At 55.0% G+C, this 56,735-nt stretch carries 30 protein-coding genes, 2 pseudogenes and 1 other annotated feature; of the genes and pseudogenes, 11 read left to right on the plus strand and 21 right to left on the minus strand.

What is annotated here, in order from left to right; genetic code table 11:
• Window positions 1-49: 49 nt before the first annotated feature.
• A complete protein-coding gene (locus EQY_RS0102065; protein WP_001001645.1) occupies window positions 50-412 on the minus strand; it encodes a hypothetical protein in 363 nt (120 codons plus the stop codon).
• 1,424 nt (window positions 413-1,836) lie between these two features.
• Here EQY_RS0102065 and EQY_RS27395 point away from each other — a divergent pair.
• The 3 genes and pseudogenes from EQY_RS27395 to EQY_RS0102080 form a co-directional block, all read left to right on the plus strand.
• Window positions 1,837-2,220 (plus strand): annotated as a pseudogene (locus EQY_RS27395) (YadA C-terminal domain-containing protein); the annotation flags it as partial.
• Between the two features lie 117 nt (window positions 2,221-2,337).
• Window positions 2,338-2,760 (plus strand): hypothetical protein, encoded by a 423-nt coding sequence (locus tag EQY_RS0102075; protein ID WP_024212368.1) that lies wholly within the window; start codon window positions 2,338-2,340, stop codon window positions 2,758-2,760.
• Entirely contained in the window at window positions 2,757-2,960 is a 204-nt protein-coding gene (locus tag EQY_RS0102080; protein ID WP_000650964.1) for a hypothetical protein, read from the plus strand. Before EQY_RS0102075 ends, EQY_RS0102080 begins: the two co-directional genes overlap by 4 nt.
• 4 nt (window positions 2,961-2,964) lie before the next feature.
• Here EQY_RS0102080 and cueR read toward each other — a convergent pair whose 3' ends face one another.
• From cueR to glsA, 7 genes are all read right to left on the minus strand, one after another.
• A complete protein-coding gene (gene cueR / locus EQY_RS0102085) occupies window positions 2,965-3,372 on the minus strand; it encodes a Cu(I)-responsive transcriptional regulator (RefSeq protein WP_001026747.1) in 408 nt (135 codons plus the stop codon).
• Window positions 3,369-4,544 carry an HlyD family type I secretion periplasmic adaptor subunit gene (locus EQY_RS0102090; protein WP_001014327.1) on the minus strand — a complete coding sequence of 392 codons (1,176 nt, stop codon included), beginning with the start codon at window positions 4,542-4,544 and terminating at the stop codon, window positions 3,369-3,371. The genes cueR and EQY_RS0102090 overlap by 4 nt, the downstream gene beginning before the upstream one ends.
• Complete coding sequence (locus tag EQY_RS0102095) at window positions 4,541-6,703, minus strand: type I secretion system permease/ATPase (protein WP_000739043.1); 2,163 nt, start codon at window positions 6,701-6,703, stop codon at window positions 4,541-4,543. Before EQY_RS0102095 ends, EQY_RS0102090 begins: the two co-directional genes overlap by 4 nt.
• Before the next feature lie 3 nt (window positions 6,704-6,706).
• On the minus strand, window positions 6,707-27,478 hold the full coding sequence (gene siiEA / locus EQY_RS0102100) for a BapA-related adhesin SiiEA (protein ID WP_000052488.1): 20,772 nt from the start codon (window positions 27,476-27,478) through the stop codon (window positions 6,707-6,709).
• A 108-nt stretch (window positions 27,479-27,586) separates the two neighbouring features.
• On the minus strand, window positions 27,587-28,942 hold the full coding sequence (locus tag EQY_RS0102105; protein ID WP_000113318.1) for a TolC family outer membrane protein: 1,356 nt from the start codon (window positions 28,940-28,942) through the stop codon (window positions 27,587-27,589).
• A gap of 342 nt (window positions 28,943-29,284) precedes the next feature.
• On the minus strand, window positions 29,285-30,577 hold the full coding sequence (locus tag EQY_RS0102110; protein ID WP_000982146.1) for an APC family permease: 1,293 nt from the start codon (window positions 30,575-30,577) through the stop codon (window positions 29,285-29,287).
• Between the two features lie 2 nt (window positions 30,578-30,579).
• A complete protein-coding gene (gene glsA / locus EQY_RS0102115; protein WP_001278190.1) occupies window positions 30,580-31,512 on the minus strand; it encodes a glutaminase A in 933 nt (310 codons plus the stop codon).
• A 261-nt stretch (window positions 31,513-31,773) separates the two neighbouring features.
• Here glsA and copA point away from each other — a divergent pair, with 261 nt between their 5' ends.
• On the plus strand, window positions 31,774-34,278 hold the full coding sequence (copA, locus tag EQY_RS0102120; protein ID WP_000083924.1) for a copper-exporting P-type ATPase CopA: 2,505 nt from the start codon (window positions 31,774-31,776) through the stop codon (window positions 34,276-34,278).
• Between the two features lie 57 nt (window positions 34,279-34,335).
• Here copA and EQY_RS0102125 read toward each other — a convergent pair whose 3' ends face one another.
• Together EQY_RS0102125 and EQY_RS0102130 are read right to left on the minus strand one after the other, a co-directional pair.
• Complete coding sequence (locus EQY_RS0102125) at window positions 34,336-34,677, minus strand: HigA family addiction module antitoxin (RefSeq protein ID WP_000806439.1); 342 nt, start codon at window positions 34,675-34,677, stop codon at window positions 34,336-34,338.
• 35 nt (window positions 34,678-34,712) lie between these two features.
• The gene (locus EQY_RS0102130) at window positions 34,713-35,015 is read right to left on the minus strand and encodes a type II toxin-antitoxin system RelE/ParE family toxin (RefSeq protein ID WP_000057518.1); all 303 of its coding nucleotides are present in this window, start codon (window positions 35,013-35,015) and stop codon (window positions 34,713-34,715) included.
• A 132-nt stretch (window positions 35,016-35,147) separates the two neighbouring features.
• On the opposite strand from EQY_RS0102130, the gene EQY_RS0102135 reads away from it, so the two are divergent.
• Window positions 35,148-35,942: a TraB/GumN family protein gene (locus tag EQY_RS0102135; RefSeq protein ID WP_000365146.1), complete on the plus strand. Its 795-nt coding sequence runs from the start codon at window positions 35,148-35,150 to the stop codon at window positions 35,940-35,942.
• A gap of 204 nt (window positions 35,943-36,146) precedes the next feature.
• Window positions 36,147-36,626 (plus strand): Cys-tRNA(Pro)/Cys-tRNA(Cys) deacylase YbaK, encoded by a 480-nt coding sequence (ybaK, locus tag EQY_RS0102140; protein ID WP_000186623.1) that lies wholly within the window; start codon window positions 36,147-36,149, stop codon window positions 36,624-36,626.
• Window positions 36,627-36,662: 36 nt separating this feature from the next.
• On the opposite strand, the gene ushA is transcribed toward ybaK, so the two are convergent.
• Window positions 36,663-38,315 carry a bifunctional UDP-sugar hydrolase/5'-nucleotidase gene (gene ushA / locus EQY_RS0102145; RefSeq protein WP_000670592.1) on the minus strand — a complete coding sequence of 551 codons (1,653 nt, stop codon included), beginning with the start codon at window positions 38,313-38,315 and terminating at the stop codon, window positions 36,663-36,665.
• 220 nt (window positions 38,316-38,535) lie between these two features.
• Between ushA and fsr the strand changes: the two genes are divergently transcribed.
• Window positions 38,536-39,756, plus strand: coding sequence for a fosmidomycin MFS transporter (gene fsr / locus EQY_RS0102150; RefSeq protein WP_001251622.1), 1,221 nt, complete (start codon window positions 38,536-38,538; stop codon window positions 39,754-39,756).
• Window positions 39,757-39,993: 237 nt separating this feature from the next.
• Window positions 39,994-41,670, plus strand: coding sequence for a YbaL family putative K(+) efflux transporter (ybaL, locus tag EQY_RS0102155; protein ID WP_000546195.1), 1,677 nt, complete (start codon window positions 39,994-39,996; stop codon window positions 41,668-41,670).
• A gap of 117 nt (window positions 41,671-41,787) precedes the next feature.
• On the opposite strand, the gene gsk is transcribed toward ybaL, so the two are convergent.
• The gene (gene gsk, locus EQY_RS0102160; RefSeq protein WP_000671589.1) at window positions 41,788-43,092 is read right to left on the minus strand and encodes an inosine/guanosine kinase; all 1,305 of its coding nucleotides are present in this window, start codon (window positions 43,090-43,092) and stop codon (window positions 41,788-41,790) included.
• A gap of 151 nt (window positions 43,093-43,243) precedes the next feature.
• Between gsk and aes the strand changes: the two genes are divergently transcribed.
• The gene (aes, locus tag EQY_RS0102165; protein ID WP_000801856.1) at window positions 43,244-44,203 is read left to right on the plus strand and encodes an acetyl esterase; all 960 of its coding nucleotides are present in this window, start codon (window positions 43,244-43,246) and stop codon (window positions 44,201-44,203) included.
• Here the strand turns inward: aes and hemH are convergent.
• The 8 genes from hemH to EQY_RS0102205 form a co-directional block, all read right to left on the minus strand.
• Entirely contained in the window at window positions 44,200-45,162 is a 963-nt protein-coding gene (gene hemH / locus EQY_RS0102170) for a ferrochelatase (RefSeq protein WP_001250124.1), read from the minus strand. The genes aes and hemH overlap by 4 nt on opposite strands.
• Before the next feature lie 227 nt (window positions 45,163-45,389).
• Window positions 45,390-46,034 (minus strand): adenylate kinase, encoded by a 645-nt coding sequence (gene adk / locus EQY_RS0102175; protein WP_001313630.1) that lies wholly within the window; start codon window positions 46,032-46,034, stop codon window positions 45,390-45,392.
• Window positions 46,035-46,292: 258 nt separating this feature from the next.
• Window positions 46,293-48,167 carry a molecular chaperone HtpG gene (gene htpG, locus EQY_RS0102180; RefSeq protein ID WP_000678201.1) on the minus strand — a complete coding sequence of 625 codons (1,875 nt, stop codon included), beginning with the start codon at window positions 48,165-48,167 and terminating at the stop codon, window positions 46,293-46,295.
• Between the two features lie 109 nt (window positions 48,168-48,276).
• Window positions 48,277-48,882: a recombination mediator RecR gene (recR, locus tag EQY_RS0102185; protein WP_001195025.1), complete on the minus strand. Its 606-nt coding sequence runs from the start codon at window positions 48,880-48,882 to the stop codon at window positions 48,277-48,279.
• Window positions 48,882-49,211, minus strand: coding sequence for a YbaB/EbfC family nucleoid-associated protein (locus EQY_RS0102190; RefSeq protein ID WP_001515903.1), 330 nt, complete (start codon window positions 49,209-49,211; stop codon window positions 48,882-48,884). Before EQY_RS0102190 ends, recR begins: the two co-directional genes overlap by 1 nt.
• Before the next feature lie 52 nt (window positions 49,212-49,263).
• Window positions 49,264-51,195 (minus strand): DNA polymerase III subunit gamma/tau, encoded by a 1,932-nt coding sequence (dnaX, locus tag EQY_RS0102195; RefSeq protein ID WP_000122041.1) that lies wholly within the window; start codon window positions 51,193-51,195, stop codon window positions 49,264-49,266.
• Window positions 49,867-49,931 (minus strand) — a sequence feature (DnaX frameshifting element). Its footprint overlaps the gene before it by 65 nt.
• A 118-nt stretch (window positions 51,196-51,313) precedes the next feature.
• Window positions 51,314-51,865, minus strand: coding sequence for an adenine phosphoribosyltransferase (apt, locus tag EQY_RS0102200; RefSeq protein ID WP_001515901.1), 552 nt, complete (start codon window positions 51,863-51,865; stop codon window positions 51,314-51,316).
• A 152-nt stretch (window positions 51,866-52,017) separates the two neighbouring features.
• On the minus strand, window positions 52,018-52,395 hold the full coding sequence (locus EQY_RS0102205; RefSeq protein WP_001188910.1) for a DUF454 family protein: 378 nt from the start codon (window positions 52,393-52,395) through the stop codon (window positions 52,018-52,020).
• 69 nt (window positions 52,396-52,464) lie between these two features.
• Here EQY_RS0102205 and priC point away from each other — a divergent pair, with 69 nt between their 5' ends.
• Both priC and rsmS read left to right on the plus strand, forming a co-directional pair.
• Window positions 52,465-52,992 carry a primosomal replication protein N'' gene (priC, locus tag EQY_RS0102210; RefSeq protein WP_000858962.1) on the plus strand — a complete coding sequence of 176 codons (528 nt, stop codon included), beginning with the start codon at window positions 52,465-52,467 and terminating at the stop codon, window positions 52,990-52,992.
• 13 nt (window positions 52,993-53,005) lie between these two features.
• On the plus strand, window positions 53,006-53,173 hold the full coding sequence (rsmS, locus tag EQY_RS0102215; protein ID WP_000051156.1) for a pleiotropic regulatory protein RsmS: 168 nt from the start codon (window positions 53,006-53,008) through the stop codon (window positions 53,171-53,173).
• 239 nt (window positions 53,174-53,412) lie between these two features.
• Here rsmS and mscK read toward each other — a convergent pair.
• A pseudogene (gene mscK, locus EQY_RS0102220) lies at window positions 53,413-56,706 on the minus strand (mechanosensitive channel MscK); the annotation flags it as partial.
• Window positions 56,707-56,735 lie beyond the last annotated feature (29 nt).

Raw genomic sequence — 56,735 nt, forward strand, 5'->3', positions numbered from 1 at the left:
CGGATAAGGCGTTTACGCCGCATCCGGCATGTGGGCGGGGAATGGCAATTTACTCTTCTGTGGTTTTACCCATACTTTTCTGGTCTTCATCCGGATAATGTTTTTTTAAATATTCCAGGACGTTTTTATTGACCTTATGTTGGGTATACACCCACCCTTTCCAGTAATCGGGCTGATCCAGGTAAACTTCTGGCGGAATGGTGAAATCAGAAAGCGTTAACCATTCGGCTAACAAATCGGGGTTTCTCTTCTGGATCAACTGCAACAGCATGATCAGCGACATGGCAGAGGCAGGAGCCGTACTATCGCCGCTTAAATACTTCCACACCGTGGAGCGATTCGAACGAAAAAGGATAGGGAGTAACGCCCTGTCCAGATTCATTTCATTAAAAATCTTCTCAAATTCATTCATTTAATTTTCCTGCCTGGTGTAAACCTCTTAAAAATTGAGATTTATCAAAGAAACGCATTCTAACATACATCAGCAACAGCATCACGTTTAGTGCAGAAACAGCATTTATTTCGCTTATCAAAACAAGTCTTTACGGTTTGTTACTGAGAAATAGCACAAAATGATTTTCCATTTTATTTCTAATGGAAACCTTTTTAGTTTCTATTAGTCGGTGTTTACGCTTACATCGTATAAAAACGCGCTTTACATCACACAAATGCCAGCGTAGATTTCGATCAATGCGAAACGCATAATATTTCTTATAACAACAATTAATGTTGCTATAAGAAACATAAATGCGACTTACTTTGATTGAGAAAAAATGAATGAAAACTGTAAAGATATCTTTACTGGCTGTCGTTATTGCTACTGCTGTAAGTCCATCTGCCTTTGCGGGTGATACGATTGAGGCGGCAGCGACAGAACTGGAGGCAATCCAACCAGGGATGTCACATGAAGAAGTTGACCAGAAAATTGGACGCTTCATGATTCGTACTGGAAATACAGAAGCCGCGCAAGACTACCTGTTTTCGCATGGGTATATGTCTCCAGAGACGGGCGACAATATCTACCCGGAACAGACCCAGGCAGACCGCGATGCGGCACAGGATACCGCCATCCAGAATGCGCAAACCACCGCTAACACAGCAGTGTCGACCGCCAATGAAGCGAACCAGGCCATTACGTCAGCGCAAACCGAGATTGACGCCAGCAAAGCGGCTATTCATAAAAATACTGACGACATTATCGAACAGAAGAACATTCTTAGAGCTCAACAAGACCAAATTAACGATACGCAAAAAACGGTTGCTGCTACCGGTGATGTCCAGAACGCAGCGCGTTATCAGAGTATGGTCAACGCCCGTCAGGAGGCTGCGGATAACGCACAGCAGCAACAAGCCGAAGCCCAACAAACGCAGATTACCGAACAACAAAAGCAAATCGAAGCTACGCAAAAAACAGTCGCCGCTACCGGTGATGTTCAGACCGCCGTCCGTTATCAAAGCATGGTTAATGCCCGTCAGGCTGCCGCCGACAATGCGCAGCAATCACAAGCCGAAACCCAGCAAACGCAGATTACGGAACAACAGGTACAGCTCGAAGCCACACAAAAAACGGTCGCTGCCATCGGTGATGTTCAGACCGCCGCCCGTTATCAGAGTATGGTCAACGCTAAACTGGCTGCGGAAAATGAAGCCAGCACGCGCGCTTCTGCGGAGCAAGGGAAAAAAATTGACGCTCTTTCTTCTACCATGACGACGGTATCTCAAAGTGTTGCCACCGAGAACCAATCAAAAGAACTGGAAGAAATTCATGGCGATATAACAAAAACCAACACTGCGGTAAGTAAGCTGGCGGCACAACAACAGATTGATAGCGTTCATTACGGTGAACAAATTCAAAATCTGGTGCAGGATTCCACCGATACACATCAGCAGTTATCAACCACGCAAAAACGAGTAGCGGATAACAGCCAGCAAATTAATACGCTCAATAACCATTTCAGCTCACTGAAAAACGAAGTTGAAGACAACCGTAAAGATGCCAATGCGGGGATTGCGTCAGCTATTGCCATTGCCTCACAGCCGCAGGTAAAAACCGGTGATTTAATGATGGTGTCTGCGGGCGCGGGAACGTTTAATGGTGAATCGGCGGTGTCTGTCGGCACGTCTTTTAATGCCGGAACGCATACAGTGCTTAAAGCGGGTGTTTCTGCGGATACGCAATCTGATTTCGGTGCGGGTGTCGGTGTGGGATATTCGTTCTAAAATTTTACCAGACACCTTATAAATACCAATAAAAAACAGAACTATTGAATAAATTAGAGCAAGGACGTTTGCCTAATATCACCTCTTCATTAATTCTCATATTATTTAAGGTTAACAATGATGAATAGCACCGTTAAATCGATTTCCCTGCTGGCGTTAATCATGCTGGCTGGTTGTAGCTCTCCCGCGTCTCGCATTGCAGACTGCCAGGCGCAAGGCGTATCTCATGACACCTGTTATCTTGCCGAACAACAGCGTCAGGCGGCTATTTTAAGTGCATCCGAAGCGCAGGCATTTAAAAATGCAGAAGCCGCACAACATGCCCAGGCGACAAAGAAAGCCATTTATAAAGGATTTGGCATGACCTTTAGAATGAGCAGTAAGAACTTTGCTTATCTCAATGATTCATTATGTGCGATTGATGAAGATAATGCCGATGCCACAGTTTATCAGTCGGGCCTGTATAACGTGATTGTTTATCATCACACAGGAAAAGTCGCATTAATGAAGGAAGGCCAGTTTGTGGGCTATTTAAAATGAAGGATGAAAAGAAAATATCCCTGACACATATTCTGATTATCGGTGCGTTTATTTTTGCCTTCTTGCAAGTAGTATTATTAGCCTCCCTGGTTCACGCGGTTAATGCCAGCAACGCAATACAGGAAGGCTTATTTCAGACGGGACGCATTATGGTAGAAAGTTTGCAGCATATTCTTTCGGTGCAAACGGGGATTAACTGATTTTTCACCCCGCCCGATGATGACAGCAGCCGGAGAGATTTTCGATAATCGGGCAGTCGGCGCTGTCATCGCCGGGGCAGGCATTCGCCAGCGCCAGTAACTGGTCGCGCATGGATTGCAGTTCTTCGATATGTCGCTCGATCTCCGCCACCTTCTCCAGCGTGCGCCGTTTTACATCAGCACTGTGGCGCTGCGGGTCGTTAAACAGATTCACCAGCTCGCCGCTCTCTTCCAGGTTAAAGCCCACCTGGCGCGCCTGGCGCAGTAAGGTCAGTTCGTTGAGATGCTGCTGCGTGTAGGTGCGATAACCATTTTCGCTGCGCATCGGTGGTGTCACCAGCCCCTTCTCTTCATAGAAGCGAATGGCTTTGCTGGTCAGGCCGGTAATTTTTGCTACATCGCTAATGTTCATCGTTCGCGCAACGCCTCCTGTGCTTTGTTAAAGGGTTTCAACAGATAATCCAGCACGCTCTTTTTGCCGGTGCGGATATCGACCGTCGCCACCATACCGGGAAATATCGGAAACTGCTGTTTGCTTTTGTTTTCCAGATGGTTGCTGAAAGTGCGAATGTACACCCGATAGTAATAAACATCGCGCCGCACTTCATCCTGCACGGTATCCGGTGAAATCACCGCCACTTCTCCCGGCAGACCGCCATAAATGGAGTAATCGTAAGCGGTTATTTTCACCAGCGATTTTTGCCCAGGATGGATAAACGCCACATCGCGCGGGGAGATTTTTGCCTCAATCAGCAATTGCTCATCCAGCGGCACAATGGTCATCAGTTTACCACCGGGGGCAATGACGCCGCCAACCGTGGTGACATCAATATCCTGAACAATGCCACGAACTGGCGCAGTAAAGTTGAGCCTGGTGAGGGAGTCTTCACGCCCACGGATCACCGAACGCTGGGTTTCCACTTCCGCATTGGCTTTCGCTAACTCTTCCCGCGCCTGTACGTAGTATTGCGTGCGCACGTCGCTAAGTTTGTTTTCCAGTTCATTGGCCTGGCGTTGCAGGCGCAGCACTTCGACGCTGCTCGCAGCCCCTTGTTTCACCAGCGGCTGGGTCATCGCCAGTTCACGGTTGACCAGGCTAATCCCCTGCGTCAGCCCGGTGGTGGCTTTGTTCAACCCGTCGCGGCGAGTGTTGTACAACGCCGTTTCCGACTCGATAAGTTCGGGGAATTTATTCAGTTCGTCAGGGAAGACCAGCGGTTTATTACTCACTTCCGCCCGCAGCCGCGCCGAGGTTGCCAGCGCCGCGTACAGCCGCGACATCGCTTCCTGGACGTCGGATTCCGTTTTGGTGCGGTTAAGCTGCGCCAGCGGCTGGCCCTGTTCAACAATATCGCCAACCTTGACGTCGAGATGATACAGAATTCCGCCTTCCAGCGACTGCACCACCTGTTCGCGCCCGGAGGGTTCTACCGTGCCGCTGCCGGTGGTGACTTCATCAAGCTGGAAGTACCACGCCCAGCCGAGAAAACAGAGCAGCATTACGGCAGTCACGCGTACCGCCAGCGCCGAACGCGGCAGGCGAGGTTCAGTCAGGCCACGGTTGTATTGCAGTTGTCCGTTCATGCGGCAGACCCCTTATTCTTCTCCTGCAACACCACGCGTCGCGCCGTGGGTTCGCCCTGTTCACGCAAAATAGTCTCTTTCGCGCCGTCCATCACAATCCGCCCCTGATCCATCACGATTATCCTGTCCACCAGTTGCAGCATCGCCGTGCGGTGAGTGGCGATGACCAGCGTGCGATGCCCAATCCACTGTTTCAGTTGTTCGATTAAATACGCTTCCGCCATTTCGTCCAGCGAGGCGCTGGGTTCATCGAGCAGCACGATATTGGGTTGAGAGATGAGCAGCCGCGCCAGCAGCAGCGTTTGCCGCTGACCACCAGAGAGGCCAAATCCCCCTTCCTGAATCATGTAGTTGAGGCCGTTTTTCTGCTTCTGCACAAAGGGCAGCGCCCCGCTGAGGGTTAATGCGCGTTCGATATCTTCATCACTGGCCTCCGGCATTCCCATGGTGAGGTTTTCCCGCAGCGAACCAAAAAACAGTCGTCCGGTCTGGCTGAGCAGCCCCATGTCGCGGCGCAGATCTGCCGGATCAAGTTGCCCGATGCTGATGTTATCCAGCAGCACCTGCCCCTGCTGGGCGATACGCATTCCGGCGAGCATTTGCAGTAGCGTTGATTTACCCGCGCCGTTGCGCCCAAGAATGGCGATTTTCTCACCCGCCTGAATGTTGAGTTTGCCAATCGCCACATCGGCAATCTTCTCTTCTTCGTCGTAATAAAACACCGCGTTGCTGAACTGATAATTACCGTGCAGTACCGCTTTATGCACCAGTTTGCCGTGCTCGGGCTGATCCACCGGGCGCTTCATCAGTTCATCAAGGCCATTACGCGCCACTTTCGCCTGCTGCCAGCGCGAGAGTACGCCGGAAATCTGCGACAGCGGCGCAATGGTGCGCGAAGCCAGGATCGTCGTCCCGACCAGTGCGCCGGTGGTCATGTCACCGTTCATCACCATAAAACAGCCCACCAGCAGCACCACCACATAGACGATGGATTGCACTTCCTGGGTCCAGGTGAGCAGCAGCCCGGTGAGAAAGCGTTGCTTCATGCTGATGGAGGACGCCACGTCGTTGGTGTGATTCCACTGATTCTGGAAACGCTGTTCGGCGCGCAGCAGTTTAATGTCTTCAATCGACTGCACGGCTTCCACCAGCGTCGCGTTGCGTACCGCCGACTCGCGCATCCCTTCGTTCGCCAGCCGCGCCAGCGGGCGTTGCACCAGCAGGCCGGGGATCACCAGCAACGGCAGCGCCAGCAAAACAACCAGCACCAGCCAGCCGCCGATCATCCACAAAATAAAGACAAACAGCAGGAAGAACGGCAGATCCGCCACCGCGCCGATGGTGGTGGAAGTAATAAGCTCCCGCACCGATTCCAGTTCGCGGATCTGCGAGATAAACGACCCGGTGGATTTCGAGCGCACGTTATTTTTCAGCCGTAACGCATGACCAAAAACGCGATCCGAAATGCGTAAATCCGCCCGTTTACCAATCACATCGGAAAGATGTGTGCGCACCATGCGCATACAGAACTCAAACAGGATCGCCATCATCACCCCGGCGAACAGTACCCACAGCGTCGGGTAGGACTGCGCCGGAACGACGCGGTCGTAAACCTGCATCGAAAAAATCATCGCCGCCAGCGCCAGCACGTTCGCCACCAGCGAGGCCAGCATAATATCGCCATAGCGCCGCCAGTCTTTCAGCGAGAGATTCCAGAACCAGTTCGCCTGATACGGGCGAATATAGTCATCCACCCGCGCATCGGGAATGGCGCTGAGCGGGCGCAGTAGCGCCAGTTCGACGATGTTATCTTCAACATCCGCGACGTTAAGCGTAGTTTCCAGCCCTTCGTCACCGCTGAACTGAATGCTGATATTGTCGTGATTGTCGCGGCGGGTGATAACGCCAATCTGCTGATTATCAAACACTGCGATCAGCGGCAGTCGCCAGGGGTTAAGCGAATCGGCGGAGAACTCGACCAGCCGCAGCCCCATTCCCAACTGCCGCGCCATGTCGGTGAGTAACTCCTCCCGCTTACTGTCGCGCTCCCAGTTGACGGTTGCGCGCACATTCTCCTGAGAAAAATCGAGCCGATAATAGCGCGCCACGGCGATCATCGCCTCCAGCCAGGCTTCCACGGACTGGGCATTTTTTTTCATTATCTACACCACCATCAACTGATGATTCGCCAGTAAGGTGGCGAGGTCGGTATGCACGCCCGTCAGCGTGACCACGTTAGCTGTCGCAAAGCCGCTGCCCGTGCCGTCGCGGTCGATCTGCACGATGGTGTCGCTGCCGCTCTGGGTGACTTTGACAAAATCACCGATGTTCCCGGCCTGCGCATCCAGCGTTGCCACGCCGTTGACGTAGCTGGCTTTGCCGTTGCCGGTGTAGCCGCTGCCCTGTAACAACTCGCGGATATCAATGCGATCGGTGTCGGCGGTGCCTTCCCATGTCCCTACCGTAAAGCCATTCACCACGTCTGAGCCGTTGCCGCCGGTAGCGTCACTGGCGTTGAGCAGTTTATAGAGCAAGGTATCGTGACCGCCGTTTCCGATGTTAAGGGTGTCGTTGCCGCCGCGCCCTTCCAGTTGGTTATCGCCGCTGCTGCCGGTCAGAGTGTCGTTAAAATTCGAGCCGGAAATGCCTTCGATATTGGTAAATGTCGAGGTGTTAAAGCCAGTAGCCTGGGCGGCGGTGCTGCTTAAGTTAGCGGTCACGCCCACCGTCGAAAGCCGGAAATCAACCACGTCCATACCGCCGTTCGCAAGCCACGTTCCGGTGCCGGAGCTGTACACCCAGCCGCCGGAACCGTCGTAGGTATCGGTGCCTGCGGTGGCAAAGAAGGTGTCGTTATAACCGGTGCCGACGAACTTGCCGTTGTTGCTCGCGGTACCCGCTTCGGCGCTGAGATCGTAAGCGTGGGTGGCATCGGTGGCCTGTAAGCCGCCCCAGCTGGTGTTGACCGTCTGGTCGATATTGCTGGCTGTGGTGCCGGTGGATTTGATCAGCACCGCGTTGTAGGTTTCCCCGGCATTCAGCCCGTAGAAGTTGACCAGCGCCGAGGTGTCGTTAACCCCCATCCCCGACTGCGGGTTGATGATTTGCGTGGCGACCAGCACTCCCGCCGAGTTGTACAGTTTTACGGTATTGCCGTAATAGACGTTAATGCCGTTGGGATCGGTAATGCGCAGGTGCAGCGAAGTGCCGTAGCTCACCGTGTTGGTGTTGCGGATCAGGAACACGCTGCCCGACTGTTTGGTCACCAGTACATCCACCGCGCCGTCCCAGTCGTAGTCCATTGCCGCCACGCCGCTGGTGGTGCCGCTCTGGCTGCCGCCGAGTACCGACTGCGTCCAGTTGCTGGCTCCGCCAACGTTGGTGTAAAGGTAGGATTGTCCGGTCTGGGCAATACGGGCGATATCCATCAGACCGTCGTGGTTCCAGTCCACCGCCAGGCTAAACTGGCTGGCGTAGGTGGTTGCCGTTGCCCCCACCGCCACCGGATTTCCCAGCACGCCGTTGGTGTTGAATAACAGGGAGCCGTAGTTAGCTCTTCCCTGGCTGGCGGGCAGGAAGAGATCCATATCGCCGTCGCCATCGAAATCCGCCCAGGTCATGGAGACAGACGTCGAGTTGCCGCCGCTGCCCGCCGTGCTGAGGAAGGTATTGATGGTGTTCTGCCCCCAGACAAACGTGCCGTTGCCCTGGCTGATGAGCGAAGAGAGCGTGTAATAGTTGTTCAGGTTAAAGGTGTGCTGAACCAGGTCTACCCTGCCGTCATTGTTCAGATCGACGCCGGAACCTTCGTTAAGTGAAAGATAGCCGTTTACTACCCCGCCGACCGTGGCGCTCCCGCCGTTGTTGGCAACGGTGGAGTTGCCTACCAGGGTGCCCGCGTTATTCCACAGGAAGGTATTGGAGTCTGGCCCCCCGGCGTCGCCAATCCAGAAATCAAGATAGCCGTCGCCCTCTTTATCAAACGCCACTACCGAGCCATACCACGTCAGAGTGCCAACGGCGACCAGAATGGCACTGGAAAACGTGCCGTCGCCGTTATTGGTAAAGCCGTTGATATAGCCCGTGCCGTAATCATCACGGGTAATAAACAGATCGCCCGTACCGTTACGGTCGTAATCGGCAATGGAACTGGTGGCGTAGTTGTTGCCGCTCTGATACAGCGTCAGGGCGGTCTTCGACCAGGTAAGCGGGTCGGTAGATTGCATCACCTGCTGGTTAGCCAGCACCGTCCACATTCCGTGCGTGTCGAGGCCGTAGGTCAGCCCCCAGGCCGTTGTTTTATTGGCGGTCGTCCAGGCTGGCGTGTAATCAATTGCCGCGTTGACTGTCACCGTGCCATTGCTGACGTTGGCGGTGTTGCCGTTGCCCGCCGAGCTTTTCACCTGCGCGGTGACGTTATAAGCAGTTGCGGACGCTGCCAGCGCGTCGGTATCCGGCAGTTGCACATACCAGGTATTGTGCGCCGGATCGACCACTACCGCACCGCCCGGCTGTGAGGTGTAGGTTTTGCCGTTGATCACCACTTCGACGTACTGCCCACTGGCAAGCGCAGCGGTGATTACGCCGCTGATAATTGGCGTGGTGTCACGCGTGGTCTGGCTGGTGATTTGCGCCAGCGTCGTCGGAATAGAGGTATCGACTGTCAGGATAAAATCACTGGAGGAGGTGATATTCCCCGCCAGATCCACTACCCGCGCGCTGTAGGTATAGGCACCGCTGACCAGACCACTGTCGCTGTAGGTCCAGTTCAGTGCGCCGACCATCGTCACCGCGCCTAACAGCAGGCCATTACGGTAGAGGTAAACCACTTCGCCGCTGGCCAGCGGGCCGGAGAGCACACCGTTCAGCAGCGGCGTGGTGTCGTCGGTAGCCTGCGCACTGCTTAACGTCCCCTGCCGCTGCCCGACATCATCGGTATACGACACAATGGTTGGTGTGGCGGTGGGGTTAATCGTATCGACCACCACCGTTTTCGACACCACCGGGCCGGTATTTCCCGCCAGATCCAGCACCCGCACCTGATAAACGTAGCTGCCGTCGGTCAATGTGCGGCTGTCGGTGTAAGTCCACTGCGTGCCGTTGGTGGTGAGCGTAGTCCAGGTCGCGCCGCCATCAAGGCTAATCTGCGCTACTTCGCCGCTGGCAAGCCCCGCTCCCAGCGAACCGGTTAGCGTGAGCGAGGTATCGCTGGTGATAAAGTCAGTTGCCGAGCTCCCCGTGTCGGTGCTGATGCTGGCGATGGTCAACACCTGCGCCGGGTTAACGGTATCAATCTGCGCCGACTGGCTGCCGGTGGCACCAACGTTGCCCGCCAGATCGACCACCCGCACCAGCCAGGTTGTCGTGCCGTTAGTCAACGTGCGCCCATCAGCGTATGTCCAGTTAAGGCCGTCTGCCGCCAGCGTCACGTTCACCCAGGTTGCGCCGTTGTCGGTACTGATTTGCGCGAATTCGTTAGCGCCGAGCGCCGCGCCCAGCACGCCGCGCACGGTAAGCGTAGTATCGCTGGTAATAAAGTCGCTGCTGCTGGCTCCGGTGTCATCGCTGATACCGGTAATGGTGATGCTTTTCGCCGCTTCCGGGCTGGTGGTATCGACCACCACGTTTTGCGTCGCGGTCTGCCCGACGTTCCCCGCCAGATCCACCACCCGCACCGTGTAGTTCCAGGTGCCGTCGGTCAGTGTGCGACCATCGGCATAGCTCCAGCTGGTGCCGATAACGGTTAACGTAGTCCAGGTAACACCGCCGTCGAGGCTGATTTGTGCCCGTTCATCTGCCGCCAGCGCCGCGCCGAGTGTACCGCGCACGGTCAGCGTCGTGTCGCGAGTAACAAAATCGCTGCTGCTTAAGCCGGTGTCATCGCTAATGCCCGCAATGACGATGGTTTTGCTCGCCAGCGGCGCGCTGGTGTCAACGGTGACAATCTGGCTGGCGGTCGCGCCGATATTTCCGGCGGTGTCGATAACCCGCACCTGATAGTTGTAGTTGCCGTCAGTCAGCGTGCGCCCATCAAGGTACGTCCAGGTCAAACCGCTTACCGAAAGATTCTGCCAGGTGGTGCCGCCATCGATACTGATTTGCGCGAACTCGCCGGCAGAAAGCGCCGCGCCCAGCGTGCCGCTCACCGCCAGCGTCGTGTCGCTGGTGATAAAATCGTTAGTGATCAATCCAGTATCGGTGGTGATCGCGCTGATGGCGATGGTTTTCACCGCTGGATCTGGCGCGATGGTGTCGATCACCACGTTCTGGCTGTCAGTCGCGCCGACGTTGCCCGCCGCATCAATCACCCGCACCTGATAGAGATAGTTGCCATCAGTCAGCGTGCGGCTGTCGTTATAGCGCCAGGTCGTGCCGGTCACGGTGAGCGTGCTCCAGGTTGCGCCGCCGTCGATACTGATTTGCGCCGTCTCGTTACTGGCAAGCGCGGCGGTGAGTGAGCCATTGACCACCACCGGGCTGACGCTGGTGATAAAGTCGCTGGCGCTAAGGCCGGTGTCGGCTTGCAGGGAATCGATATTAATCCCCATCGCCGGGGCGCTGAGATCGACGGTGATAGTGTGATTGCTGCTGCCGGTGTTGCCAATGGCGTTAGTGACCGAGGCGTTAATCACATAGGCGTTGCCATCCGCCAGCGCGGTGACATCGGCGCTGGCGAGAGTGTAGCTCCAGCTACCGCCGGTCTGCACCGTGGTGGTGTAGGTTTTGCCGTTTAAGGTAAGAGTCAGCGTCTGGCCGACCGGCGCGGTGGTGGTGCCGCTGATAACCAGAGACGAACCGTGTTCCGCCGCGTTCACCACATCATCGCCCGCAAAGGTGTTGATGGTGACGGTGGGGACGTCGCCGTTCAACGTGACGCCACGGCTGGCGCTGCCGGGGTTTCCGGCCTGATCGCTGACCGACGCGCTGATGGTGTAGCTGCCGTCGCTTAATCCGGCAAACTGCTGCGCCGGAATAAATACCGACCAGTTTCCGCCGCTGCCAACCGTTGCGCTCCAGCTCTGACCGTTAAAGGTGACGGTTACCGTCTGTCCCACTTCGGCGGTGGTGGTGCCGCTGATGGTCTGCCCGGCAAGCTGCTCGACGTTGTTGATAATATCGTCGCCCGCCACGGTGGCGATGGTGACCGTCGGCGCAGCAGTGTCAACGGTCAGGGCGTGCGTGGTTTGACCGGGGTTGCCCGCTCGATCGTTCACGCTGGCGGTGATGGTCTGCGCGCCCTGCCCGAGCGTTGCCAGATCCGCCGCAGGTACGTTCAGCGCCCAGGTGCCATTGGCGGCTACCGTGGCGGTATAGGTTTTGCCGCCAAAGGTCACGGTGACCGTCTGCCCCACTTCCGCGCTGGTCGATCCATTAAGGGTTAACGGCTGCTGTTGTTCGGCGGCGTTGAGTCGGTCGTCAGTTGAAACGGTGTTGATGCTGATAACCGGTGCGGTGAGATCCACCGCCACGCTGCGCGAGGCCGTGGCGCTGTTTCCGGCGCTGTCCTGAGCGGAGGCGCTAACCGTATAGCTGGTGCCATCCGCAAGCGCCGCAACGTCTGCCGCTGGCACATTCACGCTCCAGCTCCCGTTGCTTTGAATGGTGGCGCTGTAGCCTTTGCCGTTAAGCAACACGGTCACCACTGTGCCTGTCGCAAAATTGGTGCCGGTGCCGCTAAGGGTCAGCGCACTGCCTGCTTCGGCGGCGTTAATGAGGTTATCGCCGCTGATGGTGCTGACCGAGAGCGATACCGCCGCCGTATTGACCTGCACGTTATGCGTTTGGGTGCTGCTGTTGCCTGCGCTATCGGTGATGGTGGCGCTGATAGTCACCGTGCCATCCGTAAGGCCGGAAATCACGCTGGCAGGCACGCCGACGCTCCAGTTGCCGCTGGCATCGGTGCTGGTGACATACTGCTGCCCGGCGATGGTCACCACCAGGCGGTCGCCAGCTACCGCGCCCGTGGCGGTGCCGCTGATAATCTGCGCCTGGGTGTGTTCGACGTTGTTAATCACATCATCGCCCGCCACGGTGTTAAAACTGATCACTGGCGCGGTGGTATCGACGGTCACGCCTTTGCTGGCGCTGCCAGGGTTACCCGCCAGATCGCTGACCGTAGCGGTCAGGGTGTAGCCATTATTGGCAAGCGCGGTTAAGTCGCCGGCAGGCAGCGTTAAGCTCCAGCTCCCGTCTGCCTGCACCGTGGTCTGGTAGTTACTGCCGTTAAACGTGACGGTCAGCGTTTGCCCCGCTTCCGCCGTGCTGGTGCCGGATACCGTTACGCCCGCTGCCGCTTCGCTGGCGTTGATGATGTTATCGCTGGCAATGGTGTTGATGGTCACCGTTGGCGCGGCGCTATCGACGCTGTATTCATGCGTTGCCGTGGCGCTGTTGCCGTTAACGTTTGTCACCCGCACCTGGGCGCTGGCATCGCCATCACGCAGAGCCGCCATATCCGCTGCCGGAACGGTGGTGCTCCAGCTACCGTTTGCCGCCACCGTGGTGGTGTAGGTTTTACCGCCAAAGGTGACGGTTTGCCCCGCTTCGACGCCGGATGTGCTGCCGGAGAGCGTTAACGCTGCACCTTTTTCAACGGCATTAATCACATCATCGCTGGTGATGCTGTTCATGCTGATGGCGACGGCGGTGAGATCAACGGTCAGCGGATGGGTAATACTGGTTTGCGTTCCGGCACTGTTCGCCCCGCTAACGGTAATATTCAGCGTTCCCGCAGGCCAGTTGCTGACATCCGCCGCCGGAACGCCGACGCTCCAGGTGCCGTTCGCCAGCACCGTGGCGGCGTAAGTTTGGTTATTTATCACCACCGTCAACGCCGTGCCTGCCGCAAAGCCGGAACTGCTGCCGGTAATCACCTGCGCCTGAGCGTGTTCGATGATATTGACCACATCATCGCCCGCAACGGTATCCACCCGCAGACCTGGCAGACTGGCATCGATGGTGATATCGCGCGTGCCGCTACCGATGTTGCCAACGGCGCTGGTCACCGAGGCGTTAACCGTTAACTCACCGTTACCCAACGCCTGCCAGTCGGCGGCAGGTACGCTCACATTCCAGCTTAAATCTGGCTGGACGATGGCGGTGTAAGTTTTACCGCCCAGTTCAACGGTGACGGTGCTGCCCGCCGCCGCCCCGGTGACCTGGCCGCTGATGGTTTGTGCGCTGCCGGCTTCAGCGGCGTTGATAATATCGTCCGTCGCCACCGGATTGATCGTGACGCCCGGCAGCGCGGTATTGACCTGTACGTTATGGCTGGCGGTGCTGCTGTTGCCCTGAGCGTTGGTGACGCTCGCCGTCACGCTGTAGGTCGCCTCACCCAGCGCACTGACCGCCGAGGCAGGAACGGTAACGCTCCAGTTGCCGGAGGCGTCGGTGGTGGCGCTGTAGTTTTGTCCGTTCAGCGTCACGGTGATCGCCGTACCCGCAGGCTGATCGCTGGTGCCGGAAAGCGCCAGATCAGATCCTTTTTCCGTCGCGTTGATCACGTCATCGCCCGCGATGGTGTTGATACCAATCACTGGCGCAGTGAGGCTGACGGTAACGGTGCGGCTGGCGTCATCGCTGTTGCCTGCCCGATCGCTGACGCTGGCAGTGATCGTCTGCGCACCGCTACCCAGCGCCGTCACATCCGCCGCCGGTACTCCGACGCTCCAGTTACCGGAGGCGTCCAACGTGGTGGTGTAGGTTTTGCCGTTGAGCACAACGCTCACCACATCGCCCGCTTCCCCGCCGCTGCTGGTGCCGGAGATCACCAGCGCCTGGGCGTGTTCGGCGTCGTTGATGATGTCATCGCCCGCCACGGTGTTAATGGTGAGAACCGGCGCGGTGGTGTCTACTGCCAGATTATGGCTGGCGCTGCCGGGGTTGCCCGCTTTGTCGTTGACCGTGGCGCTGACGGTGTAATTGCTTGCGGTCAGCGCGCCTAAGGCTGAAGTAGGAACACTGACACTCCAGCTACCGTCCGCCTGTACATTACCGGTGTAGGTTGCGCCGTTAAGGGTGACGGTCACCGTCTGCCCGGTTTCGGCGGTGCTGGTGCCGCTGAGGGTGAGTGGGCTTCCGGCCTCCATGGCGTTCAGGATATCGTCGCTGGCTATGGTGTTTATGGTGAGCGTTGGCGCGCTGGCATCGACGCTGTACGCATGGGTTGCCGAAGCGTTATTGCCACTCGCGCTGCTGACGCTGGCCTGCACGTTTGCCGCGCCGTCTGGCAAGGTTGCCAGATCCGCCGCCGGAACGTTCACACTCCAGTTCCCGTTGGCGGCGACGCTTGCAGTGTAGGTTTTGCCGCCAAAAGTGACGGTGACGGTTTGCCCGCTTTCAATTCCGCTGGTGCTGCCGGAAAGGGTCAGATCGGCACCTTTTTCAGCGGCATTAATTACGTCGTCGCTGGCAACGGTGTTGATGCTGATTGCCACCGCCGTTAAATCGACGGTGAACGGATGGCTGACGCTGACCGGGTTTCCGGCGCTGCTCTGGCCTGTCACGTCAATGGTTAACGCCCCCGCAGGCCAGGCGCTGACGTTTGCCGCTGGAATGCCGACGCTCCAGCTTCCGTCCGCCTGTACCGTGGCGGAATAAACTGTGCCGTTGATCGTGATCGTCAACGGCACACCTGCATTCAGGCCACTACTGCCACCAGTGATCACCAGCGCCTGCCCGTGTTCAATGCTGTTGACAATATCATCGCCCGCCACCGTATCCACGCGCAGCCCTGGCAGGTTAGCGTCAATGGTGATATCCCGCGTACCGCTGCCCGTATTGCCATTCGCGTTGGTCACCGAAGCGTTAATGGTCAAATCGCCATTGCCCAACGCCTGGAGATCGGCTGCCGGAACGCTGATACTCCAGCTTAAGTTGCCCTGTACCGTGGTGGTGTAAGTGTTGCCGCCCAGCGTGACGGTGACCGTATCGCCAGCGGCGGCGCGGGTCACCACCCCGCTGATGGTTTGATCGGCGCCCGCTTCAGCGGCGTTGATAATATCGTCGCCTGCCACGGTGTTGATGGTGACGCCCGGCAGGCCGCTGTCGACCAGTAAATTCGCCTGGCTGCTGGCGGTGTTACCCTCCGCGCTGGTAGCACTGGCGCTGACGGTATAGTTGGCCTGGCCTAAGGCCGCCAGATCGCTCACCGGTACGGTTAACGTCCAGTTGCCCGCCGCGTCGGTGGTGGCGCTGTAGTTATGACCGTTGAGCGTGACGGTAACCTGTGCGCCGGTCGCCAGCCCCGTACTACTGCCGCTGATGGTCAACGGCTGACCTTTTTCATCGGCATTCAGCACGTTATCGCCGCTGATGGCGTTAAAGGTAATGGTTGGCAGGCCGGTATTGACCGTCACCTGATGCGTGGCGCTGCCGCTGTTGCCCCCGGCATCGGTGACGCTGGCGTTGATGGTCACCGTGCCGTTCGCCAGTGCCGAGACAACGCTTGCCGGTACGCCGACGCTCCAGTTACCGCTGGCATCCAGCACCGTGGTGAAGGTATTGGTGCCGATAGTCACCGTGACGGTGCTACCGGTTGCCGCACCCGTGGCGGAGCCGCTGATAATCTGCGCCTGGGCGTGTTCAGTCGCGTTGATCACATCATCACCCGCCACCGTGTTGATGGTGACAACCGGAACGGAAGTATCCACCGTCAGGTTATGGTTAGCGGAGGCCGGGTTTCCGGCTTTGTCGCTCACCGCCGCGCTGACGGTGTAGTTACTGGCGGTCAAGGCGCTTAACGCTGCTGGCGGCACGCTGACGCTCCAGCTACCGTCCGTTTGTACGGTGCCGGTATAGTTTGCGCCATTGAGGGTGACGGTCACCGTTTGCCCCGCTTCCGCCGTGCTGCTGCCGGTGATGGTCAGCGCCGTACCGGCTTCGGTGGCGTTAAGAATGTCGTCGCCCGCAATAGTGTTGATGGTCACCGTTGGCGCGCTGGCATCGACGCTGTACGCGTGGGTAGTGATGGCGCTGTTGCCGTTAACATTGCTGACGCTGGCCTGTGCGCTGGCATCGCCATCACGCAGGGCTGCCATATCCGCCGCCGGAACCGTGGTGCTCCACGAACCATTCGCCGCGACGCTTGCAGTGTAGTTTTTGCCGCCAAAGGTGACGGTGACCGTTTGCCCGGCCTCCACGCCGGACGTGCTGCCGGAGAGCGTTAACGCCGCGCCTTTTTCGGCGGCGTTAATCACATCATCAGCGGTAATGGCGTTGATGCTGACGGCAATCGCCGTGAGATCGACGGTGACCGGGTGCGTGACGCTGACCGGATTTCCGGCGGTGGTGCTACCACTCGCCGTAATCGTGACCGTCCCCGCAGGCCAGGCGCTGACATCCACCGCCGGAACGCCGACGCTCCATGAACCATCGGCTAAAACCGTTGCGCTATAGTTCTGGCTATTAATCGAAACCGTGAGTACGGCACCCGCTGCCAGACCAGAACTGCTGCCGGTTACCACCAGTGCCTGACCGTGCTCGATGATATTCACCACATCATCGCCAGCGACGGTATCGACCCGCAGACCTGGGAGATTAGCGTCAATGGTAATGTCACGCGTACCGCTGCCAGTATTGCCCACGCTGTTCGTCACCGAAGCCGAAATGCTCAACTCGCCGTTGCCCAACGCCTGTAAAGCGGCTGCCGGAACATTAATACTCCAGCTTAAATTGGCCTGCACTGTCGCCGTGTAAGTCTCGCCACCCAGCGTGACGGTTACCGTGTCGCCCGCCGCCGCGCCTGTAACCTGACCGCTGATAGTTTGATCTGCCCCTGCTTCGGCAGCGTTAATAATATCGTCCGTTGCCACAATGTTAATGGTGACGCCCGGCAGCGCGGTATTAACCTGCACGTTATGGCTGGCGGAACCGCTGTTGCCAGCGGAGTCAGTAGCGGCGGCGGTCACCGTGTAAGTGGCTTCACCGAGCACGCTCACAGCGGACGCCGGAACGGTCACGCTCCAGTTACCGGAAGCATCGGCTGTGGTGGTGTAATTTTGCCCGTTGAGCGTCACGGTTACCTGCGTGCCCGCAGGCTGGTTGCTGCTGCCGGAAATCGCCAGATCCGCGCCTTTCTCCGTGGCATTGATGATGTCGTCGACGGCGATAGTGTTAATGCCGAGTACCGGAGCACCGAGCGCCACGCTGACGATGTGCGAGGCTGTGCCGCTGTTGCCTGCGGAGTCGGTGACCGTGGCGGTAATGGTCACATCGCCCTGCGCCAGTGCGGATATCACGCTGGCAGGCACACCGATGCTCCAGTTGCCGTTGGCATCCAGCACCGTGGTATAGGTGGTCGTGCCAATCGTCACGGAAACCGTGTTACCTGTGGTCGCGCCCGTTGCCGAGCCGCTGATAATCTGCGCCTGGCTGTGTTCCGTGGCGTTAATGATGTCGTCGCCCGCCACCGTGTTGATGGTGACGACTGGGGCAATCAGATCCACCGCCAGATTATGCGTTGCCGAGGCCGGATTTCCGGCTTTGTCGCTGACCGCCGCGTTGACGGTATACGAGCTGGCGGTGAGATTCGCTAAATCGCCAGTTGGTACGCTGATGCTCCAGCTTCCGTCTGCTTGTACGTTGCCGCTGTAATTGACGCCGTTTAGCGTCACGGTCACCATCTGCCCGGCTTCTGCCGTGCTGGTGCCGCTGATGGTCAGCGCCGTTCCGGCTTCGGCGGCATTAAGAATATCGTCCGTGGCGATGGTGTTGATGGTGACAGAGGGCGCGGTGGCATCAACGCTGTAAGCATGTGTTGTCTGGGCGATGTTGCCTGCTACGTTGCTGACGCTGGCTTGTACGTTTGCTGCGCCGTCTGGTAAAGCCGTGAGATCGACGGCTGGGATTGTCATCCCCCAGGTATTATCCGCAGCAACCGTCGTGGTGTAGCTTTTGCCGCCAAAAATAACGGTAATGGTTTGCCCCGCTTCCACGCCGAAGGTGGTGCCGGAAAGCTGCAAATCACTGCCCTTTTCGGCGGCGTTAATCACATCGTCGCCGGAAAGTGTATTGATGGTAATCGCCACGTCGGCGAGATCGACCGTGACCGGATGGCTAATACTGGTAGTTGTTCCGGCGGTGTTAGTGCCTGTAACCGTAATATCGACTGTCCCCGCAGGCCAGTTAGCGACATCCGTCGCCGGAACGCCCACGCTCCAGGTGCCATCGGCTAATACCGTTGCGCCATAGGTGACGCTGTTGATTTCCACGGTTAGTGGCGTCCCCACCGCCAGTCCGGTACTGCTACCAGTGACAACCAGCGCCTGACCGTGCTCGATAATATTGACCACATCATCGCCTGCCACGGTATCGACGCGCAGACCAGGCAGGTTGGCGTCTATCACGATGTCGTGCGTGGCGGTGCCGGTATTGCCTGTGGTGTTGGTCACCGAGGCGCTGATGGTCAGCTCACCGTTACCCAACGCCTGCAAATCTGCCGCCGGCACGCTGACACTCCAGCTTAAATCTGGCTGCACGGTAGCGGTATACTGGTTGCCACCAAGCGTGACCGTCACCGTATTCCCCGCCTGCGCCGTTCCCGTTACCTGACCACTGATGGTCTGGTTAACGGCGATTTCAGCTGCGTTGATAATGTCATCACCTGCCACGGTGTTAATGATCACCCCAGGCAGGAGCGATTCGACATTCACTGTATGGGTAGTACTGCCGCTGTTGCCCGCGCTGTCGGTGGCGCTGGCGCTAATCGAATAAACCGCCTCGCCCAAGGCGCCGACCGCCGAAGCAGGCACGGTAATGCTCCAGTTGCCAGAACCATCGGTGGTGGCGCTGTACGCCAGGCCGTTCAACATCACGGTGACCGTGGTGCCGGTCGCCAGACCGCTGGAGCCGCCGCTGATGGTCAGATCCTGGGTTTTCTCGGTATTGTTAATGATGTCATCGCCGGAGACGGTGTTGATGGTCAGCGTCGGGCCGCTGAGATCAACGGTCACATCGTGAGTCGTGCTGTCGCTGTTGCCCGCGCGATCGCTCAGGCTGGCGGTGATGGTCTGGCTGCCGGTTGCCAGCGCCGTGACATCCACCGCCGGAATACCCACGCTCCAGTTACCGGAGGCATCCAGCGTGGTAGTGTAGTTTTTACCGTTGAGCGTGACGGTCACCACATCGCCCGCCGCCGCGCCCGTGCTGGTGCCGCTCACCACCAGCGCCTGACCGTGTTCGATGGCGTTGATAATGTCATCGCCCGCGACGGTATTAATGGTGAGATCCGGCGCGGTGACATCCACCGCCAGTGCGTGGTCGGCGCTTGCCTGGTTGCCCGCTTTGTCGCTCACCGTCGCAGTCACGGTATAGCTACTGGCGGTTAATCCGCTCAAATCCGTTGCCGGAACGTTCACGCTCCAGGTGCCATCGGCCTGGACGGTGGTCTGGTAAGTGTTGTTATTGAGCGTGACGGTCAGCGTCTGCCCGGCCTGCGCCGTGGTGGTGCCGCTGATGGTTACTCCCGCGCCCGCTTCGCTCACGTTGAGAATATCGTCACTGGCGATGGTGTTAATGGTCACAAGCGGCGCGGTGGCATCGACGCTGTACGCGCGATCCGCCTGGGCATTATTGCCGTTAATGTTGCTGACGCTCGCCTGCACGTTGCCCGCGCCGTCCGGCAGCGCAGCGAGATCGGCAGGCGGCACATTCACCGTCCAGCTACCGTTGGCTTCAACGGTAGTGGTGTAATTTTTGCCACCGAAGGTCACGGTCACCGTCTGCCCGGCTTCCACACCGCTGGTGCTGCCGCTTACGACCAGCGTTTCGCCTTTTTCGACGGCGTTGATCACATCATCGCCGGAAAGGGTGTTAATGGTGATAGCGACCGCCGCCAGATCGACGGTAACCGGATGGGTGATGGTGGAGGTTGTTCCGGCGCTGTTGGTGCCGCTTACCGTGATATCCACCGTTCCCGCAGGCCAGTTACTGACGTCTGCCGCCGGAACGCCGAGGTTCCATGTGCCGTCGGCTAACACCGTCGCGCCGTAAGTGACGTTATTGATAACGACCGTTAACGCGGTTCCCACCGTTAATCCGGTGCTGCTCCCGGTGATCACCAGCGCCTGATTGTGCTCAATGCTGTTAATAACATCATCACCCGCTACGGTATCGACACGCAGGCCAGGCAGATTGGCATCGATAGTGATGTCTCGCGAGCCGCTGCCGGTGTTGCCGACGACGTTGGTCACCGAGGCGTTAACCGTCAAGGAGCCGTTACCCAGCGCCTGCATATCTGCCGCCGGAACGCTGACGCTCCAGCTTAAATTAGCCTGCACCGTGGCGGTGTAGGTATTGCCGCCCAGCGTAATGGTGACCGTATCTCCCTGCGCCGCACCCGTGACCTGGCCACTGATGGTTTGCGCGTTGCCGGATTCAGCAGCGTTAATAATATCGTCGGTTGCCACCGCGTTAATGGTGACAGCAGGCAAGGCGCTGTTAACCAGCACGCTATGGCTGGCGGAGTTGCTGTTACCCGCGCTGTCGGTGACGTTCACCGTTACCGTGTAGTTGGCTTCACCCAGCGCGCTAACCGCTGATGCTGGCACCGTGGCACTCCAGTTGCCGTTGCTATCTGTGGTGGCGGTGTAATTTTGCCCATTCAGCGTCACTGTAATTGTGGTGCCAGCAGGCTGATTACTGGTGCCGGTGATTTGCAGATCCGCACCTTTTTCCGTGGCGTTAATCACGTCATCTGTAGCAATGGTGTTGATGCCAATTGTCGGCGAGGTGAGATTCACAGTAACCGTGCGGCTGGCGTCGTCGCTGTTGCCTGCCGCGTCGGTAATGGTCACGGTGATGGTTTGTGCGCCGCTGCCCAGCGCAGTGACATCTGCCGCCGGAACGCCGACGCTCCAGTTGCCGGAAGCGTCCAGCGTGGTGGTGTAGGTTTTACTGTTTAACGTGACGGTGATGACATCGCCCGCTTCGCCACCAGTGCTGGAACCGGAGATCACCAGCGCCTGCCCGTGCTCGGTAGCGTTAATTATGTCATCGCCGGAGACAGTGTTGATGGTCAGCACTGGAACAGTGAGATCCACCGCCAGGCCGTGAGTGGCGGTCGCCGGGTTACCCGCTTTATCGCTTATCGAGGCGCTGACCGTGTACTGGCTGGCGGTCAGATTGCTGAGATCCGCCGTCGGTACGCTGACGCTCCAGCTGCCGTCCGCCTGGACGGTGCCAGTATAAGTCACGCCATTAAGGGTAACGGTGACCATCTGCCCCGCTTCGGCGGTAGTGGTGCCGCTGATGGTTAACGGATTGCCCGCCTCGGCGGCGTTAAGAATATCGTCAGTGGCGATGGTGTTAATGGCAAGTGTCGGTGCCGTGGCATCGACGCTATAGGCGTGCGTCGCCGAAGCCGTGTTGCCGTTAACGTTGCTGACGCTGGCCTGTACCGTGGCGTCGCCGTCGCGTAACGCGTTGAGATCGGCGGCAGGCACGGTGGTTGTCCAGCTACCATCGCCCGCTACGGTCGCGGTATAGGTTTTTCCGCCAAAGGTGACGGTGACCGTTTGCCCCGCTTCCACGCCAGAGGTGCTGCCGGACAGGGTTAAATCTGCCCCTTTTTCGGCGGCGTTAATCACATCATCACCGGAAACGGTGTTAATGGAGATCGCCACCGCCGCCAGATCGACGGTGACCGGGTGGGTAATAGTGACCGGGTTTCCGGCGCTACTGGCGCCTGAAACCGTGATATTCACCGTCCCCGCAGGCCAGTTGCCCACATCTGCCGCCGGAACGCCAACGCTCCATGTGCCATCGGCTAATACTGTTGCAGCGTAAGTGACCGTGTTAATCACCACCGTCAGTGCCGCGCCCGTCGCCAGCCCACTGCTGCTACCAGTTATCACCAGTGCCTGAGCGTGCTCGATGCTGTTGACCACATCATCGCCCGCCACGGTATCAACGCGCAGACCCGGCAAATTGGCGTCGATAGTAATATCTCGCGAACCGCTGCCGGTGTTGCCAACGCCGTTGGTCACCGAAGCGTTAACCGTCAGATCGCCATTACCGATGGCCTGAATATCCGCCGCCGGAACGTCCACGCTCCAGCTTAAATTGCCTTGCACGGTAGCGGTGTAGGTTTTCCCGCCAAGCGTTACGGTAACCGTATCGCCCGCCGCCGCGCCCGTCACCTGGCCGCTGATGGTCTGCGCCACGCCCGATTCGGCGGCGTTAATAATATCGTCGCTCGCCACCGGATTAATGGTGACACCAGGCAGCGCGGTATTGACCTGCACGTTATGGCTGGCGGAATTGCTGTTACCTGCGCTGTCGGTGACGTTCGCCGTCACCGTGTAGCTGGCTTCACCCAGCGCACCGACGGCGGAGGCAGGCACCGTAGTGCTCCAGTTACCTGCTGCATCCGTCGTGGCGGTGTAATTTTGCCCGTTAAGCGTCACCGTAATTGCGGTGCCTGCGGGCTGGTTGCTGGTGCCGCTGATTTGCAGATCCGCGCCTTTTTCCGTGGCGTTAATCACGTCATCGGTGGCGATGGTGTTAATGCCAATGGTCGGCGCGGTAAGGTTAACGGTGACCGTGTGCGTCTCACTATCGTTGTTGCCTGCCGCATCAGTCACCATGGCGGTAACAGTTTGCTGGCCGCTACCAAGCGCGGTGACATCCGCCGCCGGAACGCCGACGCTCCAGTTGCCGGAGGCGTCCAGCGTTGTTGTATAGGTTTTACTGTTTAGCGTGACGGTGACGACATCCCCCGCTTCTCCGCCGGTGCTGGAACCGGAAATCACCAGCGCCTGCCCGTGTTCGGCGGCGTTAATAATATCGTCGCCCGCAATGGTGTTGATGGTGAGTACCGGAACGGTGAGATCCACCGCCAGATTGTGCGTGGTGCTCGCCGGGTTGCCCGCTTTGTCATTGACCGTCGCGGTCAGGGTGTGGCTGCCATCCGTCAATGCCTCAAGATCTGCCGCCGGAATAGTAATACTCCAGCTGCCATCGGCCTGTACCGTTGCCTGATAGGTCTGCACGGTCGGGCTATTGAGCGTTACCGTAACAATCTGCCCCGCTTCAGCGGTGGTGCTGCCACTCACCGTCACGCCCGCGTCGGCTTCACTGGCGTTAACGATATTGTCGCTGGCAACAGTATTGATAATGATGGTCGGCGCGCTGCTATCGACGCTGTAGTTATGCACCGCCGAGGCGCTATTGCCGTTGACGTTGCTGACGCTGGCCTGCGCGGTGGCGCTACCATCGGTTAATGACGCTAAATCGGCAGCGGGTACAGTGGTTGTCCAGCTACCATCGCTCGCCACGCTGGCAGTGTAATTTTTACCGCCAAAGGTAATGGCGACGGTTTGGCCTGGCTCTACGTTAGTGGTGGTGCCGGAAAGCGTTAAATCAGTGCCTTTTTCTGCGGCGTTAATCACGTCGTCCGTGGCGATGGTATTGATGGCGATCGCCGCCGGTGTGAGATCGACCGTAACGGAATGGGCGATGCTCACCGGATTTCCGGCGCTACTTTCCCCGGACACGGCAACCGTCACCGTCCCCGCAGGCCAGGCGCTAACCTGCGTCGCTGTAACACCCACGCTCCAGCTACCATCGGCCTGCACCGCAGTAGTGTATTCGACGTTATTAATTGTGACGGTTAGCGGCGTGCCTTCAGCCAGCCCCGAGCTGCTGCCGGTAACCACCAGCGCCTGCCCATGTTCGATGATATTGACCACATCATCGCCCGCCACCGTATCGACCCGCAGACCGGGCAGATTGGCGTCGATGGTGATATCCCGCGTGCCGCTGCCGGTGTTACCGTTTTGATTGGTGACCGAGGCATTAACCGTTAAATCACCATTACCCAACGCCTGAATATCTGCTGCCGGAACGCTCACGCTCCAGCTTAAACCAGCCAGGACGGTAGTCGTGTAGGTATTACCGCCCAACGTAATAGTTACCGTGTCGCCAACGGCTGCACCCGTCACCTGCCCGCTGATGGTTTGCGCAGCGCCCGCTTCGGCGGCGTTAATAATATCGTCGCTCGCCACAGGATTAATGGTCACGCCGGGCAGCGCGCTATCGACCAGCACGTTATGGCTGGCGGTGGCGCTGTTGCCAATACTACTGGTCACCGCTGCCGTCACCGTGTAGTTGGCCTGGCCTAATGCGGTTACCGCCGACGCCGGAACGGTGACGCTCCAGTTGCCGGAGGCGTCGGTCGTGGTGGTGTAATTTTGCCCGTTCAGCGTCACGGTGATGGCGGTATTAACAGGTTGATCGCTGGTGCCGGTAATTTGAACATCGGCTCCTTTTTCGCTGGCGTTAATCACATCATCGCCAGCAATGGTATTAATTCCAACCACTGGCGCGGCGGTATTAACCGTGACGGTGAGTGCCTGGCTGCCGCTGTTTCCGGCGCGGTCAGTCACTGAAACGTTGATCGGATAACTGCCGTCCACCAGCCCGCTGACAACGGAAGCCGGAACGCCCAGGCTCCAGTTGCCGGAAGCATCCACCACCGTGGTGTAATCCACATTATTCAGCGTAACGGTGACAATATCGCCAGCCTGCGCTCCGGTAACTGTGCCGCTGATGATTTGCGCCTGGGTATGTTCCGGCGTGTTAATGACGTTATCGCTTGCCACCGGATTAATGGTCACCACAGGCGGCGTGGCATCGACCAGCGCCACGCGTGAAACGCTGCTCGGGTTACCAGCAACATCGTTCACGCTGGCGGTGACCGTGGCGTTGCCGTCAGCCAGTGCGTCAACGTTGGCGGCAGGAACCGTCACACTCCATGTGCCATCTGGTTGCACGATGCCCTGATACGTCTGCCCGTTAAGCGTCACCGTTACCGTCTGCCCCGGCTGGGCGTCAGTGGTGCCAGTAATGGGCAGATCCTGCCCGCTTTCGGCGGCGTTGATGATGTTGTCGGCGGTCAGTGGATCAATGCTTAAGGCCGGCGCCTGGCTATCGACGGTAATGGTGCGGGAGGTGTTGCCGGTATTACCACTGAGATCCGTCACAGAAGCGGTAATCGCTACGGCACCGTCAGGCAGATCACCCATATTGGCAGCGGGTACTGTCAGACTCCAGGAGCCATCGGCCTGCACGGTAGTGGTAAAACTCTGTCCAGCCAGGGTTACTGTGACGGTTTGTCCTGTCTCGGCCTGTTGAGTGCTACCGGTAAGGGTCAGTGGCGCACCTTTTTCTGCGCCACTGATAATGTCATCGCCGGAGACGGTGTTAATGGTGATCAACGGAGAAACACCTACCAGCGTGATTGCACGAGACGCCGCGCCGGTATTTCCGGCGGCATCTGTCACGGTGACGAAAATCGTATTGGCTCCGCGATCCAGCGTGCGGGTTACCGCCGGATCCAGCGCCACATTCCAGCTACCGTCTGCCAGCACGACGCCCGTCAGGACATGAGCGCCCAATTTCACAGTCACCGTATCGCCAGGAGAAGCACCGCTGACATTTCCGGAGATGATCTGTGCGACGGCCTGTTCGGCATTATTAAGAATATCGTCGCCCGCCACGGTGTTGACGTTAATCGTCGGCGCGCTGGTATCTACCACGAAATTCGCGCTGTTGCTGGTGGTGTTTCCTGCCCGGTCGCTGACGCTGGCATTTACGGCGTAGTTACCATCTGCCAGCGCCTGCACTTCTGCGGCAGGCAGCGCCACCTGCCATGTGCCATCGCTACCGACGGTTGCTGTATGGCTTTTACCATTTACTGTCAGTGTAACGATTTGCCCGGCTTCAGCATTCGAAGTCCCGCTCAATACCAGCGCGGCGTTATGTTCTGCGGCGCTGACAATGTTGTCCTGGGCGATAGTGTTGATAGCAAGCGTCGGCGGCTGAGTATCGACGGTTAACAGCTGCGCGCCGGTGACCGTATTGCCCGTGGCATCTTTCCCGCTGACCAGCACTGCCTGATTCCCTTCGCCTAACGCCTGGGCGTCAGCGGTCGGCACCTGCACGCTCCACGCGCCGTTAGCACCTACGCTGGTGGTGTAGGTTTTACCGTTTAGCGTGACGCTGAGTTCTGTTCCCTGCGGCAAGTTGCTCGTCGTACCTGAAAGCGTAAATCCGGCGGCCTGTTCGCTGGCGTTAATAATGTTATCGCCTGCGGTGGTGGCGACCTGCACGCTGGCCTGGCTGTCGTCGATGGTTAACGTTATCGAACCAGCGTCAGTGATGGTGCTACCGACAATTTGCACCACTGACCAGGTATGTTCACCTGCGCTTTGCGTGGGTAAAGAGACGCTCCAGTGCCCGTTGCTGTCTACCTGAGCACTGGCAATAGTATTGCCGTTGCTGTCTTTGATTTGGATGGTCGCACCCGCCTGCCCGCTACCGCTAAAGGTTGGCGTGGTGTCATCGGTGATGTCATTGGTGGCAAGAATACCGCGCTGATCGCCCTGATTATCGGTGACTAAAAATGATGGGGTCGCATTGCCTGGCTCGGCGGGTGGCGGAGGGTTGTTAACCACTTCAGTTTTTGAATCGTCATCGCCACCGCTTGCCAGTAAAGCGCCAAGCGCACCGCCACCTACCGCCGCACCGGCTAACCATCCCCACGGGAAGGTGCTGGTCTGAGCAACGGTATCAAGAAATGGCGCAATGCTTTCAATAGCGGTGGTCTGGGCGCTCAGTTCTACGGGGGCTAATCCCCCCGCTGCGGCATCGGCAAACGTTACGTGAGTTAGCTGTTGTCCATCGGCAAAGACCAGTTCCGATTGTTCAGTGGTATTTGCCGCTTGCAGGAAATAGCCGTTGCAACGGATAACCGTGCCATCCTGCATATAGATCAACAGATCATTTCCTTCGCGAACGTAACGCGCAACGGCAGATGCCTGAGCATGAACCTGCACCACAGAGGGCTCATAAATAACAACCGTAACGTCGCCAGGATTAATCAGCGTTTGTTTGACGGATGTTTTACGCGAAATAACATCAATAATCAGGCTCATAATGGCATTCCTGATAAATGGCGCACATCCTTAGCGAGTCCATTTATCTAAATAAGACAAAGGTAATAACTCAACAACGATGCCTACCTGATATTAATAATGGCAGGATTATTTTAAATCGGGTAAGTCGTTGTATAAGCCCTGTTTAATTCCCGCTAATGGAATAAGGTTATTAACCGCAGCGGCATAATTTACTGCGGCAACCCAGCCATCATAACTGGCATTTATTTCAGCCGATTGCGCCTGAAAGACATCTTGCTCGACGGTTAATAGATCATTCAGACTGCGTTTACCTAATTTATATTCATTTTGATACACATCTCGCGTTTTGTGCGCACTTTCGGATTGCGCTAAACCGGCTTCTTCGCGCCCCCGTGCGCCAGTCCAGTTGGCATACGCCACTGATGCCCGTTGTAATACATCCAGTTTTGCCTGTTCGACCTGCGAGGCGGAGATTTTTTGTTGCCCTTCGGCCTGTTGTACCTGGGCAGAAACCGCACCGCCCTGATACAACGGCGCGTTAACGTTCAGCTGTAACTGGTCGTCCCAGTACGAGCGATCGCTGGTCTGGTAGCGCGTTTTGCCTCCCTGAATACTAAGCGTCGGCCAGTATTGCGCTTTGGTTTTTTCCACGCCGTACTGTGCCGACTGGCGTAAATTTTCTGCCGCCAACACCAGCGGAATGGACTGGTAATCAATATTTTTTAGCGATACCGGCTGCTCGGCTAATTCCGCAGGTGGCGCGGCTATCGCCTCCGGCTGTACGCCAGTCAGCACCGCCAGTTGCGCTTTGGCGCTCGCCATTTGCGCCTGATATTGCTCCAGCGTCGAGCGCATTCCGGCAATGCGTGTCTGAGCCTGCAATTCATCAGAAGATGAGTTCAGGCCGGCGTTGGCGCGTAGTGCCGCCATGTTGTAGACATTTTCCAGCGAGTGGATATTACGTTGAGCCGCATCGCACAAAGCCTGATAACGGCTAACTTCCATATAGGTGGTCGCCGTTTTCTCTGCGACATCGGTTAGGGTTGCCATCAATTTAAAGCGGTAGCTGTCACGAGCGGCAGTTTGCAGTTTGATATCGTTGTTCGTTTTACCAAAGTCATACACCAACTGCGTCAGGGTTATGCCATACGAAACGTTGTTATCAAGCCTGCCGCTGGAGTCCGTTTGTCGGGACGGCCCCGCGTTACCGGTTAAGCCAACGTGCGGATACCAGGCACTTTTGGCTTCATCGATTTGCGCTTCGCCAATACCTATCTGCGCCGCCTGTTGGGTGACGTCGGGGTTTCGCGCAAATGCGCGTAATATACTTTCCTGTAAGGATAAACTGGCAACCGACGTAACCGCAGGGGCGTTAGCCCATTGTGGTAATGGCGCTGCAAGCGCGTTTTCTCCCATCACAATAAAACTTATTAAAAATATCAGGCATTTATTTTTACGGTTTTTTAATTGTAATCGCGCCATAGATAAGTCACTTCCTTCCAGGTCATTATTTTAACTGGTTTTTATAACCAGCCTCATTTTATTTAAGAAGGGTAATAACTTGTGCATCTCTTTCGTTTTTATTCCCCCTATTAAAAGAAATGCAGCTAAAAAGCTTATACGTTATTTATTAAGAATACACTACGAGTTTTAGATTACCATCATCCGCATTGAGAATAATCCATAGTAAGAAGTGATAAGAATCACAGTTTTATCGTGTATATACCATTTTTTTGTGACTTATTTATTAAAAGTATAAGACGGAGGATTTGATTAAGAAAAAAATAAAGGCGCAGCACAGAAAGCACTGCGCGCAGGTAGATTTTATATGGTTTTATTCCGTTTCATTACCATTGCCACAATAAGGCTTAGTAATAGTGCGCCAATAATCCACATCAGTGCGCTGCTGCCCTGGGACCATAGACTGTAAATAAAACCGATGATTACCAATAGCATGACCATCATACCGACAACGAGGATTGGCAACGAGGCGTGAATATCATGACGCAGACGGATCGCCACCACAAACACCGCAAGGTAGCAGATCAAAAAGGTGGCGCTGGCAACACTGGCCAGGGAACCTAAATTAAGCGCCGCCGTCATCAGCATGATCAACACCACTATGATGATGTTGCCCCACGTACTCTGCCGCCACAGGGATTTATTCATTAGCTTCGGCAGTTCACGCTCGCTGCCCATGTTGTCCATGATATTAAACACCGCAAACAGGTTTGCGTTGATGGCTGATGCCGTCGCCAGCAAAGCACCTATCACCACTATCACATAACCCACATGCCCAAGCAGTGGAGAAGCGGCCTGCGCTACGGCGGTATCGGCATATTTTTCTAACTCTAATGCCGAAACATCACTAAGCAGCACCAGTGCCAGGGAAATATAGAGCAGTGTGGTAACGCCTATCGCCAGCAAAAATGCTCGCGGCATAATGACCGCCGGATCTTTCACTTTATCCGCCGCGTTTGCCATCATGCCAAAGCCCGCATAAGCAAGGAAGGTAATCCCGATACAAGAGAAGAATGCGCCGGAGCTGGGGGGCGCAGAGACGGAAATATGCGCCGGTTGCAGCGACCAGACGCCCGCAATAATCAGCAACAACAGGATCATCATTTTGATGCCGACAAGGATCACTTCCAGTCGCCCTACCGCATGGTTGCTTAAGGAGTTGAACAGCGTCATCAGGGCAATGATCGCCAGCGCGTAGAGCAAAATAAGATGCTCATCCTGGCTGCCCTCATGCAAAAACTGCACAGCATAAGCACCAAAGGCACGGGCAACCATCGCGATACTCACCGCCAGCGTCATCAGGTACAGCAACGAGAGCGCCAGCGAAAAAACACCGTTGCCTAACCCCCGGCGAAAGAAGTCAATAATCCCGCCATTGCTGGGATAACTTGCACCAAGGCGCGCATAGGCATATCCGGAAAACATCGCCACAATGCCGCCAAAAGCAAAAGCGACCCAGGTCGAGGCTTCCATTAGCAACGCCGCTTGCCCCAACAGGGCAAAGATCCCCGCCCCCACCATCGCCCCGATACCTATGGAAACCACATTCCATAGTCCCAGAGGTTTGTCACCGTTATTACCTTCCGTGTTCATCATGATCAGCCCTTAAACACGTTATAGCCGAGTTGTTTAGCGACCGATGCCACCATTTTTTGTCCACGAACACTGTTGCCTTCTTCATCCAACGGTGGCGAGAACGCGGCAATCCCCATCACGCCAGGCACTACCGCCAGAATGCCGCCACCGACGCCGCTTTTGCCGGGTAAGCCAACGCGATACGCCCAGTCACCAGAGCGACCATACAGCCCTTCCATCATCATTTCGGCCAGGATGTACGGCACATTGTCAGCCTGGAGAACGCGTTTTTGGCTTAGCGGATTAACACCGCCCGCCGCCAGTGTCGCGCCAAGCGTAGCCAGCTCAACGGTATTGATAAGCGTGGAGCACTGACGGGTATACACATCACAGGCTTCCATCGCATCGCAATAGAGATATCCAGAGGAATACAGCAGCCAGGCAATCGCCCGGTTGTGGAAGTTGGTGGTCTGTTCCGACTGGTTCACTTCCTCAGAAAGCGCCACCTGCTCACCAGCAAGTTGTTGTTGGATGTGTAAAATTCTCTGCCAGCGTTGTTCAGCATTATCGGCTTTGATCAGACTGGTAGTGGCGATAGCGCCTGCATTCACCAGCGGCGACAACGGCTTGCCACCATGAAGTTCTAAGGCAATGACTGAGTTAAAAGGCAATCCGGTCGGGTCAGCGCCAATTTTGTCCTGCACCGCCTGCGGGCCGACATCTTCCAGCGCGAGGGCTAAAGTACAGACTTTCGAGATGGATTCCAGCGCAAAGCGGTAATCGCTATCACCCGCACGATAGATATTGCCATCGCAAGTCACAATAGCTACCCCCGCCAGTTGGCTGGGGACATTCGCCAGAAAGGGAATGTAATCGGCATTTTGCCCGCCGCTAAGTGAGTGAAATTGGACATATGCCTGATCCACTGCCTGCTGTAAATTTTTTGCATCTGACATCTGTTGTTAACTCCTTTTTATAGATGCGGGAGGCTATTCCTCATCCCGATGCCAATTTTCAGGCATCCTGATTTAACTTAGCACCCGCAACTTAACCAAAGGAAAACAAAGAGATAAATGTCTAATCCTGATGCAAATTGAGCCAATCTTTTAATCTCCACCGCGTTTTCATTGCGCTACGAAATAATTTCTTGACCTTCCCCTTGCTGGAAGGTTTACCCTTTATCACAGTCAGTCAAAACTGTCTTAAAGGAGTACGTTATGTCACAAACTATCGACCTGACCCTGGACGGCCTGTCCTGCGGTCACTGCGTTAAACGCGTGAAAGAAAGTCTCGAACAGCGCCCGGACGTTGAGCAGGCAGATGTGTCAATTACTGAAGCGCACGTCACAGGTACTGCCAGCGCGGAACAGCTTATCGAAACCATCAAGCAAGCGGGTTATGACGCATCTGTAAGCCACCCAAAGGCTAAACCGCTGGCGGAGTTATCAATCCCGTCGGAAGCACTGACAGCGGTTTCTGATGAGCTTCCGGCAGCAACCGCCGATGACGACGATAGCCAGCAGTTGCTGTTGAGCGGCATGAGCTGCGCCAGTTGTGTCACCCGCGTACAAAATGCGCTGCAAAGCGTACCGGGCGTCACCCAGGCACGGGTAAACCTGGCGGAGCGCACTGCGCTGGTGATGGGCAGTGCCTCCGCACAAGATTTAGTGCAGGCGGTGGAAAAAGCGGGCTACGGCGCAGAAGCGATTGAAGATGACGCTAAACGACGTGAGCGCCAGCAGGAAACAGCCGTCGCTACCATGAAACGCTTCCGCTGGCAGGCAATTGTCGCTCTGGCGGTGGGTATCCCGGTAATGGTCTGGGGGATGATCGGCGATAACATGATGGTCACCGCCGACAACCGCAGCCTGTGGCTGGTTATTGGGCTGATAACCCTGGCGGTTATGGTTTTCGCTGGCGGACATTTTTACCGCAGTGCATGGAAAAGCCTGCTCAACGGCGCGGCGACGATGGATACGCTGGTGGCGCTGGGTACTGGCGTGGCATGGCTCTATTCAATGAGCGTTAACCTGTGGCCGCAGTGGTTCCCGATGGAAGCACGACATCTTTATTACGAAGCCAGCGCGATGATTATCGGTCTGATTAATCTCGGTCATATGCTGGAAGCGCGTGCGCGTCAGCGTTCTTCAAAGGCGCTGGAGAAATTACTCGATTTAACCCCGCCGACGGCGCGACTGGTTACTGACGAAGGTGAAAAGAGTGTGCCGCTGGCAGACGTTCAGCCAGGTATGTTGCTGCGCCTGACAACCGGTGACCGTGTGCCGGTGGATGGCGAAATCACTCAGGGCGAAGCGTGGCTGGATGAGGCGATGTTAACGGGCGAACCTATTCCACAGCAAAAAGGCGAAGGCGATAGCGTTCATGCCGGGACAGTGGTACAGGACGGTAGTGTGCTGTTTCGCGCCAGCGCAGTCGGCAGCCATACCACGCTGTCGCGGATCATTCGCATGGTGCGCCAGGCTCAGAGCAGTAAACCGGAAATCGGCCAGCTGGCGGATAAAATCTCTGCCGTGTTTGTGCCGGTGGTAGTGGTGATTGCGTTGATCAGTGCGGCAATCTGGTATTTCTTTGGACCCGCACCGCAAATTGTTTATACCCTGGTGATTGCCACCACGGTGCTGATTATCGCCTGTCCGTGTGCGCTGGGGCTGGCAACGCCGATGTCGATTATTTCCGGCGTCGGGCGCGCGGCAGAATTTGGGGTGCTGGTGCGTGACGCCGATGCGCTGCAACGTGCCAGTACGCTCGACACCGTGGTGTTCGATAAAACCGGGACGCTGACCGAAGGTAAACCACAGGTTGTCGCAGTAAAAACGTTTGCTGATATTGATGAAGCGCAGGCATTGCGTCTGGCGGCGGCACTGGAGCAAGGTTCCAGCCATCCGCTGGCGCGGGCAATCCTCGATAAAGCAGGCGATATCACGCTGCCACAGGTCAATAGCTTCCGTACATTGCGCGGACTGGGGGTAAGTGGCGAAGCGGAAGGCCATTCACTGCTGCTGGGGAATCAGGCTCTGTTAAATGACCAGCAAGTCGATACGAAAGCGATTGAAGCTGATATTTCAGCCCAGGCATCACAAGGCGCAACGCCGGTGTTACTGGCCGTTGATGGCAAAGCGGTGGCTCTGTTGGCGGTACGCGATCCATTGCGTAGCGATAGCGTGGCGGCGCTGCAACGTCTGCATAAAGCGGGATATCGTCTGGTAATGTTAACCGGCGATAACCCAACCACCGCCAATGCGATCGCCAAAGAAGCAGGGATTGATGAAGTGATTGCGGGTGTATTGCCGGATGGAAAAGCCGAAGCGATTAAACGTCTGCAAAGCGAGGGTCGCCAGGTAGCAATGGTGGGCGACGGCATTAACGACGCGCCGGCGCTGGCCCAGGCGGATGTCGGTATTGCAATGGGTGGCGGGAGTGATGTTGCCATTGAAACAGCGGCGATTACCCTGATGCGCCATAGCCTGATGGGGGTTGCAGACGCACTCGCCATCTCCCGCGCGACGCTACGCAATATGAAGCAAAACCTGCTTGGCGCGTTTATCTACAACAGTATCGGTATTCCGGTCGCCGCCGGTATTTTGTGGCCGTTCACCGGAACACTGCTTAACCCGGTGGTCGCCGGAGCGGCAATGGCGCTCTCGTCGATTACGGTGGTGAGTAACGCTAACCGATTGCTGCGGTTTAAACCGAAGGAATAAGTATGTCATTGCGGATGCGCTGCTTTAGGGTGGCGCATCCGTTATAGGGAAATGATTCTACGCGACCTTTTTTGCACGCTCTTCACGGCGTGCCAAATATTCAGCCACTGTTTCAATCCGTCCCAATTCTTCCTGGGTGCGCATGTTGTTTTCAACTTCCCAAAGATCAACTGCCGCCTGGAGGTTTAGCCAAAAATCGACTGTGGTATCAAAAACTTTCGCCAGACGAAATGCCATATCAGTGGTGAGTTTACGATTATTATTGATCAGTGCACTGACGCTATTACGATGAACATGCAGCAACTCTGCTAACTCATTGATTTTCAAATCGAGCGGTTCCAGATATTCATAGAGAAGAATATCTCCGGGTGTCGTCGGTTTTCTTGTTGCCTGTTTCATGGTTTTACCTTTCTCGTCAATACGACAGCTATGTTTTAGTAGTTGTGTGGATCTAAAAACAATTCTTCGGCCTTGCCATTAACCCATTTAAATATCAGTCGGTACTGTTTATTCACTCTAATGGAGGAGTATTCCTGCAATTTCCCCGATAACTCTTCGTACCGGTTCCCTGGTGGGGAACGTAAATCCCGATGGGAAGTGGCAGCATTAATGATGTCCAATTTTCTTGATAACGCGTTATGGATTTCAGCAGGGATCTTTCGATGTGGCGTTGAGTGGACAAAAAAATCAGCCAGCCAGGGATCACGAAAACTCCTTATGTTGATTTTTTGAGCCATTCCATTCTCATCTCCTTGTCCATTATTTAATCATTATAATGCACACAAGCACTGTGCACAAGTGCAACAATCAACTCCATTTGCGCCATCCCTCCCCGCGCGCTAGCATGATATTTCACAAAGGGAGGTCGTATGGATCTGTTGTACCGGGTAAAAACACTTTGGGCCGCGCTGCGCGGTAATCATTACACCTGGCCTGCCATCGATATCTCCCTCCCCGGCAATCGCCATTTTCATCTGATTGGCAGTATTCATATGGGTAGCCACGATATGGCTCCTCTACCCGCCCGTTTGCTTAAAAAGCTCAAACAAGCCGATGCGCTGATTGTCGAGGCAGATGTTTCCACCAGCGATACGCCTTTTGCTAATTTGCCTGCCTGCGAGGCGCTGGAAGAGCGCATCAGCGAAGAACAATTACAAAATCTGCAGCACATCAGCCAGGAAATGGGCATTTCTCCGTCGCTCTTTTCTACCCAACCACTGTGGCAAATCGCGATGGTTCTCCAGGCGACGCAGGCGCAAAAACTGGGGCTGCGGGCAGAATATGGTATCGATTACCAGCTATTGCAGGCGGCGAAACAACAACATAAGCCCGTGATTGAACTGGAAGGGGCAGAAAATCAGATTGCCATGTTGCTCCAGCTCCCCGACAAAGGACTGGCGCTGCTGGACGATACGCTGACCCACTGGCATACCAACGCACGGCTACTACAACAAATGATGAGCTGGTGGCTGAATGCGCCGCCACAAAATAATGAAATAACGCTGCCCAATACGTTCAGCCAGTCGCTGTACGACGTGTTGATGCATCAGCGAAATCTTGCCTGGCGGGATAAATTACGGGCCATGCCACCGGGGCGCTATGTGGTCGCGGTCGGTGCGTTACATCTGTATGGAGAAGGGAATTTGCCACAAATGTTGCGCTAAAAAAAATGGCCAATATCGCTATTGGCCCGTCAAAGAGGAATTTCATATTTTTATTATTATGCCGTCACTTTAAGCGACGGTGTAACTCGATTGTCGCTCAATCTCACCATCCTGCCAATACTATTAGGCAAGATGACTCTTTTTTTTGAGCCGCCATCAGGCGTATGCTTTCTCCGTTTTTTTGTTTAAGGCAGGAAAATTACGATGACACCCGCAGTTAAATTACTCGAAAAAAACAAAATTTCATTCCAGATTCATACCTACGATCACGATCCGGCTGAAACCAACTTTGGCGATGAAGTGGTCAAAAAATTAGGCTTGAATGCAGATCAGGTCTACAAAACGCTGCTGGTCGCAGTGAACGGCGATATGAAACATCTGGCGGTGGCCGTTACGCCGGTCGCCGGTCAACTGGATCTTAAAAAGGTGGCAAAGGCGCTGGGTGCCAAAAAGGTAGAGATGGCCGATCCGATGGTGGCACAGCGTTCGACGGGATATTTAGTTGGGGGAATTAGCCCACTAGGACAGAAAAAACGTCTGCCGACGATTATTGATGCCCCCGCGCAAGAATTTGCCACTATTTATGTTTCCGGTGGCAAGCGCGGACTGGATATTGAACTTGCGGCAGGCGATCTGGCGAAGATCCTCGATGCGAAATTTGCCGATATCGCCCGCCGGGATTAAGCATTGTGCCGGATGCAAACATCCGGCACTTTCAGATTACTGCCAGCTCACCTCACCTTTCGGCTCATACGCGCTCGCATCCAGCGGCGAGTTTTTCTGGATATAGCCTTTCAGCACTTCAGCATCTATAAAGCCGGTATTGACATAGCCCGGTTTGTTATCAAGGCGCGGATAACCATCACCGCCGGTGGCATTGAAGTTTAACGTCGCCATGCGGTAAGTTTTTGCCGGATCGACCGGTTCGCCTTTGATTTTCAGGTCGTTAAGTTTGCCATCTTTCGCCACAAAGCTGACGTTGGCAAATTGCGGATAGGCACCGGAATCCGGCTTCATTTGTGCAACGGCGGTCAGGTAATCAATCACTTCCTTACCGCTCATGTCGGCATACACCACCACATTGCCGAACGGCTGCACTTTCAGCACGTTTTTATAACTGATGTTACCCGCGTCGATGGAGTCACGAATTCCGCCTCCGCTCATCACCGCAAAGTCGGCTCCGGTGCGATCCATTTGTGCTGCCAGAATCAACCGTCCCATATTGGTCTGTACGAAACGAACTTTGCTGCGGTCGCCTTCAAGACGGTCACTAACCTCACCAATTTTCACTTCCAGCTGTGCTTTGCCTTTGTTCTGGAACGGTGATAACAGCGAGATCATTTGCTGGTTTTCGGCGATTTCCGGAGTGTACAGCACGCGTTCGCTTTTTCCGTCTTCCCAGGTCACTTTTTTCTTCAGGTTCACCGGAATCAACTGGTAATTGACCATTTTCATTTCGCCATTGCGAAACTCAAAATCGGCTCGTCCCACATACTTGCCCCACTCATGCGCCTGGACAATCCAGATGCCGTTTTGTTGATCCGGCTTGCAAGGTGTACCCGGCACATAATCGACCTGTTTTTTATTTTCTGCTGCCATGCAGACCGGATCTTGCGAGTGACCGCCGACAATCATCGCCAACGATCCGGCAGGCAGGCTGCGCGCCATCTCTACATCGCCCGGTGCGTTTGAACCGTGTTCGCCATTGTCGTAATGCCCCATATGCGTAGCTGCAATAATAATGTCCGGCTTTTCTGTCTGTTGCAGTTCCTGAATCACCAGCTTCGCTTCGTCGGCAGGTTTACGAAATTCAATGTCGGTGAAATATTCCGGGTTACCAATTTTCGCCGTGTCATCGGTCGTCAGACCAATTACCGCGATTTTCAGATCCTGACGCTTAAACAACGCCCAGGGTTTAAACAAACGCTCGCCGGTACTTTTTTGATAGATATTGGCGGAGAGCAACGGGAACTTTGCCCATTTTTCCTGCTGACGTAATACGGTGAGCGGGTTATCAAATTCATGGTTACCGATTGCCATCGCGTCATAACCCACCAGATTCATGCCGCGAAAATCCGGTTCGGCGTCCTGTAAATCAGACTCTGGAACACCAGTGTTAATGTCACCTCCAGAAAGTAACAGCACGCTACCGCCTTCAGCCGCGACTTCTTTGCGGATACCATCCACCAGCGTTTTTTGCGCCGCCAGACCATATTCGCCATATTCATTACGCCAGAAATGACCGTGGTGGTCGTTGGTATGAAGTACCGTAATTTTGTAGGTTTTATCCTGCTCATAAGCCTGGGCGGTTTCACTCGCCAGTGTAAATGCGGCTAATAGTGCTAATGCCACACCCCGCTGCAAAAACTTCATATTTCTCTCTCCCTGACCAGATATCAACGTGTTGAAAATTAGTATGACGCGACATAATAGACAAGTCTGTGTTCGGTGATGGTAAATCTACATACAAAAATGGAAATTCTGTATTAAGCATTGAGACTTCCTTCAGACAGCGCATACAGGTATGTTAGTCGGGTAATAATCACAAATAAGATCATTCTTTACATCGCAACTCTGAAAAAGTGACTTTCCTATGGCAATGAGTGAACAAACCCAGCCTGCGGCGGGCGCAGCTGCATCGACCACTAAGGCTCGTACATCATTTGGTATTTTAGGCGCAATCAGCCTCTCGCATCTGCTGAACGACATGATCCAATCGCTGATTCTGGCGATTTATCCTCTGCTCCAGTCTGAATTTTCTCTGACATTTATGCAGATTGGGATGATTACCCTCACCTTTCAGCTCGCCTCTTCGCTGTTGCAACCGGTAGTCGGTTACTGGACAGATAAATACCCAATGCCGTGGTCATTACCGATTGGCATGTGCTTTACCATGAGCGGCCTGATACTGCTGGCGCTGGCGGGTAGTTTTGGCACGGTTCTGCTGGCGGCGGCGCTGGTCGGTACGGGTTCGTCGGTCTTTCACCCGGAATCTTCCCGCGTGGCGCGTATGGCGTCTGGTGGACGTCATGGCCTGGCGCAATCTATCTTCCAGGTAGGCGGTAACTTTGGTAGTTCGTTGGGGCCATTGCTGGCGGCGGTGATCATCGCCCCTTACGGCAAAGGCAACGTTGCATGGTTTGTGCTGGCGGCGTTGCTGGCTATCGTGGTACTGGCGCAAATCAGCCGTTGGTACTCTGCACAGCATCGGATGAGTAAAGGCAAACCGAAAGCAATAATAATCAATCCACTGCCGCGTAATAAGGTCGTGCTGGCTGTTTGTGTGCTGTTAGTGCTGATTTTCTCGAAATATTTCTATATGGCGAGCATCAGCAGCTATTACACCTTTTATCTGATGCAAAAATTCGGATTATCTATCCAGAATGCCCAGCTTCATCTGTTTGCCTTCCTGTTTGCCGTCGCGGCGGGTACGGTGATTGGCGGGCCTGTAGGCGATAAAATCGGTCGAAAATATGTGATTTGGGGCTCTATCCTCGGCGTTGCGCCATTTACCTTGATTTTACCCTACGCCAGCCTGTACTGGACGGGGGTTTTAACGGTGATTATTGGATTTATCCTCGCCTCGGCGTTTTCCGCCATTCTGGTCTACGCTCAGGAGCTACTTCCGGGACGTATCGGCATGGTTTCTGGACTGTTTTTCGGTTTTGCTTTCGGTATGGGGGGGCTGGGCGCTGCGCTTCTGGGGCTTATTGCCGATCATACCAGTATCGAGTTAGTTTATAAAATCTGTGCTTTCCTTCCACTTCTTGGTATGTTGACCATATTCCTGCCTGATAACCGGCATAAATCCTGATTTCCATGCAGCCAAAGGTAAACTTTGGCTGCTTCATTTTGCAGTAGCCATAAGCCTTTCCTCTTCATACACCTTATCACTTTTCCGATCCGTGCCTTTTTTGCGGTTAATTCCATTTTTCTGCAAAATTCAACAATTATTCATAAACATCAACCATGAAATTGTCATAAACTATTACCTGTAATTTTGGTTTTCCCAGCCCAAAATGGACAACAACCACCAGGAACAGGAGACGGAATGCATCACGCCACCCCGCTTATCACCACCATTGTTGGCGGCCTTGTGCTCGCTTTTATCCTCGGCATGATTGCTAATAAACTGCGTATTTCTCCTCTGGTGGGATATCTGTTAGCGGGCGTGCTGGCAGGGCCATTCACTCCAGGGTTTGTTGCCGATACCAAGCTTGCGCCGGAACTGGCGGAGCTGGGCGTTATTTTGCTGATGTTCGGCGTCGGTTTGCATTTTTCGCTCAAGGATTTGATGGCGGTAAAGTCCATTGCCATTCCCGGCGCGATCGCCCAGATAGCCGTGGCGACGCTGCTGGGTATGGCGCTCTCTGCCGTGCTGGGCTGGTCGTTAATGACCGGTATCGTGTTCGGTTTATGTCTTTCCACCGCCAGTACCGTGGTGTTACTGCGCGCACTTGAAGAACGGCAATTAATAGACAGTCAGCGCGGGCAAATCGCCATCGGCTGGTTGATTGTGGAAGATTTGGTGATGGTTCTGACGCTGGTGTTGCTGCCCGCAGTGGCAGGGATGCTGGAACAGGGCGATGTGGGCTTCGCGACGCTGGCGGTTGATATGGGGATCACCATCGGCAAGGTGGTAGCATTTATCGCCATAATGATGTTAGTGGGTCGCCGTCTGGTGCCGTGGATTATGGCACGCAGCGCGGCAACCGGTTCGCGTGAACTGTTTACCCTGTCGGTGCTGGCACTGGCGTTAGGCATTGCTTTTGGTGCGGTAGAACTGTTTGACGTCTCCTTTGCGCTCGGTGCATTCTTCGCTGGGATGGTGCTGAATGAATCCGAACTTAGCCACCGCGCCGCACACGATACGCTGCCATTGCGCGACGCCTTTGCGGTGCTGTTTTTTGTCTCCGTCGGGATGTTATTTGATCCGTTAATTCTGATTCAGCAACCGCTGGCAGTGCTGGCAACGCTGGCAATTATTCTGTTTGGTAAATCTGTCGCGGCACTGTTCCTCGTTCGGCTGTTTGGTCACTCCCAGCGCACGGCGTTAACCATCGCCGCCAGCCTCGCGCAGATTGGTGAGTTCGCGTTTATCCTGGCGGGACTGGGAATGGCATTGAATTTACTGCCGCAGGCCGGACAAAACCTGGTACTGGCAGGCGCGATCCTGTCGATTATGCTCAACCCGGTGCTGTTCGCGCTGCTGGAGAAATATCTGGCAAAAACCGAAACGCTGGAAGAACAGACGCTGGAAGAAGCTATCGAAGAAGAGAAGCAGATCCCGGTGGATATTTGCAACCATGCGCTACTGGTGGGCTACGGTCGTGTAGGCAGTCTGCTGGGGGAGAAATTACTCGCCTCTGATATTCCGTTAGTGGTGATTGAAACATCACGAACCCGCGTCGATGAACTGCGTGAGCGTGGCGTTCGCGCGGTACTGGGCAACGCGGCGAATGAAGAGATCATGCAACTGGCGCATCTGGAGTGCGCGAAATGGCTGATTCTGACCATTCCTAACGGTTACGAAGCTGGCGAGATTGTGGCCTCTGCTCGCGCCAAAAACCCGGATATTGAGATTATCGCCCGCGCCCATTATGACGATGAGGTGGCGTATATCACCGAACGTGGCGCGAATCAGGTAGTGATGGGTGAACGTGAAATCGCCCGTACTATGCTGGAACTGCTGGAAACGCCACCGGCGGGTGAAGTGGTGACGGGGTAATACATTGACGCCATTGCCGGATGCGATGCTGCCGCATCTTATCCGGCCCACAGGTGCCATCTTCCGTAGGTCGGATAAGGCGTTTACGCCGCATCCGACTGTCATTGGTTCAATGGCTTAACGATCCCAGTAAGACTCTTCCAGGCTGTCTTCTCGCTCCGGCAGACCGCGCGTTAAACGTGGTGAATGCTGGTTCAGTACCTGATAGCTCACACGGTTAGCATATTTACACACCTGCGCTAACGACGAATAAGTCAGCCAGGTGAATTTATGCTTGCTGGAATTTGGCACGTTAGTGCGGTGATAGCTATTGGCGGTAATGTCATGCAACAGCGCCGCCAGCGCCCCATCACCGGCACCGTTAGTGTTCATGATTTTTTCTGGCCCGCCCATATACGGCGCAATGTGCGAATAGACGCGCAGCGGATTCTGGCAATCTTTGTGGCGCATGGCGCGGCTAAACTCATACTGGTTAAATTCCGCGATAGCGCCCGGCAACAGCGGATGCTGGGTTTTGCGTTTCGCTTCGTCTTCCGTAAAGCCCGCCATATACAAGCCGATTGGCCCGGCGGTGCACAGCACCAGATCAACCCAGTCCAGCGCCTTATCAGATGCCAGCAGCGGATCGCTCTCTCCGGTCAACGCTTCAGCTTCTTCTTCGTTCATCGCAAGGATGGAGACGTGTTCTTTGAGGAATTGCTGCCACCATTGCGGATTCTCGGCGATGACAAATTTAGTGCCCAGCGTCAGCACCACCGGTACGTTATATTTCTTCGCATACTCAATGGCTTTCATGGTCGCTTCCGGCATCGGTTCACCCGGCTTGCAACGCACCAGATAGGACGTTAATACCAGCGCCGAGGCTCCGGCGATAACATCTTCCGGAATGCTTTCTGCCCGTAGCTGGTTCATATGACCTGGACTGATAGCAAAGGTACGTTCGCCAGACTCGCCAATCAGCGTAAAGCAACGACCAATCGGGCCATCCACACCCTGCAGATAGTTAAGATCGGTACGGCTGGATGTATTGCACAAGTAACGATAGGCGTAGCTGCCAATTTCAATATTGCTGCACATCACGCCCAGCAGCACCGAACGGTCGTCTGCCAGTACAGAATAGTTGTGCATGGTATTGCCAATAGTGCCACCTGCAAACTGATGAGTAATCAGGTTTTTCTGTTTCAGCTCCTGATAAAGTGCTTCAGCAACATCATCTTCAATGACCAGTGAATGCCCGGCGCTTAATCCATAACGTTCAATAAAATCGTCTTCCACTTTGGCTTCAATATCCACCAGCGTCTGGTCGATACCGACCACCCAGGCTGCGCTGGTTTCGTTTTCTGGTTGGATTTGCTGCAACAGCGGATCGCGTGCATTTACGGGGAAGTAATGTTTGGATTTACGTTTGCCGGGAAATTTCATGGTTGTTTTTACGGGTGGTTAACTGAGCGGCGAATGTTAACACAATCATGCCTGAACGCGCGAGACGCAGGCAGTTTCAATATCAGCCGACGGGATCGCATTTTCATGGGAGATGTTCCTTACAATGACGCAATTTGAAAGGAGTTTTTGCATGAAGCCGGAAAACAAACTACCCGTGCTGGAGCTAATCTCTGCCGAAATGAAGGCGGTTGTTAACACTCATCAGCCCGATTTACCGCCCTGGCCCGCAACGGGAACGATTGCCGAACAACGCCAGCATTATACGCTTGAGCGCCGATTCTGGAACGCTGACGCTCCAGAAATGGAAACCAGAGCTTACGCGGTTCCGACAAAATATGGACAGGTGAAAGCACGGCAATTTTGTCCGAACCCGGATAGCCCGGCGACGCTGTTTTATCTACATGGCGGCGGTTTTATTCTCGGCAATCTCGATACCCACGATCGCATTATGCGTCTGCTGGCAAAGTACACCCAGTGTACGGTGATTGGCATTGATTACACCCTTTCGCCAGAAGCGCGTTTTCCGCAAGCGATAGAGGAAATCGTGGCGTCTTGTTGTCACTTCCACCAGCAGGCGGGCGATTATCAGATCAATATGTCACGCATTGGTTTTGCCGGTGATTCCGCTGGCGCCATGCTGGCGCTCGCCAGTGCTTTATGGTTGCGTGATAAGCAGATCGATTGCGGCAAAGTTGTGGGTGTTTTGCTGTGGTATGGGCTTTACGGATTACGCGATTCCGTGACTCGTCGTCTGTTGGGGGGTGACTGGGATGGCTTAACGCAACAAGATTTGCAGATGTATGAAGAGGCGTATTTAAGCAACGACGCAGACCGCGAGTCGCCGTATTACTGCCTGTTTAATAACGATCTCACTCGCGATGTGCCCCCCTGCTATATCGCCGGCGCAGAGTTCGATCCGCTGCTGGATGACAGTCGCTTGCTTTACCAGACGTTAGCGGCGCATCAGCAGCCCTGTGAGTTCAAACTCTACCCAGGCACGCTGCACGCCTTTTTGCATTATTCACGGATGATGAAAACCGCCGACGAGGCTCTTCGCGACGGCGCTCAATTCTTTACCGCTCAGCTTTAGCGATACGCGGCAACAAGATTAGCCATCATTTCGATATGTTCCGGTGTGGCATTAAGCGCCGGAATATATTCATATTTTTTTCCGCCTGCACCGAGGAAGACTTCACGGTTTTGCTCGGCAATCTCTTCCAGTGTTTCCAGACAATCCGCAGCAAAGCCCGGACACATCACCTGAATATGGCCGACACCTTTTTCTCCCAGCATTTTCAGCGTTTCGTCGGTATAAGGCATCAGCCAGGGTTCCCGACCAAAGCGCGACTGAAAGGTCATCATCACTTTTTCCGGTGCCATCCCCAGTGCGGAAGCCAGTTCACGAGTCGTTGTGCGACAACGTTGCGGATAATCATCGCCTTCATCCGCATAACGTTGCGGAATGCCATGATAAGAAAGCAACAGCAGATCCGGTTCGCCATGTTTGGCAAAAGAAGCGCGAACGCTATTCGCCAGCGCATTAATGTAATCGTAGTTATCGGCGTAATCGCGAATAAACGATATCCCCGGAATGCTACGTTTGCGCGCCAGAATGCGAGCCAGCTCATCCCACACCGCACCGACCGTTGAACAGGAGTATTGCGGGTAGAGCGGCAGTACCACGATATGATCAACATGTTCAGCCAGTAGTTCATCTACGGCGCTTTCCAGCGATGGCGTGCCGTAGCTCATTCCCAGCGCCACGGGCGTATCCGGTAAACGTTGTGCCAGCGCCTGTTGTTGCTGGCGGCTGTAAACCATCAGCGGCGAGCCACTTTCCATCCAGACAGAGGCATACAGCTTCGCCACACGCGGCGAGCGCAGCGGCAAAATCACGCCGCGCAGCAATGGCCACCACAACAGCCGTGAAGTATCGACTACGCGTCTGTCGCTTAAAAATTGTTTCAGGTAGCGTTTTACCGCTTCAGGTGTGGGGGCATCGGGTGTGCCCAGGTTTGCCAGCAGGATACCGGTTTTTGTCTGACGCATTACCGCCTCTTATCGATTCAACTTGTTGATAATTGTAGCGGAAAAGTGAGGAAGAAGAACTAATTGCTGTGAGAGGTCAAATCAGAAAAAGGAATAACGCAGATTGAGGTTTTTGTAAAAGGCCGAATGAAAATCCGGCCTGAGATTGCTGATAAGTTTGCTTGTGCGAGCCTGTTCCCCTCACCCTCTCCCCGAGGGCAAGGGGACTATCCGTGCGCGCTTTCGAATTAACCGAGGATTTTTTCCAGAGCCGCGCGAACTTCAGCAACCGGTTTGGTGCCGTCGACTTTTGCGTATTTGGTGTTGCCCGCTTCCGCTTCTTTAGAGTAGTAGCCAATCAGCGGCGCAGTCATCTGATGGTATTCAACCAGACGTTTACGCACGGTTTCTTCCTGATCGTCTTTACGGGTAGTCAGTTCTTCACCGGTAACGTCGTCTTTGCCTTCTACTTTCGGCGGATTGAATTTAACGTGATAAACACGACCAGACGGCGCATGAACGCGGCGACCGACAATACGGTCAACGATCAGTTCGTCCGGTACGTCGAATTCCAGAACGTAATCAACATTGATGCCCGCTTCTTTCATCGCGTCTGCCTGCGGAATGGTACGCGGGAAGCCGTCCAACAGGAAACCATTACGGCAGTCTTCCTGAGCAATGCGCTCTTTAACCAGCGCGATCACCAGTTCGTCGGTGACCAGTTTGCCAGCATCCATAATGTCTTTTGCTTGTTTACCCAGCTCGGAGCCAGATTTGACCGCAGCACGCAGCATATCGCCAGTGGAGATTTGCGGAATACCATATTTCTCCATGATGAACTGAGCCTGAGTCCCTTTCCCCGCGCCCGGAGCGCCAAGCAGAATGATACGCATTGCGAAAATCCCCTTAAAATGTGTCGAATTTTTTGAAAAAGCGATAAACGATACCACCAACAGGCAATTGCCTCAAGAAAGGCACATGGAGCTGAAACGGTTAAGGGGAGAAAGTTTGGGGGAAAGTGCGGTTGATGCCCCTCACCCCGGCCCTCTCCCCAAAGGGGTGAGGGTGAAAACCAGCGCAGTTCTTTAATATCTGCACGATCGATCCCCTCTCCCCTTTGAGGAGAGGGTTAGGGTAAGGGAGTAAAAGGCTTACGACACCAGCAGCTGGTTCATACGACGAATAAACAGGTTCGGATCTTCCAGCGTACCGCGTTCTGCCAGCAGCGCCTGATCCAGCAGCAGTTCTACCCACTCGCTGAACTTGGCTTCATCTTCAGTATCTGCCGCACGTTTCACCAGTACGTGATCCGGGTTCAGTTCGAAGATATATTTCACTTCTGGCACTTTCTGGCCCGCCGCAGCGAACAGTTTCGCCATCTGAGTGCTCATTTCGTCCGCGTCAGTAGACACAATCGCTGGCGTATCGGTCAGACGGTGAGTCAGACGGACATCTTTCACACGCTCGCCGAGCAAGGCTTTCACACGGTCGATAAACGGAGTCAGTGCTTTCTCCGCTTCTTTCGCGCTCTCATCAACTTCGTCAGCCAGTTTTTCCAGCGACTCGTCAACTTTGGACACAGACTGGAACGGTTTACCGTCGAACTCAGTCAGATAGTTCATCATCCACTCATCGATGCGGTCAGAAAGGAGCAGAACTTCGATGCCTTTCTTACGCAGCAGTTCCAGGTGCGGGCTGCTCTTCGCTGCCGCGTAGCTGTCTGCGGTGATGTAGTAGATTTTCTCCTGCCCTTCTTTCATGCGGGAAACGTAGTCTTCCAGAGACACGGTTTGCGCAGAAGAGTCGGTATGAGTAGAAGCAAAACGCAGCAGTTTGGCGATCGCTTCCTGGTTAGCGAAATCTTCCGCCGGACCTTCTTTCAGTACCAGACCAAACTGTTGCCAGAAGGTCTGGTATTTTTCCGCGTCGTCTTTCGCCAGTTTTTCCAGCATTTGCAGCACACGCTTGGTCAGCGCATTGCGCAGGTTACGCGTTACCGTGCTGTCCTGGAGGATTTCACGGGAAACGTTCAGCGGCAGATCGCTGGAGTCAATCAGACCACGCACGAAGCGCAGATAGTTCGGCATGAACTGTTCTGCGTCGTCCATGATGAACACACGCTGAACATACAGTTTCAGGCCGTGTTTGTGATCGCGGTTCCACATATCCCACGGTGCCTGCGACGGAATGTACAGCAGACTGGTGTACTCTTGCTTACCTTCAACGCGGTTGTGGCTCCAGGTCAGCGGATCGTTAAAGTCGTGGGCGATGTGTTTGTAGAACTCTTTGTATTCTTCATCGGTGATTTCCGACTTGTTACGCGTCCACAGCGCCTGCGCTTTGTTGATTTTCTCCCAGGAAATAACGGTTTCACCGTCTTTCTCTTCGCGTTTTTCGATCTCTACCGGCAGCGCGATATGGTCGGAGTATTTGCTGATAATGGAGCGAACGCGCCAATCATCGAGGAATTCATCTTCGCCTTCACGCAGATGCAGGGTGATTTCAGTACCGCGATCTTCTTTGGTGATGTCGGCAACGGTGTATTCACCTTCGCCAGCCGATTCCCAGAAGACGCCGTTTTCTGGTTTTTCGCCTGCCGCGCGAGTACGCACGGTCACTTTATCGGCCACGATAAATGCGGAGTAGAAACCAACACCAAACTGACCGATCAGCTGGCTGTCTTTCGCCTGATCAGATCCCAGAGATTCGAGGAACGATTTGGTGCCGGATTTAGCGATAGTCCCCAGGTGGTCGATCACTTCGTCGCGGGTCATCCCCACGCCGTTGTCGGAAATAGTCAGCGTGCGCTTGTCTTTATCGAAAGAGACACGAACGCGCAGTTCGCCATCACCTTCGTACAGATCCGGATTAGAGAGCGCGCGGAAACGCAGCTTGTCCGCCGCATCGGAGGCGTTAGAGATAAGCTCACGCAGGAAGATTTCTTTATTGGAATAGAGAGAATGGATCATCAGATGCAGAAGCTGCTTCACTTCTGACTGAAAACCACGAGTTTCTTGTCCTTTCATGTAGGTCTACCTCAATGATGCCATTTTAAGGTTAAAAACAGGATGAGGGAGAGATGGGGACAAGGGGGGGTAATTTCAAGCGAGAGCAGGTGATCCTGCTCTCGTTTGCTTAAAAACGAATCTTATGACGCCCGGCGAGTGAGTGCGACAGCGTGGTGCCATCGACCATTTCCAGTTCGCCGCCAACCGGTACGCCGTGGGCAATACGGCTGGCTTCCACGTCATACTGCGCGCAAAGCTCGGCAATGTAGTTAGCGGTGGCTTCACCTTCGACCGTTGGGTTGGTGGCGAGGATCACTTCGGTGATTTTTTCCTCCGCCAGACGCTGTTCCAGACGATCAAGTCCGATATCATCCGGGCCAATGCCGTCCAGCGGTGACAGGTGCCCCATCAACACAAAATAACGACCGGAAAACTGCCCCGTCTGCTCAATGGCGTAGATATCCGCAGGACTCTCTACCACGCAAATCTGACCGTTTTCCTGACGACGCGGGTTTGAACAGATGTTACAGACTTCCTGTTCAGTGAAGGTGCGGCAATCGGCGCAGTGACCGATTTCCGACATCGCCCGGGTGAGCGCCTGCGCCAGACGCATCCCGCCGCTACGATCGCGCTGAAGCAGCGTGAACGCCATACGCTGCGCTGACTTCGGGCCAACGCCCGGCAGACAGCGCAGTGCTTCCATAAGCTGTGTTAACAGCGGGCTGGTTTGCATCAGAACGGCATCTTAAAGCCTGGCGGCAACTGCATTCCGGAGGAAACAGAGGCCATTTTTTCTTTCTGAGTTTCTTCGATACGACGCGCCGCATCGTTGAATGCCGCTGCAACCAGATCTTCCAGCATCTCTTTGTCATCTTCCAGCAGGCTTGGGTCGATCTCAACGCGACGGCAGTTGTGTGCGCCGTTGATGGTCACTTTCACCAGACCTGCGCCGGATTCGCCGGTCACTTCCAGCTTCGCGATTTCTTCCTGCATCTGCTGCATTTTTTCTTGCATCTGCTGGGCCTGCTTCATCAGGTTGCCCAGACCGCCTTTACCAAACATAGGTTTCTCTCTCAATCACGTTAAGGATGACGATCGTAAGCTGTGCTTACGATCAAATGGGGCGGATACTTTCTTCATCCAGCTCCGCATCGAAGAATCGACGCAGGGTCTGAATATTATTATCCGCAATAATGGACTCGCGCGCCTGCGCAAGTTTTTCTTCGTATATCGCCTGACGCCACTCCAGCGGCGTACGCACCGCTGGATTATCATCTTCAACGATAGTCAGTTCAACCGTTGAGCCATTTAACGTACTCAACGCTTCAGCCAGTTTTTGTTGTGCACCGCTGTTATTCAAATGACGCTGAGAGGAGCGCAAATGCAGACACACCGTGTTGCCGTTCTCCTCTTTCCAGGCATTTAACGCCACCTGTTCGACCAGTTTTGGTAGCGAAAGTTGGCTCACCTGTGCTGCCCACGGATCGCGCTCAATGGCTTCTGCCGCCAGCTTCGCCGCCAGCTCTGGCGTTTTTTCATGTTCCAGCGCCTTTTTCAGCGCCTTCGGCGTGGCGACGACTTCTTTTTGTTGCATCACTGGGGTGGTTGCCTTCCAGCGATACGCTTCTTTTTTGGCTGGCGCTTTTTCCAGCGCCGATGGTGCCGGACGCGACTGAACGCGATCGGTGACCGAAGCCAGTCTTTCCAGCGCAGCGTTATTCACCGGCCGCGCGCGGGTAGCGGCTGCCGGTTCACTCTTTTTTGCTTTGGTTGCTCCCTGTGCGCGCTGTAGTTGTTGGCGCGCCGCCAGCACCTGGCTGGTGGTTTCTGAGAGCGGTACGGTCGGTGCCTGCTGCGGCGCTGATTGCGGCTGTGGCGGCACCTGCATTGGCGTCATTACCGCCGTCGGCGCGACTGGCGCAAAGGACTGGCGCGGCACTTCCGGTTCGGGTAGAGGCATACGCGGATGGAACGCCAGCGCGCGCAATAGCGTCATTTCAACGCCCATCCGTCTGTCCGGCGCATACGGTAATTCTTTGCGACCAATCAATAGCGTCTGATAGTAAAGCTGAATATCTGTTGGCGGCACGGTACGTGCCAGTTCACGCATCCGCAGCTCAATGGCAGCCATGTCATTGCCAAGCGCAGCAGGCGAAAGCTGTACCATCGCAATGCGGTGCAGCAGGCCGAGCATTTCCACCAGCAACGCTTCCCACTCAATACCACGAGCAGCGGCTTCGTTAATCAGCGCCATTACGCGCTCGCCGTTGGCTTCCACCATCGCTTCTACCAGCGACAGCGCCTGATCGTCGTCGAGCGTACCGAGCATCGAACTGACCGCCTGGGTCGAAACCTGACCATCACCGCTGGCAATCGCCTGGTCAGTCAGACTTAACGCGTCTCGCAGGCTGCCTTCAGCGGCGCGCGCCAGCAGTTGCAGCGCCCGAGGCTCGTGGGCGATATGTTCTTCGTTGAGAATGTGCTCAAGCTGATGACGAATTTGCTCGACATCCAGCGCCTTGAGATGAAATTGCAGACAGCGCGACAAAATCGTCACCGGCAATTTCTGCGGATCGGTGGTTGCCAGCAGAAACTTCACATGCTCTGGTGGCTCTTCAAGGGTTTTTAACAGTGCGTTGAAGCTGTGGCGCGACAGCATATGCACTTCGTCGATCAGATAGACTTTAAAGCGACCGCGCGCTGGCGCGTACTGAACGTTATCCAGCAGGTCGCGGGTATCTTCGACTTTGGTGCGCGAGGCGGCATCGATCTCAATCAGATCAACAAAGCGCCCCTGTTCGATTTCGCGGCAGTTATCGCATACGCCGCACGGCGTCGCGGTAATGCCTGTTTCGCAGTTTAGCCCCTTCGCCAGCAGTCGGGCGATAGAGGTTTTTCCGACGCCACGGGTGCCGGAAAAAAGATAAGCATGATGAATACGCCCTAACGACAAGCCGTTCGCCAGTGCGGTCAGCACATGTTCCTGGCCGACGACGTCAGCAAAGGTTTGTGGGCGCCATTTTCGGGCTAAGACCTGATAACTCATTGGCAGGCTCTGAAACGCTGGAAGGTGGATTCACGAAGGGGTAATGCTAACACAGCCCCGTCAGAACGGCGAGGCTGAATGTACATCTTGTGCTGCCCATGGCGCGGGCTGTCGAAAATTAGTGGCCCGGGAACGGGACAAGGCTATAACAGGTAATGCCTTGATTTTCGAGACGCTGTTCACCGCCGAGGTCGAACAAATTAATGATGAATGCAGCGTCAGTGACTTCACCGCCCAGACGACGGATCAATTTCACTGTCGCCTCAATGGTGCCCCCAGTTGCCAGCAAATCGTCGACTACCAATACTTTGTCACCTGGTTTAATGGCATCAACGTGGATTTCCAGCTTATCGGTGCCGTATTCCAGTTCGTAAGTTTCGCTGATGGTTTCGCGCGGCAGTTTGCCCGGTTTACGTACCGGTACAAAACCTACGCCCAGACCCAATGCTACCGGAGCACCAAACAAGAAGCCACGTGCTTCGGTGCCGACAACTTTGGTAATACCCGCATTTTTGTAACGCTCAACCAGCAGGTCGATGCTGAGAGCGTAAGCTTTCGGGTCTTCCAGTAAGCTGGTGACATCGCGGAACAGAATGCCGGGTTTTGGGTAGTCCTGAATGCTTTTGATGCTATTTTTGAGATACTCAAGCTGCTGTGCAGTCGCGGTCATAAGTGTATGCCTGCTTGTTACGGTGGTACTCACGGCGCGTTTTAAACGTATCAAAAGTAACTTTTGTTTAACCTTTGACCGCCTGCGCCTGTGCTCGAAAACGCCAGAATGTACTGGCTGTGCGCGATAATTGCAACAGCGATTGTTGTGCTTCAGTGCTTTTCTTGCTTTTCATCAATCACCGGGATTCGCCACATAAAAATCAGCAAACAAGTGAGGATCACCAGCAACAAAATGCGTACCCACACCATATGCACAAACCATAGTGAAATAGCAAAAGTCACGAGTATCAATAAAATCGCCCGTGGTTTTGCGCCACGCGGCATTGCATGGTATTTCTGCCAGAAACGTAAATAGCTGCCAAACCATGAGCGGTACAACAGCCAGGCGTGAAAACGCGGGGAAGAGCGCGCAAAGCACCAGGCCGCCAACAGGATAAACGGCGTAGTCGGCAATACCGGTAATACCACGCCCAGCGTACCCAACACTACCGCCAGCCAGCCAATGATGATTAAAATGATTCGTTGCATATTGAGTGTTGTCAGCTTACAGAGTGGCTACTTTAGCATAACAATTATCATTTTCATTGAGGTCTTATCGTGAAAACTACCTTGCTGCTGGAAAAACTGGAAGGTCAGCTCGCCACGCTGCGCCAGCGTTGTGTCCCGGTGGCGCAGTTCAGCACGTTAAGCGCCCGTTTCGACAGGCATCTTTTTCAGACTCGCGCGACAACGTTACAGGCTTGTCTTGATGAGGCGGGCGATAACATGGCTGCGCTTCATCACGCAGTCGAACAGCAGCAGCTGCCGCAAGTAGCCTGGCTGGCAGAACACCTGGTCGCCCAACTGGAAGCGATTGCCCGTGAAGCGGCATCCTGGTCACTGCGCGAGTGGGACAGCGCGCCACCAAAAATTGCCCGCTGGCAACGAAAAAGGATTCAACATCAGGATTTTGAACGGCGATTACGTGAGATGGTAGCGGAACGTAAATCCCGTCTGGCGCAGGCAACCGATCTCGTAGAGCAGCAAACGCTGCATCGTGAAGTAGAAGCCTATGAAGCGCGTCTGGCGCGGTGTCGCCATGCGCTGGAAAAAATCGAAAACAGGTTAGCGCGTTTAACCCGCTAACAATGGAGAGAGTATGTCACTGGAAAATGCCCCTGACGATGTCAAACTGGCCGTCGATTTGATTGTGCTGCTGGAGGAAAATCAGATCCCTGCCAGTACCGTGCTGCGCGCCCTTGATATTGTAAAACGTGATTATGAAAAGAAATTAACGCGCGATGATGAGGCGCAAAGCGAAAAATAAATGGGGTGGCTAGATGCCGTCCCTGCGATTGCTGACAAACTCGCTTACGGGTCAAAACGGGCACGGCTTTCCCCCTCGCCCTTTTAGAGAGAGGGGCGGGGTGAGGGTATTATTCGCACAGGCGCTGGCCTGCCCCCCTCACCCTAGCCCTCTCCCCGATGGGGCGAGGGGATCGTCCGTGCATATGCCGGGCTTTGTCAGCAATCTCGGGGGCGGATAAATGTCGCCCCCTTTCGTTATTACCCTACCGCTGGCGTCGGATCGTCGCCTTTGTAGTCGCGTTTTACTTCCGTCACCTCATCGCCCTTCTCGTTGTGCAGATGCACTTCAAGCTGGTTAAAGGCAATGTTGATGTCGTTTTCACGGCACAGCTGATCAATGGTACGGTTCAGTTCATCGACAGTACGGCTACGGTCGCGCAGTTCACGAACGTACAGGCGCAGCTCGTGATCCAGGGTGCTGGCGCCAAACGCAGTAAAGAAGACTTCCGGCATCGGTTCGTGCATCACCCTTGGATGCTCAGTCGCTGCCTGAAGCAGGACTCTGCGTACTTTTTCCAGATCAGAACCGTAAGCCACACCCAGGCGGATCACCAGACGAGTGGTGGTGTCGGTTAACGACCAGTTGATCAGACGCTCGGTTACGAACGCTTTGTTCGGGATGATCACTTCTTTGCGATCGAAGTCCGTAATAGTCGTTGCACGAATACGAATCTTACTGACTGTTCCGGAGAAAGTACCGATGGTTACCGTATCGCCAATGCGCACCGGACGTTCGAACAGGATGATCAAACCAGAAACGAAGTTACCGAAGATCTCTTGTAAACCAAAACCCAGACCTACAGATAATGCCGCTGCCAGCCACTGGAGTTTATCCCACGACACACCAAGCGATCCGAACACCGTCATCGCACCAACGGCAATAATGATGTAGTTAAGGATGGTAGTAATGGCATACGACGCGCCCTGACGCATGTTCAACCGCGAGAGCACCAGTACTTCCAGCAAACCAGGCAGGTTGCGGATCAGCGCCCAGGCAACCATCGATGCGATAATCGCAAACAACAGACTGCCCATAGTGACGCTTTTCACCACCGCAACCCCGGCTTCAGTGCCGTTGTAATGCCAGAGCGTGATGCTGTCGAGATAGCTGAACACGGTGATCAAATCGGACCAAATTGCCCAGAACATGACACCGAACAGCGCAAACATCAGCAACATGGTAATACGCAGCGTCTGCTGGTTAACCTGCTCCAGTGCAATGGTGGGTTCTTCCGGCGGTTCGGCACCTTCTGCGCCCTCTTTCACCAGATTCTGCCGACGCGCCAGCGCACGACGCCAGGCGATACGCCGCGCCGCTACGCTTAAGCCGCGCAATACCGTCTGGTACAGCAGGTTCCAGATGATCACCAAATAAACGGTTTCAATCCAACGCCCGGAGAGGCGCAGCGTGGTGTAGAAATAACCTGTGGCGGTCAGCACCATCAACGCAATCGGGATAATCGACAGCACGGTAATGGTGACCAGTCGCATGGTGTGCGACTCTTTATCGCGCCAGCTTTCGCGGCACATCGGCCATACCAGGAAGGCAATCAGCAGCAGGTTGAAGAAAATCATCGCCTGCCCCAGCACATCATCCATCAGATGCAGCGGGGAAAGTTCTGCCACCACAGACCAGAAATGGATTGGCAGCAACGCGAGGCTGATGCGGACAATTTGCCGACGCCAGTGGCTGGTCTGCTGTTCCGGCATACCAAAGTGACGAACAGCAACGCCATTTTTCTCCAGCACCTTCCAGCACAGGCCAAACACCAGCCAGAAAATCGCCAGTTTTTTGCTGAACGACCACAGTAATTCACTGATGTTGAGCTGCATGGTGAGCAGAATCAAACCGACGGCGAGAATAATCAGACACACCGGCAGCGCGCGGATCAGATCGATAAGGATCGCTTTTGGTGTGTTGAGCTGGCTGTCGTTACGCAGGGAACCTACGGCGGAAGCCAGTTTTTGTTGATACGCTTTCAGCCATCCCAGACGCCAGTGAATCAACCCGGCGATGAGCAGCAGCGGCAAACCTGCGAGGAAAGCGATAAAGACGGCAGGCCAGGCTTTTTCCCAGTTCACCGTAATTTTCATCGACTTGAATTCATCCTGCAGCGTTTGTGGGAACGCTTTAATCCAGTCCCAGTCCATCGGGCGGTTACTGTTCACCCAGAAAATCTGCTGGGTCAGGATGGATTTCAGGTTTTTCGATACGCTCATTAACTGTTGCTGGTTGATTTGCAGGTTAATGGCCATCATGAGTTGGTTGCCCAACTGTTTGTTAAGCTGATCCAGCAATTCGCGACGCATATCAACTACTTGCAACAATGCGTCACGGACTTCGTCGTTGACTTCATTCGCATGACCCTCTTCCAGTTTGGCGACATAAGCATCGCTCTGGAAGAGTGCGTCACGCTGCTGGTTCACTTCGAACTGTTCGAGACGCAAATCCGCAATGCGGTTGGTCATATTTTCCAGTTCGTCCGCCGAGGGCAGCGTTTGTTGTTGCTGATAAAGAATACGTGACAGCAGCAGACTGCCCTTCAGGACAGAAATCTGCTCTTTGATATTGCGTTCCGATTGCAGCGCCCGCTCCAGCCAGTTTTTGACTTTTATGTTTTGCTGCATCAGCAAATTGCCGTTTTCAGTGGCGCTAATCAGACGCTGACTTAACTGCTGGTTAATTTCCAGCTCTTGTTTCACCAGCGGATTAGCCTGAATACGCGCAGCTTCGTCCGGCGTTACCGCTTCCTGCGCCGTTTTTTCAGTTAATGTCAGACGCTTGCTGTTAACCGCCTCCTGCAATAGTTGCAGCTCATGTTCCACACGAGTGCTGTTCGCCGTCACATAATCGCGTTGCTTTTGCAGGGTATCCTGTAAGACGGTGTTCCCTTCCAGGCTTTTACGTTGCTGGTCAATCTCGGCATTCAACAAAGCCTGCTGCGCCTGCATCAGCACTTTCTGGCTGGGACGTAAGGCTGTCTCACCGACTTCCGTGCCATCCAGGCGGCTGCGAATTTGTTGCAGCTGCTGTGAGGCGGTATACATCGCATTTTGCACGCGTTCAGGCTGCGTCTGTAAAGAAACTAACTGGCTGTTATAAGACGCCAGATCGTTTTGTGCGTTTTGCAAATCGTCCAGCGCCTGGGCAACGCGAGTTTCCAGTTGGCGCAACGAAAGCGTGCTCAGAATTTTGCGCGTTTCGTCGTCGTTGTCCACATCGCTAAGTGCGGTTAACGCTGCGGTCGCCTGGCGCATTTTTTCTGGCGCTTCAGCCACTTTTTGTCGTAACTGAACCGTCTCTTCTTTTACGCGATCGATTTTATCGAGAGTGGCTAATGTGTCTGTCAGATCCTGCTGAACCAGTTTGTCCTGAGCAGAAAGATCTTTTTGTTTATTAAGCGAGTCAAGCTGTGCCTGTAGATCCGCTTTCGTCGGTAAGTCACCATTTGATGACGCCCGCGCAAAGGCCGTGTTCTGGCATAACAAGACGGTAGTGACTCCAACTTACTGATAGTGTT

Source organism: Escherichia sp. TW14182, assembly GCF_000208525.1.
Lineage (GTDB): Bacteria > Pseudomonadota > Gammaproteobacteria > Enterobacterales > Enterobacteriaceae > Escherichia > Escherichia ruysiae.

Excerpts from the sequence above, each read along its gene's own strand:
- EQY_RS0102190 (WP_001515903.1), bottom strand. The coding sequence starts at position 49,211 with ATGTTTGGTAAAGGCGGTCTGGGCAACCTGATGAAGCAGGCCCAGCAG.
- EQY_RS0102135 (WP_000365146.1), top strand. The coding sequence starts at position 35,148 with ATGGATCTGTTGTACCGGGTAAAAACACTTTGGGCCGCGCTGCGCGGT.
- EQY_RS0102130 (WP_000057518.1), bottom strand. The coding sequence starts at position 35,015 with ATGGCTCAAAAAATCAACATAAGGAGTTTTCGTGATCCCTGGCTGGCT.
- apt (WP_001515901.1), bottom strand. The coding sequence starts at position 51,865 with ATGACCGCGACTGCACAGCAGCTTGAGTATCTCAAAAATAGCATCAAA.
- ushA (WP_000670592.1), bottom strand. The coding sequence starts at position 38,315 with ATGAAGTTTTTGCAGCGGGGTGTGGCATTAGCACTATTAGCCGCATTT.
- fsr (WP_001251622.1), top strand. The coding sequence starts at position 38,536 with ATGGCAATGAGTGAACAAACCCAGCCTGCGGCGGGCGCAGCTGCATCG.
- EQY_RS0102095 (WP_000739043.1), bottom strand. The coding sequence starts at position 6,703 with ATGAAAAAAAATGCCCAGTCCGTGGAAGCCTGGCTGGAGGCGATGATC.
- glsA (WP_001278190.1), bottom strand. The coding sequence starts at position 31,512 with ATGTCAGATGCAAAAAATTTACAGCAGGCAGTGGATCAGGCATATGTC.
- copA (WP_000083924.1), top strand. The coding sequence starts at position 31,774 with ATGTCACAAACTATCGACCTGACCCTGGACGGCCTGTCCTGCGGTCAC.
- ybaK (WP_000186623.1), top strand. The coding sequence starts at position 36,147 with ATGACACCCGCAGTTAAATTACTCGAAAAAAACAAAATTTCATTCCAG.
- hemH (WP_001250124.1), bottom strand. The coding sequence starts at position 45,162 with ATGCGTCAGACAAAAACCGGTATCCTGCTGGCAAACCTGGGCACACCC.
- EQY_RS0102075 (WP_024212368.1), top strand. The coding sequence starts at position 2,338 with ATGATGAATAGCACCGTTAAATCGATTTCCCTGCTGGCGTTAATCATG.
- EQY_RS0102205 (WP_001188910.1), bottom strand. The coding sequence starts at position 52,395 with ATGCAACGAATCATTTTAATCATCATTGGCTGGCTGGCGGTAGTGTTG.
- EQY_RS0102125 (WP_000806439.1), bottom strand. The coding sequence starts at position 34,677 with ATGAAACAGGCAACAAGAAAACCGACGACACCCGGAGATATTCTTCTC.
- htpG (WP_000678201.1), bottom strand. The coding sequence starts at position 48,167 with ATGAAAGGACAAGAAACTCGTGGTTTTCAGTCAGAAGTGAAGCAGCTT.
- EQY_RS0102105 (WP_000113318.1), bottom strand. The coding sequence starts at position 28,942 with ATGGCGCGATTACAATTAAAAAACCGTAAAAATAAATGCCTGATATTT.
- dnaX (WP_000122041.1), bottom strand. The coding sequence starts at position 51,195 with ATGAGTTATCAGGTCTTAGCCCGAAAATGGCGCCCACAAACCTTTGCT.
- EQY_RS0102065 (WP_001001645.1), bottom strand. The coding sequence starts at position 412 with ATGAATGAATTTGAGAAGATTTTTAATGAAATGAATCTGGACAGGGCG.
- aes (WP_000801856.1), top strand. The coding sequence starts at position 43,244 with ATGAAGCCGGAAAACAAACTACCCGTGCTGGAGCTAATCTCTGCCGAA.
- cueR (WP_001026747.1), bottom strand. The coding sequence starts at position 3,372 with ATGAACATTAGCGATGTAGCAAAAATTACCGGCCTGACCAGCAAAGCC.
- EQY_RS0102090 (WP_001014327.1), bottom strand. The coding sequence starts at position 4,544 with ATGAACGGACAACTGCAATACAACCGTGGCCTGACTGAACCTCGCCTG.
- ybaL (WP_000546195.1), top strand. The coding sequence starts at position 39,994 with ATGCATCACGCCACCCCGCTTATCACCACCATTGTTGGCGGCCTTGTG.
- EQY_RS0102110 (WP_000982146.1), bottom strand. The coding sequence starts at position 30,577 with ATGATGAACACGGAAGGTAATAACGGTGACAAACCTCTGGGACTATGG.
- EQY_RS0102080 (WP_000650964.1), top strand. The coding sequence starts at position 2,757 with ATGAAGGATGAAAAGAAAATATCCCTGACACATATTCTGATTATCGGT.
- recR (WP_001195025.1), bottom strand. The coding sequence starts at position 48,882 with ATGCAAACCAGCCCGCTGTTAACACAGCTTATGGAAGCACTGCGCTGT.
- rsmS (WP_000051156.1), top strand. The coding sequence starts at position 53,006 with ATGTCACTGGAAAATGCCCCTGACGATGTCAAACTGGCCGTCGATTTG.
- siiEA (WP_000052488.1), bottom strand. The coding sequence starts at position 27,478 with ATGAGCCTGATTATTGATGTTATTTCGCGTAAAACATCCGTCAAACAA.
- gsk (WP_000671589.1), bottom strand. The coding sequence starts at position 43,092 with ATGAAATTTCCCGGCAAACGTAAATCCAAACATTACTTCCCCGTAAAT.
- adk (WP_001313630.1), bottom strand. The coding sequence starts at position 46,034 with ATGCGTATCATTCTGCTTGGCGCTCCGGGCGCGGGGAAAGGGACTCAG.